General features: G+C 61.9%; 47 protein-coding genes, 1 tRNA gene and 2 pseudogenes (1 of these 50 running past the window's edge). 39 read left to right on the forward strand and 11 right to left on the reverse strand.

The genetic code is table 11. From position 1 onward, the window contains the following. Positions 1 to 847: 847 nt before the first annotated feature. Both TU80_RS12645 and pvdQ read right to left on the reverse strand, forming a co-directional pair. Positions 848 to 921 (reverse strand) — tRNA-Cys (locus TU80_RS12645). A 214-nt stretch (positions 922 to 1,135) separates the two neighbouring features. After that, positions 1,136 to 3,424 (reverse strand): bifunctional acylase PvdQ, encoded by a 2,289-nt coding sequence (gene pvdQ, locus TU80_RS12650; RefSeq protein WP_057004592.1) that lies wholly within the window; start codon positions 3,422 to 3,424, stop codon positions 1,136 to 1,138. A gap of 278 nt (positions 3,425 to 3,702) precedes the next feature. On the opposite strand from pvdQ, the gene TU80_RS12655 reads away from it, so the two are divergent. The 3 genes from TU80_RS12655 to TU80_RS12665 all read left to right on the forward strand — a co-directional run bounded on the left by TU80_RS12655 (position 3,703) and on the right by TU80_RS12665 (position 7,150). Continuing rightward, positions 3,703 to 4,635, forward strand: coding sequence for a hypothetical protein (locus TU80_RS12655; RefSeq protein WP_057004593.1), 933 nt, complete (start codon positions 3,703 to 3,705; stop codon positions 4,633 to 4,635). A gap of 10 nt (positions 4,636 to 4,645) precedes the next feature. Further along, positions 4,646 to 6,604 carry a membrane-targeted effector domain-containing toxin gene (locus tag TU80_RS12660; protein WP_057004594.1) on the forward strand — a complete coding sequence of 653 codons (1,959 nt, stop codon included), beginning with the start codon at positions 4,646 to 4,648 and terminating at the stop codon, positions 6,602 to 6,604. Positions 6,605 to 6,769: 165 nt separating this feature from the next. Then, on the forward strand, positions 6,770 to 7,150 hold the full coding sequence (locus tag TU80_RS12665; RefSeq protein ID WP_017846378.1) for a hypothetical protein: 381 nt from the start codon (positions 6,770 to 6,772) through the stop codon (positions 7,148 to 7,150). Positions 7,151 to 7,164: 14 nt separating this feature from the next. Here the strand turns inward: TU80_RS12665 and TU80_RS12670 are convergent, their stop codons facing one another. Then, complete coding sequence (locus tag TU80_RS12670) at positions 7,165 to 7,359, reverse strand: hypothetical protein (RefSeq protein WP_017846379.1); 195 nt, start codon at positions 7,357 to 7,359, stop codon at positions 7,165 to 7,167. A gap of 172 nt (positions 7,360 to 7,531) precedes the next feature. Here TU80_RS12670 and TU80_RS33710 point away from each other — a divergent pair, with 172 nt between their 5' ends. The 24 genes and pseudogenes from TU80_RS33710 to TU80_RS12785 all read left to right on the forward strand — a co-directional run bounded on the left by TU80_RS33710 (position 7,532) and on the right by TU80_RS12785 (position 37,998). Next, positions 7,532 to 7,666, forward strand: a complete 135-nt coding sequence (locus tag TU80_RS33710; protein ID WP_017846380.1) for a hypothetical protein — start codon at positions 7,532 to 7,534, stop codon at positions 7,664 to 7,666. A 6-nt stretch (positions 7,667 to 7,672) separates the two neighbouring features. Beyond that, positions 7,673 to 9,433, forward strand: coding sequence for a M91 family zinc metallopeptidase (locus tag TU80_RS12675; protein WP_234427215.1), 1,761 nt, complete (start codon positions 7,673 to 7,675; stop codon positions 9,431 to 9,433). A 22-nt stretch (positions 9,434 to 9,455) separates the two neighbouring features. Then, positions 9,456 to 9,668 (forward strand): annotated as a pseudogene (locus TU80_RS12680) (methyl-accepting chemotaxis protein); the annotation flags it as partial. Positions 9,669 to 9,758: 90 nt separating this feature from the next. Next, positions 9,759 to 10,220 (forward strand): SRPBCC family protein, encoded by a 462-nt coding sequence (locus TU80_RS12685; protein ID WP_017846383.1) that lies wholly within the window; start codon positions 9,759 to 9,761, stop codon positions 10,218 to 10,220. Positions 10,221 to 10,384: 164 nt separating this feature from the next. Further along, positions 10,385 to 11,095, forward strand: coding sequence for a FadR/GntR family transcriptional regulator (locus TU80_RS12690; protein ID WP_046383587.1), 711 nt, complete (start codon positions 10,385 to 10,387; stop codon positions 11,093 to 11,095). 112 nt (positions 11,096 to 11,207) lie between these two features. Then, positions 11,208 to 12,401, forward strand: a complete 1,194-nt coding sequence (lhgO, locus tag TU80_RS12695; protein WP_017846385.1) for an L-2-hydroxyglutarate oxidase — start codon at positions 11,208 to 11,210, stop codon at positions 12,399 to 12,401. Positions 12,402 to 12,483: 82 nt separating this feature from the next. Beyond that, positions 12,484 to 13,809 carry an MFS transporter gene (locus TU80_RS12700; protein WP_046383588.1) on the forward strand — a complete coding sequence of 442 codons (1,326 nt, stop codon included), beginning with the start codon at positions 12,484 to 12,486 and terminating at the stop codon, positions 13,807 to 13,809. 151 nt (positions 13,810 to 13,960) lie between these two features. Then, positions 13,961 to 15,214 carry a ferredoxin reductase family protein gene (locus TU80_RS12705; RefSeq protein WP_057004596.1) on the forward strand — a complete coding sequence of 418 codons (1,254 nt, stop codon included), beginning with the start codon at positions 13,961 to 13,963 and terminating at the stop codon, positions 15,212 to 15,214. Positions 15,215 to 15,321: 107 nt separating this feature from the next. Beyond that, the gene (locus TU80_RS12710; RefSeq protein WP_017846388.1) at positions 15,322 to 15,768 is read left to right on the forward strand and encodes a DUF411 domain-containing protein; all 447 of its coding nucleotides are present in this window, start codon (positions 15,322 to 15,324) and stop codon (positions 15,766 to 15,768) included. Between the two features lie 3 nt (positions 15,769 to 15,771). Continuing rightward, on the forward strand, positions 15,772 to 16,215 hold the full coding sequence (locus tag TU80_RS12715) for a YqaA family protein (protein ID WP_017846389.1): 444 nt from the start codon (positions 15,772 to 15,774) through the stop codon (positions 16,213 to 16,215). A gap of 43 nt (positions 16,216 to 16,258) precedes the next feature. After that, entirely contained in the window at positions 16,259 to 17,272 is a 1,014-nt protein-coding gene (locus tag TU80_RS12720) for an alpha/beta fold hydrolase (RefSeq protein WP_057004597.1), read from the forward strand. Positions 17,273 to 17,299: 27 nt separating this feature from the next. Continuing rightward, positions 17,300 to 18,253, forward strand: a complete 954-nt coding sequence (locus tag TU80_RS12725; protein ID WP_017846391.1) for a D-2-hydroxyacid dehydrogenase family protein — start codon at positions 17,300 to 17,302, stop codon at positions 18,251 to 18,253. 481 nt (positions 18,254 to 18,734) lie between these two features. Continuing rightward, a complete protein-coding gene (glgA, locus tag TU80_RS12730) occupies positions 18,735 to 20,291 on the forward strand; it encodes a glycogen synthase GlgA (RefSeq protein WP_079443969.1) in 1,557 nt (518 codons plus the stop codon). Between the two features lie 19 nt (positions 20,292 to 20,310). Further along, positions 20,311 to 22,056, forward strand: coding sequence for a malto-oligosyltrehalose trehalohydrolase (gene treZ, locus TU80_RS12735; RefSeq protein WP_046383594.1), 1,746 nt, complete (start codon positions 20,311 to 20,313; stop codon positions 22,054 to 22,056). Beyond that, positions 22,053 to 24,137, forward strand: coding sequence for a 4-alpha-glucanotransferase (gene malQ / locus TU80_RS12740; RefSeq protein ID WP_057004598.1), 2,085 nt, complete (start codon positions 22,053 to 22,055; stop codon positions 24,135 to 24,137). The genes treZ and malQ overlap by 4 nt, the downstream gene beginning before the upstream one ends. Beyond that, positions 24,134 to 26,902, forward strand: coding sequence for a malto-oligosyltrehalose synthase (locus TU80_RS12745; RefSeq protein WP_057004599.1), 2,769 nt, complete (start codon positions 24,134 to 24,136; stop codon positions 26,900 to 26,902). The genes malQ and TU80_RS12745 overlap by 4 nt, the downstream gene beginning before the upstream one ends. A 23-nt stretch (positions 26,903 to 26,925) precedes the next feature. Next, the gene (locus TU80_RS12750) at positions 26,926 to 27,192 is read left to right on the forward strand and encodes a DUF2934 domain-containing protein (protein ID WP_046383597.1); all 267 of its coding nucleotides are present in this window, start codon (positions 26,926 to 26,928) and stop codon (positions 27,190 to 27,192) included. A gap of 129 nt (positions 27,193 to 27,321) precedes the next feature. After that, on the forward strand, positions 27,322 to 29,481 hold the full coding sequence (gene glgX, locus TU80_RS12755) for a glycogen debranching protein GlgX (protein ID WP_046383598.1): 2,160 nt from the start codon (positions 27,322 to 27,324) through the stop codon (positions 29,479 to 29,481). A gap of 1 nt (position 29,482) precedes the next feature. After that, entirely contained in the window at positions 29,483 to 30,481 is a 999-nt protein-coding gene (locus TU80_RS12760; RefSeq protein WP_057004600.1) for an acyl-CoA dehydrogenase family protein, read from the forward strand. After that, positions 30,478 to 31,236, forward strand: coding sequence for a PIG-L deacetylase family protein (locus TU80_RS12765; protein WP_017846399.1), 759 nt, complete (start codon positions 30,478 to 30,480; stop codon positions 31,234 to 31,236). The genes TU80_RS12760 and TU80_RS12765 overlap by 4 nt, the downstream gene beginning before the upstream one ends. Next, positions 31,233 to 31,832, forward strand: a complete 600-nt coding sequence (locus TU80_RS12770) for an SAM-dependent methyltransferase (protein ID WP_057004601.1) — start codon at positions 31,233 to 31,235, stop codon at positions 31,830 to 31,832. The genes TU80_RS12765 and TU80_RS12770 overlap by 4 nt, the downstream gene beginning before the upstream one ends. A gap of 203 nt (positions 31,833 to 32,035) precedes the next feature. Beyond that, on the forward strand, positions 32,036 to 32,797 hold the full coding sequence (locus TU80_RS12775) for a PIG-L deacetylase family protein (RefSeq protein ID WP_057004602.1): 762 nt from the start codon (positions 32,036 to 32,038) through the stop codon (positions 32,795 to 32,797). Positions 32,798 to 33,041: 244 nt separating this feature from the next. After that, on the forward strand, positions 33,042 to 35,600 hold the full coding sequence (locus TU80_RS12780; protein ID WP_057004603.1) for an autotransporter family protein: 2,559 nt from the start codon (positions 33,042 to 33,044) through the stop codon (positions 35,598 to 35,600). 241 nt (positions 35,601 to 35,841) lie between these two features. Further along, a complete protein-coding gene (locus TU80_RS12785) occupies positions 35,842 to 37,998 on the forward strand; it encodes a TonB-dependent siderophore receptor (protein WP_082643837.1) in 2,157 nt (718 codons plus the stop codon). A gap of 36 nt (positions 37,999 to 38,034) precedes the next feature. Here TU80_RS12785 and TU80_RS12790 read toward each other — a convergent pair whose 3' ends face one another. Continuing rightward, positions 38,035 to 38,406: a hypothetical protein gene (locus TU80_RS12790; protein ID WP_057004605.1), complete on the reverse strand. Its 372-nt coding sequence runs from the start codon at positions 38,404 to 38,406 to the stop codon at positions 38,035 to 38,037. A 200-nt stretch (positions 38,407 to 38,606) separates the two neighbouring features. Here TU80_RS12790 and TU80_RS12795 point away from each other — a divergent pair, with 200 nt between their 5' ends. From TU80_RS12795 to TU80_RS12810, 4 genes are all read left to right on the forward strand, one after another. Then, positions 38,607 to 39,227 carry a LysE family translocator gene (locus TU80_RS12795; RefSeq protein ID WP_057004606.1) on the forward strand — a complete coding sequence of 207 codons (621 nt, stop codon included), beginning with the start codon at positions 38,607 to 38,609 and terminating at the stop codon, positions 39,225 to 39,227. Positions 39,228 to 39,441: 214 nt separating this feature from the next. Continuing rightward, complete coding sequence (locus TU80_RS12800) at positions 39,442 to 40,908, forward strand: DUF726 domain-containing protein (RefSeq protein WP_057004607.1); 1,467 nt, start codon at positions 39,442 to 39,444, stop codon at positions 40,906 to 40,908. A gap of 383 nt (positions 40,909 to 41,291) precedes the next feature. After that, a complete protein-coding gene (locus TU80_RS12805; RefSeq protein ID WP_046486048.1) occupies positions 41,292 to 41,504 on the forward strand; it encodes a hypothetical protein in 213 nt (70 codons plus the stop codon). Then, positions 41,501 to 41,884 carry a hypothetical protein gene (locus tag TU80_RS12810; protein WP_046486046.1) on the forward strand — a complete coding sequence of 128 codons (384 nt, stop codon included), beginning with the start codon at positions 41,501 to 41,503 and terminating at the stop codon, positions 41,882 to 41,884. Before TU80_RS12805 ends, TU80_RS12810 begins: the two co-directional genes overlap by 4 nt. Before the next feature lie 224 nt (positions 41,885 to 42,108). Here TU80_RS12810 and TU80_RS12815 read toward each other — a convergent pair whose 3' ends face one another. Next, a complete protein-coding gene (locus TU80_RS12815; RefSeq protein ID WP_057004608.1) occupies positions 42,109 to 43,002 on the reverse strand; it encodes a LysR family transcriptional regulator in 894 nt (297 codons plus the stop codon). Between the two features lie 94 nt (positions 43,003 to 43,096). On the opposite strand from TU80_RS12815, the gene TU80_RS12820 reads away from it, so the two are divergent. Continuing rightward, positions 43,097 to 44,263 (forward strand): MFS transporter, encoded by a 1,167-nt coding sequence (locus tag TU80_RS12820; RefSeq protein ID WP_017846410.1) that lies wholly within the window; start codon positions 43,097 to 43,099, stop codon positions 44,261 to 44,263. A 76-nt stretch (positions 44,264 to 44,339) separates the two neighbouring features. On the opposite strand, the gene TU80_RS12825 is transcribed toward TU80_RS12820, so the two are convergent. Further along, positions 44,340 to 44,744 carry a RidA family protein gene (locus TU80_RS12825; protein ID WP_017846411.1) on the reverse strand — a complete coding sequence of 135 codons (405 nt, stop codon included), beginning with the start codon at positions 44,742 to 44,744 and terminating at the stop codon, positions 44,340 to 44,342. A 143-nt stretch (positions 44,745 to 44,887) separates the two neighbouring features. On the opposite strand from TU80_RS12825, the gene TU80_RS12830 reads away from it, so the two are divergent. From TU80_RS12830 to dapA, 3 genes are all read left to right on the forward strand, one after another. Further along, on the forward strand, positions 44,888 to 45,814 hold the full coding sequence (locus tag TU80_RS12830; RefSeq protein ID WP_057004609.1) for a LysR family transcriptional regulator: 927 nt from the start codon (positions 44,888 to 44,890) through the stop codon (positions 45,812 to 45,814). Between the two features lie 212 nt (positions 45,815 to 46,026). Beyond that, the gene (locus tag TU80_RS12835) at positions 46,027 to 46,509 is read left to right on the forward strand and encodes a VOC family protein (protein WP_017846413.1); all 483 of its coding nucleotides are present in this window, start codon (positions 46,027 to 46,029) and stop codon (positions 46,507 to 46,509) included. A gap of 363 nt (positions 46,510 to 46,872) precedes the next feature. Beyond that, positions 46,873 to 47,724 carry a 4-hydroxy-tetrahydrodipicolinate synthase gene (gene dapA, locus TU80_RS12840; protein ID WP_057004610.1) on the forward strand — a complete coding sequence of 284 codons (852 nt, stop codon included), beginning with the start codon at positions 46,873 to 46,875 and terminating at the stop codon, positions 47,722 to 47,724. Here the strand turns inward: dapA and TU80_RS12845 are convergent. Both TU80_RS12845 and atzF read right to left on the reverse strand, forming a co-directional pair. Further along, on the reverse strand, positions 47,699 to 48,433 hold the full coding sequence (locus TU80_RS12845) for a GntR family transcriptional regulator (RefSeq protein ID WP_057004611.1): 735 nt from the start codon (positions 48,431 to 48,433) through the stop codon (positions 47,699 to 47,701). The two genes, dapA and TU80_RS12845, sit on opposite strands and share 26 nt — an antisense overlap. A gap of 2 nt (positions 48,434 to 48,435) precedes the next feature. After that, the gene (atzF, locus tag TU80_RS12850; protein WP_082643838.1) at positions 48,436 to 50,232 is read right to left on the reverse strand and encodes an allophanate hydrolase; all 1,797 of its coding nucleotides are present in this window, start codon (positions 50,230 to 50,232) and stop codon (positions 48,436 to 48,438) included. Positions 50,233 to 50,488: 256 nt separating this feature from the next. Here atzF and TU80_RS12855 point away from each other — a divergent pair, with 256 nt between their 5' ends. Both TU80_RS12855 and TU80_RS12860 read left to right on the forward strand, forming a co-directional pair. Next, positions 50,489 to 51,865: a pyridoxal-phosphate dependent enzyme gene (locus TU80_RS12855; RefSeq protein WP_057004613.1), complete on the forward strand. Its 1,377-nt coding sequence runs from the start codon at positions 50,489 to 50,491 to the stop codon at positions 51,863 to 51,865. Then, on the forward strand, positions 51,862 to 53,028 hold the full coding sequence (locus tag TU80_RS12860; protein ID WP_057004614.1) for a cystathionine gamma-synthase: 1,167 nt from the start codon (positions 51,862 to 51,864) through the stop codon (positions 53,026 to 53,028). The genes TU80_RS12855 and TU80_RS12860 overlap by 4 nt, the downstream gene beginning before the upstream one ends. A gap of 40 nt (positions 53,029 to 53,068) precedes the next feature. On the opposite strand, the gene TU80_RS12865 is transcribed toward TU80_RS12860, so the two are convergent. Continuing rightward, positions 53,069 to 55,267: an OsmC domain/YcaO domain-containing protein gene (locus TU80_RS12865; RefSeq protein WP_057004615.1), complete on the reverse strand. Its 2,199-nt coding sequence runs from the start codon at positions 55,265 to 55,267 to the stop codon at positions 53,069 to 53,071. 297 nt (positions 55,268 to 55,564) lie between these two features. Here TU80_RS12865 and TU80_RS33955 point away from each other — a divergent pair. Both TU80_RS33955 and TU80_RS12870 read left to right on the forward strand, forming a co-directional pair. Then, positions 55,565 to 55,753: pseudogene (locus tag TU80_RS33955) on the forward strand (PAS domain-containing protein); the annotation flags it as partial. Between the two features lie 252 nt (positions 55,754 to 56,005). Beyond that, positions 56,006 to 57,046 carry a methyl-accepting chemotaxis protein gene (locus tag TU80_RS12870; RefSeq protein WP_411221045.1) on the forward strand — a complete coding sequence of 347 codons (1,041 nt, stop codon included), beginning with the start codon at positions 56,006 to 56,008 and terminating at the stop codon, positions 57,044 to 57,046. Positions 57,047 to 57,120: 74 nt separating this feature from the next. On the opposite strand, the gene nirD is transcribed toward TU80_RS12870, so the two are convergent. Both nirD and nirB read right to left on the reverse strand, forming a co-directional pair. Next, entirely contained in the window at positions 57,121 to 57,483 is a 363-nt protein-coding gene (gene nirD, locus TU80_RS12875; protein WP_057004617.1) for a nitrite reductase small subunit NirD, read from the reverse strand. Then, positions 57,483 to 57,671 carry the 3' portion of a nitrite reductase large subunit NirB gene (gene nirB / locus TU80_RS12880; RefSeq protein ID WP_017846423.1) on the reverse strand. The gene runs 2,373 nt beyond the window's last position, so 189 of the gene's 2,562 nt are visible here — the last part of the coding sequence; the start codon falls outside the window, past its right edge; its stop codon occupies positions 57,483 to 57,485. The genes nirD and nirB overlap by 1 nt, the downstream gene beginning before the upstream one ends.

The raw sequence follows: 57,671 nt of genomic DNA on the forward strand, positions 1-57,671 counted from the left end.
GCGGCGTCGGCGTTCCTGGCCGAGCAGCTCACCACCCTTATCGTTGCTGTTAGTCATAAACATACCCGTTTGCCTATCCCTTATCGTAAGGGGGAAACGGTGTCCTGTCTTTCATGGGGCTCGTTCACCAGATGCAGGTGTCTACCTGTTGGTAAGCTACTTTCAGGGTATATCGTGTATTGAATGTGTCGTAGTGCTGGAGTGAGGTTTCCTTACCCATTGTTCCTTCAATGATTGATGCGCCTTTGTAAACGCTCATTTTCCAACCATTTGACCTCAAAGATTGTTTGAGCCCCCCGAGTAGACCGCTAGACCCGACGGGCACCGTTACGCTTTTAGCGGATGAATCTATCCGCTCGAAATTGTTTACGTTTTGGCTATTGCAGGCCGTCAGGGACGTCATCATTAAAACTATCGCCAGTAACCTGTTCATTGTTTCCCTCTCGATCATGAGGGCCGAAAGCACCCTGCTGCTAAGGCCTCGACCCAGTAGGACTAGGCTTGGGCATTACCGGAATTTTTCCTAGGCCTTGGGCTTCGGGGCTGGAGACATCAACAGCCCGCAGGTTGCGCACAAATAGGTACCATCCGGACCATCTCTGAGCCCTGGATTGCCCCAGCATCGACAACCACGTCCTAACCTCGATTATCGCAGACTCATGAGTACATCACCCGCCACCAAGATCGACAAAAAATGCACCTGACACAGGAAAACCGCTGCCAATTAAGGCTAGAGCCTCCTGTAAATCAGGCGGGTTGCGGAAGCGATTCAAAAAATTGCGGAAGCGATCTTAAATCGCAGACAATAAAAAACCCCGTAGACGCTAATCTACGGGGTTTCTAAGAGTGGAGGCCGAGGTCGGAATCGAACCGGCGTAGGCGGATTTGCAATCCGCTGCATAACCATTTTGCTACTCGGCCTCAAACGATCAGTACCCTGGTTGCTGGCACTCACCGCATACAAACTTGAGTGGGCTATGTAAAGCGTGCCTCTACTCTAACTCATTGAATACATTGAAGTTTTTAATGCTTCATTGCGTTCGATGGGCGCCATTATGTACTCATTTGCTTTTGCCTGCAACCCCTTGATTTCAAAAAATATTCTGCCCTAGCATCAAGGGGTTGCGTGCGCGCCCTACTCTTTGATGACCTGCGATTGGTACTGCGGATCGGCCTTGATCTGCGCTTCGCTGAAGGGCAGCGGGCGGAGGTTTTTCTCGGAGAACGCGTGTGTCTGGTCCTTTGCGTATTTCGATGCAGGGTTGCTGGACAGGGAGAATGTCAGTAAGCCTTGGGCGCGGGGGCCGTTGGCGTCGAAGGTGACGATTTGCAGGTAGCTGCTGCCGCTGACCACTTCGCGTTTGCCATCGGCGCGGGGCACGGTTTGCATGGCGTTGTAGATGCCAAGCTGTTGCGGGCCGCCGTGGATTGGGGTCTGGCCGGAGACTTGTAGGTCGCCCCAGCGGCTGTTGGCGGTGAGCCCGAGTTGGCCGGCCTCGACGGTCGAGGCCAGCATGGCTTCGCGCAGGGCCTTGGCGACGGGCGCTCGCTCGATGGCCAGGCCGCGTGGGGTGGTGAGGGGTTGGGCCGGGTCGAAGGCGACACGCCAGGCGTCAGGGCTGTGCTGCAGGTGTTGCATCAGGTTGATGAAATGCACCAGGCCCAGGCCGCTGTCGAGGTTGGCGCGCTGGTCCCAGGTTTGCAGGCTGGCGCACAGCGGTTGCAGCGTGGCGGTGTCGGCGCCGAGGTGCTTGGCGCAGAATTCGAGCAAATCGGGCATCACCTGGCTGGCGAGGTAGACCTGGTTGTCCATCACCATGTTTTGCAGGTCGGCAACGCTGATCGGCCGGTTGTCCAACGACTGCAGGCGTTGCACGGCGAAACGTGCGCGGGGGCCGAGGCCAGTGTTGTCCTGGCTGATGACTGGGGAAAAACCGGTGAGGGGCGCCTTGGGGTTGACCATCCAGGCCGAATCGTTGGAATGCTGCACGTAGTCGGTACGTTCCAGTTGCGGCAACTGGTCGGCCGCGAAGATCCCGGCTTGGGCAGCGCGCGGGTCGACGTCCCAGGCGCAGGCGCTGCGGGCACCGTCGAGCACGATCAATTGCAGGCCGGCCCGTGGGTCACTGCATTGCGCGAGTTTGGCCGCGTTGACGTTGGGCACCACCGACAGGTTCATGAACAGGCTCTGCCCCTGGTCATCCGCAGCCAGGGTATTGACCCACGGGATGCCTTGCAGGGTGTGTACCGCGGTTTGCAGCTCCTTGACGCTGCCGGCGCGATTCATCGCGTACCACTGTTGCAGCACGCGGTCGTTGCCCAGGTTGGCATCGCGCAGGCTGAAGGCGTAACGGTTGTCCCAATCAAGCTTGCCAGGCCATTGCACCACCGGGCCGAATTGCGAACGGTAGACGGTATGCGCCTGCTCTTTGAGGCTGCCATCGGCTTGTTTGACTTGCACCGTCAGCGTGGCTTTATCCAGCGGGATGGATTTACCGTCCAGCAGGTAGCGCGTGGCATCCTTGGGATCGAGGGTCAGGCGATACACGGTGAAATGCTTGGACGTGTCGACGGTATGGGTCCAGGCCACATGCTGGTTAAAGCCGATATTCACCAGCGGCAAGCCCGGCAGTGCAGCGCCCATTACATCCAGTTGACCAGGGATGGTCAGGTGCATCTCATAAAAGCGCATGCCGCCGATCCAGGGGAAATGCGGATTGGCCAGCAGCATGCCACGCCCGTTGAATGAGCGGTCACGGCCCACGGCGACGGCGTTGCTGCCTCGGTCCAGAGTGAAACGCTGTTGATGCGCAGCGGCCAGCTCAAAGGCCTTGGCGTCGCCCTGCCGATGGGCGGTGGTGTTGGGCGGCGTCGCGCCGACAAGGGCTTCGGCGAATTGGCCGACGCCGCCTTCCACCAGCAGCCTGCGCGTCAGCTTGATCACATCCTGCGGCGTGATCGGCCGTACCCACGCCGCCTGGCACTGGGCCGGAGCGCCCTGCTCTGTCAGATAACGGTTGTAGCCGGCGACGTACCCTTCGATACGCTGCTGGATCGGTGGGCTCTGCGCCGCCCAGAACGAGGCTACCGCCTCTGGCGTATTCAGCCAGGCAAAGAACACATCGCTGGTAACGTTGTTGCGCTCCTCCAGGGTCGATTGTTCAGGGCCAAAGAACCTGGCGCGCTCTCCGCTCACCGTAACCACCTCGTTGGCCAGCAGGCACAGATTGTCCTGGGCATAGGCGTAACCGATGCCGAAGCCCAGACCGCGCTCATCACTGGCGCGGATATGGGGCACACCGAAACTGGTGCGTCGGATGTCCGCCGCCGCCTGCACCACCGCCTCGTGCGCGGATGCGGCCAGGCTCACGCCCAGCAATAGCGCCGTCACACACACCCTGGACAACCCGTTACAAATAATCACGCAGACCCCACCGTCAGATTAAACCGCCTCACAGGGCAATCACCCCAACGTAAGAACGCAAAAGCCCGCGAATAATTTAGGTACGAATGCGGCCGCGTCATTTTCTCCGCTACGAGGGTGGCCAGTCCAAGTGCCGATGGCCTCCGTTACACATACTGACAACCCGCACCGCCCGCAAGCGGAACACAAGCACCTGCTTTCAACACCCAAACGAGCGCCTTCATACAAAGGCGTTCGTCGGCAAGGACTGCCTCACCGTGTGAAAGAAGGTATTCAGCATGACATCCGTCACCCTAACCTCCGGCTCGTCCCAGCAACCTGTTTACCCGCTGTTGCCCACGGCTTTAGCGACCGACGACATGGCTCCGGTCGAAGACCCGCCTACAGAGCAAGAAGTCGACAGCAATGACAACCGCCAGGCCCTCAAAACCGCATTGGCGCACAGGCGCAACCTGCAAACGCTCGCCCGCCAACTCAAGCAGGCCGCCCAGTCACTGGCACCGCAAGCCAGCGCCGAAGCAGTGCTGCGCGCACTGCAAGAAACCCTGATGGACGTCGATCCAGACTCGGCGCTTCAGCATCAATCGCCGCAGAAAATCAGCCTTGAGCGTTTCATCACACACCACGGCACGTACATTCCGGCCACGCGTGAAGACCTTTTCGACATGGCCGACGCACTGATCAATCATTCGTTGTCGCACCCATTGGGCAACTTGGGCGGCGGGCTCAGTTGGGCATTGCCGCTGAGCGTGGAACACCAGCGCGTGGTGCGCGACGTCGTTGCCGACAACACCGAGAAACTGCCGGGCCTGCCCCTTTTCGACCCTCGGCGCGGAGCATTGGGGTATCTGCTGGAAGGTAATCCGCTATCCGGTACCGAGCTACAGGACCCGGCCAAGGCGTTGGAGAAACTCCTCGATACCCCCAAGGCGCAGGAGCTGGGCCAGGCGATACAGGCCAAGGTCGGCGGCATCGCGACCGATACCAGCGCAAACGACTATGTACTGAGCGCGATCCACTTGGGGCTGGACCCCGAATCCATCGAACAGCCTGGCAGAAATACCGTCGCGGGCTTCAACCTCGCTGCCGACAGTCACTGGGGCATGTCGCCAGCCAGTGTGATCAGCGCACTGGCCAAACACCTGAGCGACAGCGGCAAGACTTCCCTCGCTAGCGCGGATCTCGGCGCCAGGTTGCTGCAGTGCCATTGACCGCCTGCCGTTGGCCGATCGAACACGCCTCAATTATGGAAAAATCAGTTTTTTCAAGGAAAACGACTACCGCACCAGCTTGATTCCTTTCGCCCAAGACAAGCTCTTCCACACCAGCCCAAAGATCCTCGTACACAGCGAATATCAAAACAGCCATCAGACATACGAATTCGATACCACAACCGGCAGCATCTCCAAGGTTGACCAGGGCAGGATCAGCCGGCCCCACCAATACGTGTCGGACGAAGTCAACAAAATCGAAGCGTTTCATCCCAATCGCTCAACCCACAACTACGACGCCGAAGAAAAGGAACCGCAATACCCCACCTTCAACACGTTCCAAAGTCCGCGAACCCACTACATCGCCGACGCACTGATCAAGGCGTTGGGGTTTGATGAGCCTGCCGTCAAGCAATACGCCGCAGGCGAAACCCCGGACGAGGCGCGACGCGAATGGGTGAGTTCAACAACGGACGCATTATTGAACCTGATCCCCCTCCGCTCGGCCATCACCCACTTGCGCAACGGTCACTACAAGGACGGCGCGATTGACCTGGCGCTGGATATATTTGGCTTTGTGACGGCCGGGTTGGGCGCTACCGCAAAGCTCGGCAAGGCAGTGACAAACGCGGGTTCAACCCTGGGTGCCTTGGCGCGCGGCGGCAAAATCCTCGGGGTCACCGCACTCAACGCCTTCAACCCGTTGAGTGGCAGCGTTGACCTGGCGGTGGGTGCGGGCAGACTTGTCACGGATGGCATCAGCGCCAGCGCGCAAGGCATCCGCAAGCTGCGCGGCACGGCCAACGGCCAGTCGCTGGTCATCGCCAGCCAACGTTACGAGGCCGCCGCAACAGGCGTTTTACAGGTGGGTACGCAGCAAGTGGAAGGCTCGGCCATACGCCAACACGGTAAATGGTATGCCTTCGATTCAGACGCCATGCGGCCTTATGGGCCCGCACTCGACGCATTCACCCCTACCCATACGCTGATGCCGCCCTCACCCACTGCCCAACACCCGGGGCGATCGGCTCGCGATCATCGCTTCAACCCGCTGAGCCGACCGTCACGTCCGCCACTCAGTCAACCGCCGGCTGGGCTGCCAGTCGAGCCGGTGCGTAAAATCGACCATTTGCCCGACGCCGAGTACGTGAGCAGCATTCGTGGCCGCCCCATCGAGGGCCATTTCACCCCCAGCAGAAAGCAGGCAACCCATGAGAAATTCGCCCAGGAAATGCGCGATTTTTATACGCACATGGCCGCAAACGGGCTGCCCCCCCGCCCCGAGTTTCCAAACATTCCCGCGCCAAAGAAAACGAGCGATGTGATTGCCGATGCTTTTCGCACGGCGCCTGGCCTGGTATTCGGCGAATCCCACAGCAGCTTGGCGGCTTTCCGAACTTTGTATGACAACGTCGATGTGTTTGTTCAGAACAAGGTAAAAAAGCTATTCGTCGAAGGCCTGGTGTACGACAAAATCATGCGCTGGAAAGACGATGGCATGGGCCGGATCGGGCTCATATACCGCCCTCCCAACCAACGCCCGACCCTGGGCGAACTGTTGAAGAAATTCGAAGACAACGGGATCGAAATCGTACCGCTTGACCATTTTTACCTGACGCGGCACAACGACGAACGCCACCTGTTCGGCGGCCCCATCAAGACACCTGCGCAGGCCAAACGACGACTCGAAGAGTTCAACTACTACGCCACCCGCACCATCGAGCAACACGCAGGCGATGACAAGTGGGTTGCCCTGGTAGGGCGCCATCATCTCAATACCACCCAGAATGTTCTGGGCCTCTCCGAATTGACCGGCGCCACCGGCATCGCCGTGTATGGAAGAGCCGGACGCGTTAACTACGGCGTTCGCTCGGCGGACCCACGCCCCGGCCCCTCGGGCACCCTCACCCCTGCGGATGACTTGACCGGCGACCTGCAGATTTTCGCCGGCGAAGTGTGGCCGGTGTGACGGGAACAGCAGCCAGAAGACGTCTATCCAGAGCGATTGCAATGTGACAAAGCGGATACCGACAAATTTTCTACATCCGGCACTTCATGATTTGCATCGCTCGTTCGTCTTATTAGGTAACAGCGCCATCATTTTCCTGATCAGGCTCTGATAAGGAGTTTTTGCATGTACAACTCGCAACTGCCCACGGACGGACATTCACCGACCGCCGAGGCCGCTCATGGCAGAGGCGCCCAAGCGTTCGGCAGCGCACCTGAACAGCACGGCAATCAGCGCATCCGCCATTTGCTCAAGTGTTTTGGTTTGCGCACCAGCCTGATCCGGCTGAAGGTCATCGACGCCCTCCTCACCGCCGCCGACAACCAGCGCACCCTTGGGGTACGCGGGGTACACAGCCATTTGCTGGAGCTGGGCATCCCGTTGTCGTTTCTCAGCGTGCGCGAGGTACTCAAGCGCCTGTGCAGCGAGGGCGTGATCACCCTCAATGCCGACAAAAGCTACAGCCTCCATGAAGAGGCTGCCAAAGTGCTCGAAGGCCGCGCCTGACCCACGCAGCAGAATCAGAAGTTGGGCTTGACCTTGCGCCGCATCACACCGTTGATCACGACCACGGTGACCGCCACCGCAATGGCGATGTACTGGAACGTTTTTTCGCTGATAACCCCGGTGTTCTGCAAGTAGGACAGGCCAAACATCGTCCCCAGTACGACCAGGGAGATCAGAATCGAGTATTTCAAACGTTGCTTTTGCGTCATGACGGGTTCCTGAACCTTGAGAATGTATCCACTTTGTATCGCCGAACATGCCAAATACATACCCGCTGGAGGGGATGGAATCGGGTCGGCAGGGTCTCATGTTACAGGCGATGAAAAACTTTGGCTTGCCCGTCGCCTGATTCAATCTATGAGTACCCTAGAGGATTTTGAAATGTTCCGTCGAATCACACTGCTGATTCCCTTGTTGATCATCCTGAGCATGAGCGGCTGCATCATTTTCCCACACGGTGGTGGCTGGCATGACCACCGTTACTACGGTGGCGGCCCGGGTTACTACCACCGCTGATCACACGTGCGTCTCGCTCTCCCTGCGCAGAGCGAGACCGCTCAAGCCGTCGCTTATCCACCTGCCTTCAAAGGGCGCGTTTGGCCCGCCGATCACCGCCGGCACGAAACATTTTGCACCAAGCTTCTCGCCATCCTGCGGAACACTTTCAGCCAACCCACCACGGAATGGGCAGCCCTGATGCGCAATCAGATGCTCACCTCATTGAATGTGAAGGCCCCGCCGATGCTATTTCCTCTCGTTTATTTCGCAGCCACTCATACCCACACGCCACAACCTGCCCCTCGCGATAAACCCTCGCCTTACGATCCCCCATCCGATCTGACGCCAGACGACAGTAACCGCAGAAAACACCCGCTGCACACTGACGGCGACGTGACAATCAGTCGACTCATTGACTGGGATACATCGACCCCTGAAAAGCCGGAGATTATGAACAATTGGCTTTTAGTGGAAAGCGGTAACCATTCGGACCGTATCCATGTACGCAGTTGGCCCGGCGACAAGCTGCAAATCCTGATCAACGACAAGCCCTATTTTTTCGACATCAAAGAAAAACAGGGCCCGGAGCAGCACCTCTGGATCGAGACCCAAGGGGGCGATGACACGGTAATAATCGACGATGACGTCAAGCTTCGTGTTGACGTTGAAGGGGGCGATGGCAACGACTACATCCGGGCAGGCGGCGGCCGGAGCAGACTCTATGGCGGGAACGGCAAGGACTTCCTGCAACTGGGCAGTGGTCTCGGCTATGCCGAGGGCAATGACGGCGACGACACCATCCTTGGGGGAAGCGGCCATGCCGTGATGTATGGCAATAAGGGCATGGACCTGCTCATTGCCGGCGACGGTCCCGCCACCAAGCAGAGTTATCTGGACGGTGGCGACAACGAAGATGTACTCGTCTCAGGCAGCGGGCATACGGTTTCACATGGCGGCAATGACGATGATCTTCTTATAGGGCGCGACCGTACCACCTTCTATACAGGGAAAGGCCACGACACCATTTTGAATAATCAGCGCAAAGACCGTATCTACGCCAACGCCAGTGATCATTTCGACCGTACCCAAGGCTCGGCTTTCACCGAGGTCAAACCCAGCAACGCCGGCGAGCAGGCGTTCATCGTGAAAGACGGGCACCTGGAGTTCAAACAACGGGTAACCGACGACCTCGAATTCCTGCGCAGTTCGCCGCTAGGCCAACAGACCCTTGCCAAAATGGATGAACTCGCCGTGCTGAACGGCGGCAAAGTCACCATCGAACGAGGTGACTCGGGCAACACGTCATACATTTTCTGGAGAACTGATCAGGACGAGCTGACACCTGAGGCATACGAAGCTCTCACCCCATCGGAGCAGGGAATCATCCAAAATGGTGTGGCCGGTTTGGGCGCCAATAGTGCCCACATTTTTTATGACCCCCAGTCTACCCGGGAGCGAGCTGACGGTACCTTTACAGGGTTTCCCGTAAACGGCCTCTTTCACGAGATTGGGCATGCCTACAATGGCGCCACCGGCACGTTCCTGGCGGGTGAGAGTACCCAACGTCGGGAATCAGGCAGAACGGACGTCGTCCCGCATTTAGAACACCAAGTCGTTGGCCTGCCCAGCGATGCAGAACCTTTTGACCTCGATAACGACCCCGCCACGCCACCAAGCACCATTAATCCAAAACCCTTCACTGAGAACGGTCTGCTCGAAGAAATGGGTAAACCGCTTAGGAAAAGTTACCGATTTGATCTCAGTGCTCAGGGGGACGGTCTCTAGTACACCCTTCACACGCCAGCCGGTCAGCCATATCAACAACCTCAGCACCCAGAACGCCACGGCTGCCGAGCAGCAAAGCGCTGTGACCGAGTGGATCAACCGCAGCATGGTCCATATCCGACATATGGTCGAAGAGCGGGTGCAAAGCGGCCATGCCACTGAAACCAATACGCAAAGCCTGCTCAACGCCAATGCCTGGGTGATCGCGCTGATGAGCCGCTTCAAGGTGCAGTGATAAATTAATGAGACACTCCCGTGCAATGCATGGGAGTAGGTCTATCCTGACAGCTCCGGGTGCAGAGTTTCACCACACAGGAGGTGTTCCATGCGCGCTGTCGAGCAGTCGGTCCGCCTGGAGCGGATCAGTCAGGAACGCTTTATCCAAGCGCCTATCGAGGCTGTCTACAACTATGTAACCCAGCCCGATCGCTGGCACGAATGGCACCCGACCTCCCTCAGTGCCGACACCGGCACCACCGGTTCACTCTCCGCCGGCACGCGCTTTACCGAGGTGATCGACCTGCTGGGCGTGCGGGTGCCGATGAGTTACCGCGTGCAGATCGCCCGGCCGCCGGAAGAATTCAAGGCGGTATTCACCTCCCTGGCCGTCGACGGCTCGATTCACTACAGCCTGCACGCCTGTCGTGACGGCACGCTGTTCAAGCGCGTGTTGACCTATGAAACCGAACTGCAACTGGCCGGCTTGCACGAGCGCATGGTGGAGCTGTCCACGGTTGCGCTGGACCAGCTCAAGCAACGCTTGGAAAACCCCGCCTTCGTCGAATGAGCCAACATACCGTCGAGCTTCCGCACGGCCGCGATGCGCCTTAGTCTCGACGGCGAGCCTATCGACCCAACGACCGGACAGCCTGCAAACATCTCCGGCAACATCTTGACAAGGCAAAAGCGTAACCTCTATTGTCTGACAACCTGACTACCAAGGTTTTTTCCATGCTTGAGCTCCAGCGCCCTGACTCGCTCGTTGTACGGGTCGTCAGCGCCATCCGCGCCGAAATCGATTCTGGCCAATTGGCGCCCGAGTCGCGTTTGCCCACTGAACAGCAACTGGCTGAACAACTGAACGTCAGCCGCTCGGTGGTGCGCGAAGCCATTGCCCAACTCAAGGCCGATGGTGTGCTGACAGCCAAGCGTGGCCTGGGCTCATTTATCTCGCAAACCCCTGCGGGTACGGTGTTTCGCTTCCCGGAAAAAAACGGTCGTCGTCCGGACCTGGCGCAGATGTTCGAAGTGCGCCTGTGGATCGAAACCCAGGCCGCCTCGATCGCCGCCCAACGCCGTGATGCCGACGACCTGCAGCGCATGCAGAAGGCGCTGCGGGAAATGCACGACCAGCGCGCCGACTTCGAGGCCGCCGCCCTCGCCGATGTCGAGTTTCATCGCGCCATCGCCGAAGCCAGCAAGAATGACTACTTTGTCGCCTTCCACGACTTTCTGCGCAGCCAGTTGGCCAGTGCGCGCAAAACCGCCTGGGAAAACTCGGCGTCGCGTTTTGCCAGTGGCTCGGCCGACGCCACCCAGGAACACCAGGCGCTTTACCAGGCCATCGCCGACGGTGATGCCCAAGCGGCCGCAGCCAATGCCGAAGCGCACCTGCGCGCAGCGGCCAAACGCCTGCAACTTGAGCTGCCTGCCACGAATTGAATGATCCAAGCTTTGTGCAGCGTGCCTCAGGCACGCCATTTTTTTAACAAAAACATTAGTCTGACAACCTGATAAGCAGACTGAAATGTGCAGCCCTTAGGTACTCCAAACCATGATTTACGATTTCTGCATCATCGGCGGTGGCATCGTCGGCCTGGCCACTGCGATGGAGCTGCTCAAACGCCAGCCCAACGCCTCACTGGTGATCCTGGAAAAAGAAGCCTCGCTGGCCAAGCACCAGACCGGGCATAACAGTGGGGTGATTCACGCTGGCATCTACTACGCCCCCGGCAGCCTCAAGGCCGATCTGTGTAAACGCGGCGCCGAGGCCACCAAACGGTTTTGCCGCGAACACGGGATCAAGTTCGAGGTGTGCGGCAAGTTGCTGGTGGCCTCCACGCCCCTGGAAATGCAGCGCATGGAGGCACTTTATGCGCGCTCGCAGTTGAATGAGCTGAAGGTCGAACGCCTGGACGCCGACCAACTGCGCCAGCGCGAGCCCAACATCATCGGTCTGGGCGGCTTGTTTCTCGATGCGACCGGCATTGTCGATTACCGCGAAGTCTGCGAAACCATGGCCCAGGTGATTCGCCGACAAGGCGGTGAGATCTGCCTGGAGCGCACCGTCACCGCCATTTCGGAAGACACCGACAAGGTCACCGTCAACACCCGCGGCGAAGCGTGGCAAGCCAGGCACCTGGTGGTCTGCGCCGGCCTGCAGTCGGATCGGCTGGCGACGATGGCCGGGGTCAAGATCGACCACCAGATCATCCCCTTTCGCGGCGAGTACTTCCGCCTGCCGGCCTCGAAGAACAACCTCGTCAACCACCTGATCTACCCGATTCCGGACCCGGAACTGCCGTTCCTCGGCGTGCACCTGACGCGGATGATCGACGGCAGCATCACGGTCGGCCCCAACGCCGTGCTGGGCCTGGGCCGGGAGAACTACCGCAAGTTCTCGATCAACTGGCGCGACGTGGCGCAGTACGCCAGCTTCCCCGGTTTCTGGAAAACCCTCTGGCAGAACCTGGGTTCGGGCAGCGTCGAGATGAAAAACTCACTGTTCAAGTCCGGCTACCTGGAGCAATGCCGCAAGTACTGCCCGTCGTTGAACCGCGAAGATCTGCTGCCCTACGAAGCAGGCATCCGCGCCCAGGCCGTGATGCGCGACGGCAGCCTGGTCCACGACTTTCTGTTCGCCCAGACGCCCCGCATGCTCCATGTCTGCAACGCGCCCTCACCCGCCGCCACCTCGGCGATTCCCATCGGCGAAATGATCGCCGATCGCATGTTCACACCCGGCTGACACCGCATCCCCGGCCCTTCCCGGGCCATCGCCACAAGCGTCACTTTGACAATAAATATAATGACTCAGAAGGAAGTACAGAATGACGGCAACACCGCATACCGCTGCCCCGGAAACGCCGGCACAAAGCAAAAAACGCCTGCGCAAAGTCGCCGCCGCCACGATCTTCGGATCGATGCTGGAGTGGTACGACTTTTACCTGTACGCCACCATGGCGGCCATCGTGTTCTCGAAGATCTTCTTCGACAACAGTGACCCGAAAACCGCCTCGCTCATGGCCTTTTCCACCTTCGCCATCGGCTTTATCGCCCGACCCTTCGGCGGCATTCTGTTCGGCTACCTGGGCGACAAGTTCGGCCGTAAGCAGGTGCTGGTATTGACCTTCTGCATGATGGGCGTGTGTACCACGCTGATCGGCCTGATCCCCAGCTATGCCTCCATCGGCATCTGGGCGCCGATCATCCTGGTGTTCATCCGGATCATCCAGGGCCTGGGCGCCGGGGCCGAGTTGTCGGGCGCGGCGGTCACTTCCTACGAGCACGCGTCGGAAGGCAAGCGCGGTAGCCAGGGCGCCTGGCCGGCGTTGGGCCTGAACCTGGGCCTGCTGCTGTCGTCATTGACCGTGTACCTGCTGACCATCAATGGCAACGACTTCATGCTGGCAGGCGGCTGGCGTATCCCGTTCATCTGCAGTATCGCGTTGGTGGGCGTCGGCCTGTGGGTGCGCAACAGCATTCCGGAAACCCCGGAGTTCAAGGAGCTGAGCCAGGCACCCAAGGTCGCCAAGCCTTCGCCACTCAAAGCGCTGTTCAAGAACGATCTCAAGGGGTTGGCGGTGGTGTTCTTCGTAGCCATTGGCTACAACGCCCTGAGCTATATCTTCAAGACGTTTTCCCTGGCCTACCTGACTCAATTCAAAGGCGTCGATGTGCACGTCACGTCGCTGTCGGTGACCATTGCCAGCCTGATCGCCATCGTCGCGGTGCCGTGCTTCGGCTGGCTGTGCGACAAATGGAGCAGCAAAAAAGTGCTGGTACTCGGCGGCGTCTGCTCGCTGTTGTTTGCCTACCCGTTCCTGGCCCTGCTCGACACTGGCGACAGCCTGATGATCTACATTGCCATCGGCGTCGGCACCGGCCTGCTCGCTCCCATGATGTTCGCGCCCCAGGGCTCGTTCTTAAGCCGGCAATTCCCGACCCAGACGCGTTCCTCGGGCTTCGGCACCGGCCGCGAAATCGGTACCGCTATCGCCGGCGGCCTGGCACCGCTGGGAGCCTTGTCCCTGGTGGCCGCGTCGCCGACCCACGCCACAGGCGGGGTGGTGATTATCCTCGCGATCGCGGCACTGCTGGTGGTGGTGTTCGCCCTGTGCGACCAGGGCCGTAAACACTCGACCTTCAAGAACTGAGCGAAAAACCTCGGTCGACTTCAGCGCGGGGGCCAGGCCATGGCCTGTGCCCTTGCGCATGACCGACGTCAAGGCCGCTCTTCACGTAACCGGGTAACCTAAAAATGTGAGATGAGTATTCACTCCCCCGAAGAAACCCTAGGAGCACCCGTTGAAAACCCGTCACTGCCTCGTCGTCCTCTTCCTGATCACGACGTTGACGTTACTCATGGATATACCGGTCAAGACGTGGCTGACCTCAGCGACCCTCAGTTTGCTGCTCGGCACTTGCGCGCTGGTGTACATGGCGGCGTCCTGTGTACTGGCCAGTCGCTGGTCGGTGGTGGAGAACGTGTTTGGCGGCCTGGATCGCGTCTATGAAGTACACAAGTGGTTGGGCATCTGGGCGCTGGTGTTCGCCACGTATCACTTTGTGTTCAAAGCTAACCTGGATGTGTGGAACAGCGTGCCCATCCTGGAGCTGCCCAAATACTGGACGCGCCTCGTCCGTCAACTGAGCTACGTGGCGCTGGGCCTGATCGTGCTGTTGGCGTTGAACCGCAACATTCCTTACAACGTCTGGCGCTGGTGGCACAAGTTGTCTGGCCCGCTGTTCCTGATCGTGATCCTGCACGGGCTGAGTTTCAAATCGCCGATCACCCTGACCGCGCCATCGGGCGTCTGGTTGACCTTGTGCTGCAGCCTGGGCGTCATCGGAGCCCTCTATAAATTGGTGCTTTACCCCTGGGTTGGGCGTGCCGGCGAATACCGGGTGACGGCCGTCAACCGCGCCAACGGCGCGTTGCATTTGACACTGGCGCCAATTCACAAAGGGTTTGACTTCAAGGCCGGGCAATTCGCGTTCCTGGCCATGCAGGTCAAAGGGTTGCGCGAGCCGCACCCCTTCACGATCGCCAGCGCTAACCGTGAAAACGGGCAGATTGCGTTCATGATCAGAGGGTTGGGGGATTACACCAACGCCCTGGCAGACTGCGCCAAGGTCGGCATGCGCGCCGATCTGTATGCGCCTTACGGGCGCTTCAAGCGTGCCGTGCAGGCCGAACGGGAAATCTGGATCGGCGCCGGCGTGGGCATTTCGCCGTTTATTTCCTGGCTGCAAGACCCTGCCGCCAAAGACTTCGACAAAGCCACGCTGGTCTATTGCTTCACGCCCGCGCGCGCCTTCCCGCCGGCCGAACAGGTGCAGACCATGGCCCGCTTACGGGGTGCGCAATTCGTCAGTAATGCCGGCGGCCTCGAACGCTTGGCCGACACCCTGCGCCAAGCCGTGGCCGAGACCGACCCCGACAAAGTGCATATCAGCTTCTGCGGCCCCAAAGGCTTGCTGGTCAAGGTTCGCGAGCTGATGAACGCCCACCGGATTCCACCGGCCAACCTGCACAGCGAACGGTTCGAGTTTCGCTGAAACCACAGGACGCAGGTCAACCCAGCACCTGAAGGGGGTTTGGCGGTGGACGTAAACTGGCATGATAGCGCCCATCCCACAATCTTCTCTGACTTGCGAGACGCCCCATGAAAACCCCATTGCGACTGGCCCTGCTTTCAGCCCTGTTGACCACCGGCCTGGCCCAGGCGGCCGAGCTGATCCCCATCGACGTACACCGCGACGCCAACTGCGGCTGCTGCAAACAATGGATCCGCCATCTGGAAAGCCACGGTTTCAAGGTCAATGATCACGTTGAGACCGATATGAGCGCGGTCAAACAACGCCTCGGCGTCGCGCCGCGCCTGGGCTCGTGCCATACCGCCGTGATCGACGGCAAGTTCGTCGAAGGTCACGTACCCGCCGAGCACGTGTTGGCGCTGCGCAAGCGCGATGATCTGCTCGGTATCGCCGCGCCGGGCATGCCCATGGGTTCGCCCGGCATGGAAATGGACGGCCACGGCGACGCCTACCAAGTCATCGGCCTGACCCGCGACGGTAAAGATGTGGTGGTGGCCGACTACCCGGCACACTGATCGATGCTGACGGGTTACCTGGGGCTGTTTTTTGCGGCGTTCGGCGCCGCCACCCTCCTGCCCTTGCAATCGGAAGCCGTGCTGGTGGGCCTGCTGCTCAGCGGGCATTACAGCCTGTGGTGGCTGCTGGGCATTGCGACGCTGGGCAACGTGCTCGGCTCGCTGGTCAATTGGCTGCTGGGGCGCTCGATCGAGCACTTCAAGGCGCGGCGCTGGTTTCCGGTCAACGCCCGGCAACTCGACAAGGCGCGCCGCCACTACGAACGCTGGGGGCATTGGACGTTATTGCTCAGTTGGGTGCCGATCATCGGCGACCCGCTGACCTTGATCGCCGGGGTGATGCGCGAACCGCTGTGGCGCTTTTTGCTGCTGGTGACCCTGGCCAAGGGCGTGCGTTATGGCGTGCTGGCCGCGCTGACCCTGCACTGGGTGTTAATCCCCACTTAATCGCCTGCAAACAGCATCCGAGCTCCCCACTCGGAGCCCCGCCATGCCTCTACTGCGCACCTTTTGCGTTGCCGGCCTGCTCGCCGCCGGCGCAGCGCCCGCATTCGCCACCACCGAAGGCCCCAGCTACGGGCCTGAACTGCAGGGTTTCCAATACCCTTATCCGGTTCAACAGTTCCGCTTTCAGTCCCAGGGCAAATCCCTGCACATGGGCTACATGGACATCCCGGCCAGCGGCACAGCCAACGGTCGCAGCGTGGTGCTGCTGCACGGCAAGAACTTCTGCGGCGCCACATGGGAGGGTTCGATCAAGGCGCTGAGCGACGCCGGTTACCGCGTGATCGCACCCGACCAGATCGGCTTCTGCACCTCGAGCAAGCCCGACAGCTACCAGTACAGCTTCCAGCAACTGGCGATCAATACCCACCAACTGCTGGAAAAACTCGGCATTCAGAAGGTCACCCTGCTCGGCCACTCCACCGGCGGCATGCTCGCCACCCGCTACGCGCTGCTGTACCCAGAGCAAACCGAGCAACTGGCGCTGGTCAACCCGATCGGCCTGGAAGACTGGAAAGCCCTCGGCGTGCCTTATCGCAGCGTCGACCAATGGTACGAACGCGAATTGCAGGTGAGCGCCGACGGCATCCGCAGCTACGAGCGCGACACCTACTACGCCGGCCACTGGAAGCCCGAATACGAGCGCTGGGTACAGATGCTCGCCGGCCTGAACAAAGGCCCCGGCCACACCCAGGTGGCATGGAACTCGGCGCTGATTTACGACATGATCTTCACCCAGCCGGTGTACTACGAGTTCAAGGACCTGCAGGTGCCCACGCTGTTGCTGATCGGCACCAGCGACACCACCGCCATCGGCAAAGACCTCGCGCCGCCGGCGGTGAAGGCAAAGATCGGGCACTACGCAGTGCTGGGCAAACAGGTAGCCAAGTTGATCCCCCGCGCCACCCTGGTGGAATTCCCCGGCCTGGGCCACGCACCGCAGATGGAAGAACCGGCGCAGTTCCACAAGGCCTTGCTGCAGGGGCTCGACCACCTTTAATCCAACGTTATTAAGAGGCGCCCGCGTATGTCGCTACAGATCGCAGTCATTGATGATTGGCAAGACGTCGCCCGTGATGTGGTGGACTGGTCAGCCCTGGCGGCGCTCGGCCAGGTGCATTTTCTGCATGATTACCCGGCGGACACCGCCACGATGGTCGAGCGCCTGAAAGGCTTCGACGTGATCTGCGTGATGCGCGAACGTTCGACCTTCGATAGCCCGTTGCTGCAAGGCCTGCCCAACCTCAAGCTGCTGGTGACCGGTGGCATGCGCAACGCCGCCATCGACCTTGCCGCCGCCAAAGCCCTGGGTATCCAGGTGTGCGGCACCGACAGCTATAAACACGCGGCACCGGAGCTGACGTGGGCGTTGATCATGGCGTCCACGCGCAACCTGCTGGCCGAAGCCAATTCCCTGCGCGCCGGTCACTGGCAGGTGGGTCTGGGCGGCGACCTGCATGGCCAGACCCTGGGAATCCTGGGGCTGGGCAGCATTGGCCAGAAGGTCGCGCAATTTGCCCAGGTGTTCGGGATGCGGGTGATTGCCTGGAGTGAAAACCTTACACCGCAACGCGCGGCGGAATCCGGGGTGACGTGGGTCAGCAAGCGCGACTTGTTCGCACAGGCCGATATTCTCACCATCCACCTGGTCCTCAGCGAGCGTAGCCGTGGGCTGGTGGATGCCGAGGCGCTCGGCTGGATGAAGCCGACGGCACGCCTGGTCAATACGGCACGCGGGCCGATCGTGGACGAACCGGCGCTGCTGGAGGCCTTGAGCAACGGCCGCCTGGCGGGAGCCGCGCTGGATGTGTATGCCGAGGAGCCATTGCCGGTCGATCATCCGTTGCGCCGCTTGCCAAACGTACTGGCCACTCCCCACGTCGGGTATGTCAGCGAGCAGAATTACCGGCAGTTCTATCAGCAGATGATTGCCGATATCCAGGCTTGGGCCGCGGGCACGCCCATTCGCGTGCTCGGCTGACGCACCAATTCAGCGCACGCGCACTGCGGTGACGAGGCGCCTGCTCCCGAAACGCCCCTGAAGCGGGGCGCCAGCCCACCAACCGGACCGCGCGCCCTCGCCACGCGCTATCCACCGATCGCCAGGCGCCCATACCGTTTTCTAACGTCGCATATCGTTACAAGTTTTTTTGTCCTACAAAATTTCCACATAAACCCTACAGTCTTTAGGATTTGTCCTAGACTCAAGCTCGATGGGTCCGTTCAAAAACAAAAGCCCCGCAAAAAATCGAAACTTTCAAACTCTGCCGTAGGTCAGGTTTAGGGTAAGGCGTGCATAAGCGGTTCAGACCGAATGCCCGTCCATCCAATCTATTTCAGCTAACCGTGCAACTGGCACAAGCCTTGCCAGTTTGTATAGCGCTTGTGCGTCTGGCCGCAGGAAGCGGTCTTCGGAGCTAGTGGCAGCGGGCCACCAGCCAACCAACATGTGGGAGAGAACTATGATCAGTGCCGCAGTAGAAACTCAGGGAGAGCGTTTTAGTAAATCGGCAGGGGGGCCAACATCGTTGGTCGATCTGCCCAATGCTGTGCGGCCGGTCGTGAGTCATAACCCCAATCGAAAGAAAGTCTTGTTCGTCACTTCCGAATTTGCCGACCTGGTCAAGACCGGCGGCCTAGGCGATGTTTCCGCCGCCCTGCCCCGCGCCATGGGGCACTTGCACGATGTGCGCGTGCTGATCCCCGGTTACCCGCAGGTGATGGAAAGCGACAACCCGATCCATATCATCGGCGAACTGGGTGGCCACGCCGCGCTGCCGCCATGCAAGATCGGGCGCATGGACCTCAAGGATGGCCTGGTTATCTACGTACTGATCTGCCCCGAACTGTACGAGCGCGAAGGCACGCCCTATGGCGCCAACAACGGCCGCGACTGGCCGGATAACCACATCCGCTTCGCGCGCCTGGGCCTGGCCGCTGCCGACATGGCCGCCAACCTCGCCCAGATCCACTGGTGCCCGGACCTGGTGCATGCCCACGACTGGCCCGCCGGCCTGGCCCCTGCCTATATGCACTGGCGTGGGTCACGCACACCGACCCTGTTCACCATCCACAACCTGGCATACCAGGGCGTGGTCAGCCTGGCCTCCACGCCGGAGCTGGGCATTCCGCCCCATGCGCTGCAACAGGAAGGCATGGAGTTCTACGGCAAGATGTCGTTCCTCAAGGCGGGGATGGCCTACTCCAGCCACATCACCACCGTGAGCGCCACCTACGCCCAGGAAATCACCACCCCGGAATTCGGCTGCGGCCTGGACGGCTTTCTCGCCAGCAAGACCCAGCAAGGCTTGCTCAGCGGCATTCCCAACGGCATCGATGAAAGCTGGGAAGCCTCCACCGACACGCACCTGACCCACAACTTCAATATCGGCGATTGGGAAGGCAAGGCAGTCAACGCCGCCCACGTGCGCAACCTGTTTGGCCTGCATGACTCCACCGGACCGCTGTTCGCCGTGGTCTCGCGGCTGGTCTATCAAAAAGGCCTGGACCTGACCGAAGCGGTCGCCAGCTTTATCGTCGAGAACGGCGGCCAGATCGCGATCATCGGTCGTGGCGAGCCGGAAGAAGAACAGGCCATGCGCGAACTGGCGCTGCGCTTCCCGGGCCAGGTCGGTGTACGCATCGGCTTCAACGAAACCGACGCCCGCCGCATGTTTGCCGGCAGCGACTTCCTGCTGATGCCGTCGCGCTATGAACCGTGCGGCTTGAGCCAGATGTACGCGCAGCGCTTCGGCTCGCTGCCGGTGGCGCGCAACACCGGCGGCCTGGCGGACACCATCGAAGACGGCGTCACCGGGTTCCTGTTCAACGAGTCCACCGTGGACAGCTACCGCGAAGCCCTGAACCGTGCGTTCAAAGTGTTCGCCTACCCAGGCCTGCTCAACGCCATGCGCTGCCGGGCGATGACCCAACCGTTCAACTGGTGCCAGGCGGTCGAACCCTATGCCGAACTGTATGAACAACTGGTGGCCAAGGCGCTGGGGAAATCGACTAAATAATCAAGGGAGGTCTTCATAGATGCCGTTACGGACTCTGGAAACCTGGCCCCACGGCGCAATCATGCTGGACGCGCAACACACGCGTTTCGCCTTGTGGGCGCCAGACGCGTTTTATGTCAGCGTTGAATTGCAAGATGGCCGCTCGGTCGCCATGCTGCCCCAGGCAAATGGCTGGTTCGAAACGGAGATAAAGTGCCCCGCAGGCACGCGCTACCGCTACAACATCGATGGGGAAATGGATGTCCCCGATCCCGCATCCAGGGCCCAGGCCTCGGACGTGCATGGCTGGAGCCTGGTGGTCGACCCGCTCGCCTATGAATGGCGACACCACCCATGGCAGGGCCGCCCCTGGCATGAAGCGGTGATCTACGAACTGCATGTCGGCGCGCTGGGCGGCTTCGCAGCCGTCGAGCAGCACCTGCCACGCCTGGCCGAACTGGGCGTTACCGCGATTGAGTTGATGCCCCTGGCGCAATTCCCCGGCGAGCGCAATTGGGGCTACGACGGCGTGCTGCCCTACGCGCCGCACGCCGCCTACGGCAGCCCCGAACAGCTCAAGCATCTGATCGACAGCGCTCATGAACACGGGCTCGCGGTCTTGCTCGACGTGGTCTACAACCACTTCGGCCCCGATGGCAACTACCTGGGCCAGTACGCCAAAGACTTCTTCCAGCAAGATGTACATACGCCATGGGGCGCCGGCATCGACTTCGAGCGGCGTGAAGTGCGGGACTTCTTTCTGGACAACGCCCTGATGTGGCTGCTCGACTACCGCTTCGACGGCCTGCGCCTGGATGCGGTACACGCCATCGACAACCCCGGTTTCCTGCGGGAACTGGCGCACCGGGTGCGCCAGCAGGTCGACATCGGCCGTCATGTTTGGCTGGTGCTGGAAAACGAACTGAACCAGGCCAGCCTGCTGAAACACGATTTCGATGCGCAATGGAACGACGACTTCCACAACGTATTGCATGTGCTGCTGACCGGCGAAACCGATGCCTACTACAGCGACTTTGCCCAAGCGCCTACCGCCAAACTCGCACGTTGCCTCAGCGACGGCTTTGTCTACCAAGGCCACACCACGCGCCACGGGCATGCACGCGGCGAACCCAGCAGCGGCTTGCCGCCCACCGCCTTCGTCGCGTTCTTGCAGAACCACGACCAGATCGGCAACCGCGCCCTCGGCGAACGCCTGCACCAACTGTGTTCGCCCCAGGCGCTGAAGGCGGCGACCACCTTGCTACTGATGTCGCCGATGATCCCGTTGCTATTCATGGGCGATGAAGTCAACGCCAGCGAGCCGTTTCTGTTTTTCACTGACCACCATGGCGAACTGGCTGAAGCGGTACGCGAAGGACGTCGCAATGAATTCGCCGATTTCGCCGCGTTCCACGACCCCGAGCGGCGCGAGCGGATTCCCGATCCCAACGCGCTGCCGACCTTCGAGCAATCGGCGCCGTCATTCGCCGCCAACGAACACACCGAGTTCTATCGCCACCTGCTGCGCCTGCGCCACCAGCATATCGTGCCGCACCTGCCTGGCAGCGTGGCCCTCGGTGCGCGGGTGCTGGCAGATCGCGCCGTCAGTGCGCGTTGGCGCCTGGGCAACGGCAGCCTGTTACAGATCGACCTGAACCTGAGTGCCACGGCCCTGGATCACCCCGCTGCGCAGCATGTGCTGTTCCAAACGCCGGCGCATGACCACGCGCACCTGGCGCCCTTCAGCGCACGCGTTACCCTATCCCCTGTTGGAGAGCACCCTTGAGCGAAGCGAACCTGGAAATCCTCGCCGGCCGAGCGGGCCTGGCGGTCGATTGGATCGACGCAAACGGCCGCCCGCAACGTGTCAAACCGGACGCCCTGCGCGCCGTCCTCAAAGGCCTGGGCCACCCGGCCGACAGCGATGCCGAGATTGACGCCAGCCTGCGAGACCTGGAGCAAGTGCAACAGGACAAGCACCTGCCGCCCTTGCTCACCGTCGACAGTGGCGAAGGCCTGGACCTGGCGCGCTACTTCGCGCCCGACACCGTCTGCCGGGTCAGCCTCGAGGAGGGCGAAGTCCTCGAATTACGCCTCGACGGCAACGCGGTACTGCCCGGCGTGATCGCCCTCGGCTACCACCAAGTGCATATCGCCGACCAGGCCTTCACCCTGGCCGTGGCCCCTCGTCACTGCTACAGCGTCGCCGATGCCGTCGACAGTCAAACCCCACGTGCCTGGGGCCTGAGCGCCCAGTTGTACGCCCTGCGCCGCCTCGGCGACGGCGGGTTCGGCGACACCCTGGCGCTGGAACACCTGGCCCGCTCGGCCGCCGAACGCGGTGCCGACGCGCTGGCGATCAGCCCGATGCACGCGATGTTCAGCGCCGACCCCGAGCGCTACAGCCCGTACTCGCCGTCGAGCCGCCTGTTTCTCAATAGCCTGTACGCATCACCCGGCTGCATCCTGGGTGAGCGCCAGGTGCGCAATGCCATCGAGGCCTGCGGTCTGGCCGACGAGCTGCACACCCTCGAACAACACACCCTGATCGACTGGCCCACCGCAGCCAAGGCCAAACACCGCCTGTTGCGTGCCCTGTACGACGACTTCCGCCACGGTCAACACCCGCAACACGCCGACTTCCTCAGTTTCCGCCAAGCGGGCGGTGAAGCCCTGGAGAACCACTGCCGTTTCGAAGCGGTCCAGGCCGCGCGCGCCGCCGCTGGCGAAGACCTCGACTGGCGCCATTGGCCAGAGCAATGGCGCAGCCCGCAAAGCCCGGCGCTCCTGCGCTTCGCCGAGGAAAACCGCGACGACATCGGCTTCTACGCCTTCGGCCAATGGCTGATCGCGCGCTGCCTGGAACGCGCCCAACAAGCCGCCCGTGGCAGTGGCATGAGCATCGGCCTGATCGCCGATCTGGCCGTCGGCGCCGACGGTGGCGGCAGCCAGGCCTGGAGCCGCCAGGATGAATTGCTCGCCGGCCTGACCGTCGGCGCGCCGCCGGACATTCTCAACCGCGCCGGCCAGGGCTGGGGCATCTCCGCCTTCGCCCCGGAAGGCCTCAAGCGCCACGGCTTCCGTGCGTTTATCGAGATGCTGCGGGCCAATTTCGCCCATGCCGGCGGCTTGCGTATCGACCATGTGATGGGCCTGCAACGCCTGTGGGTAATGCCCATGGATGCCTCGCCCCAGGACGGCGCCTACCTGTATTACCCGGTGGACGATCTGTTGCGTCTGCTGGCGCTGGAATCGCACCGCCACCAGGCCATCGTCCTCGGCGAAGACCTCGGCACCGTGCCCGACGGCCTGCGCGACAAACTCATCGGCCGCTCGATTCTGGGCATGCGCGTGCTGCTGTTCGAACAGGGTCATGATGGCCAATTCAAGCCGATCCTCGACTGGCCGGACAACGCCCTGGCCACCACCAGCACCCACGACCTGCCAACCCTCAATGGCTGGTGGCACAGCCGCGACATCGACTGGAACGTCCAGCTCGGCCTGATCGATGCGCCCACCACGGAGCAATGGCGCGAGCACCGCCTGCGCGAACGCCAGGCACTGCGCCAGGCCTTGAGCCAGGACCCGCAGAACTTCGTCGATGAAGTGCGCAATGAAACCGACCACATGATCGATGCCAGCGTGCGCTACCTCGGCCACACCCGCGCGCCGCTGGTGCTGCTGCCGCTGGAAGATGCCTTGGGCCTCGAAGAACAAGCCAACCTGCCCGGCACCATCGACACCCACCCCAATTGGCGCCGCCGCCTGCCAGGCGAGGCGGCGAGCCTGCTCGACAATGCGGGTGCCGCACGCCGCCTGGAACTGCTGGCGGTGGCACGCAATCAAGCCCATGAGCGTGACCGATGAAAGCTCTGCCCCTGCGCGCCAGCCAGCGCCTGCAGTTTCATAAAGGGTTCACCCTCGATGACGCGGTGGCTCTGGTGCCGTACTTTGCCCAGCTGGGCATCAGCCATTTGTATGCCTCACCGCTGCTCAGTGCCCGCGCAGGTTCCATGCATGGCTATGACGTGGTCGACCCCACCACCGTCAACCCGGAGCTGGGCGGCGAAGCGGCGTTGCGCCGCCTGGTGGCCGCCCTGCGCCAACACGACATGGGGCTGATCCTCGATATCGTGTCCAACCACATGGCCGTGGGCGGCGCCGACAACCCCTGGTGGCTCGACCTGCTGGAATGGGGCCGGTTGAGTCCCTACTGCGAATTCTTCGACATTCAATGGCACTCGCCCGACCCGCTGCTCAAGGGCCAATTGCTCATGCCGTTCCTCGCCAGCGACTACGGCGAAGCCCTGCAAACCGGCACGTTGACCCTGCACTTCGACGCCGCGCACGGCAGTTTTTCCGTCGAGCACTACGAACACCGCTTCCCGATCTGCCCACAAGATTACGCGACGATTCTGGGCGCCGATGAACTGCTCAAGCCCCTCGCCGACCGCTTCAGCACCCTCGCCTACCAGAGCGATGCCTACGCCGAAGCGGCCTGGCTCAAACAAGCCCTGGCCGAACGCGCCACCGACAACGCCGTGCGGCAGGCCATCGAACAGCGGCTGGGCACCTTCGACGCACGCCAGCCCGACGGGTTCCAGCGCCTGCACGGGCTGTTGGAGCAACAGGCCTATCGCCTGGCCAGTTGGCGCACCGCGGCGGACGATATCAACTGGCGGCGCTTCTTCGATGTCAACGATCTGGGCGGCCTGCGCGTAGAACGCAGTGCCGTGTTCGAAGCCACCCACGGCAAGATCTTCGAGTTGATCAGCCAGGGGCTGGTCGATGGCCTGCGCATCGACCATATCGACGGGCTGGCCGACCCACGCGGGTATTGCCGCAAGCTGCGGCGGCGGGTCGATACGCTGTCGCCCGAGCGTCATCTGCCGATTTTCGTCGAAAAAATCCTCGGCGAAGGCGAAACCCTGCGCGAGGACTGGCAGGTGGACGGCACCACCGGTTACGAATTCATGAACCAGCTGTCGCTGCTGCAACACCGCCCGCAAGGCTTCGCAACGCTGGCCGAGCTGTGGACCCGGCACAGCGAACGGCCGTCGGCCTTTATCGAAGAAGCCTGGCTGGCGCGCCGGCAGATCCTCAACGGCTCCCTCGCCGGCGACTTCGAAAGCGTGGCCCAGGCCTTGCTGCAAGTGGCCCGCGACGACGTGATGAGCCGCGACCTGACCCTCGGCGCGATCCGCCGCGCCCTGCAGGAACTGATCGTGCATTTCCCGGTGTACCGCACCTACATCAGCGCCTGTGGCCGCAGCGAACGCGACGACACGTTTTTCCTGCAAGCCCTGGCGGGCGCGCGCAGCACCTTGAGCGAAGGCGACTGGCCGGTGCTGGACAACCTGGAAAAATGGTTGGGCGGCCAACCGTGGCGCAATCGCCCGCTCGGCCGCGAGCGCAAGCTGCTCAAGCACGCCTGCGTGCGCTTCCAGCAATTGACCTCGCCGGCCGCCGCCAAAGCCGTGGAAGACACCGCGTTCTATCGCTCGGCGGTGTTGCTGTCGCGCAACGACGTGGGCTTCAGTACCGAACAGTTCAGCGCACCGCTGGCCGATTTTCACGCGGCCAATCAGCAGCGCTTGCAGGCGTTCCCCGACAACCTGCTGGCCACTGCCACCCACGACCACAAACGCGGTGAAGACAGCCGCGCCCGCCTCGCCGTGTTGAGCGAATGCGCAGGGTGGTATGCCGAACAGGTGACGCATTGGCGCCGCCTCGCCGCGCCGTTGCGCAACGACGCCAGCAGCCCATCGGCAGGCGATGAGTTGATCCTCTATCAGGTACTGCTCGGCAGTTGGCCGCTGGACCTGCACCTGGACGACCGGCCGGCACTCGAAGCCTATCAACAACGCCTCTGGCAATGGCAACAAAAGGCCCTGCGCGAAGCCAAGTTGCAGAGCAGTTGGAGCGCGCCCAACGAGGCTTACGAACAGGGCGTGGAAACGTTTCTCACGCGCCTGCTGCTCAGCGACGCAGGCCGCGCACTGCGCACCGCCATCGGCGCCGCCGCCCAAGCGATTGCCCCCGCTGGCGCGCTCAATGGGCTGGCGCAATCCTTGCTTCGAGTCACGGTGCCGGGTGTGCCGGACCTGTACCAGGGCAATGAGTTCTGGGACTTCAGCCTGGTCGACCCGGACAACCGCCGCCCGGTGGATTTCAACGCACGGCAGCACGCGCTGGATACCCCACCGGACATCGGCAAGCTGTTGTTCAACTGGCGGGACGGGCGTATCAAACAAGCCTTGATCGCCCAGGTGCTGGCCTTGCGCAAGGCCGATCCTGAACTGTTCCATCGGGGCAGCTACACGCCCCTGGACGTGGTCGGTCGACACGCCGAGCACGTGGTCGCGTTCTGCCGCGAATACCAGGGCAAACGCGCACTGGTGGTGGTGCCGCGCTGGCCCTATCGCCTGCTGGAAAACGGTGTGCATCCCCAGGTCAATGCGCGGGTTTGGGGCGATACCCGAGTGAAATTACCGTTCGCCGCGCCAACCGAAAACTGGAAGGGACTTTTTCATACACGCGCAGTCACACCAGACAAGGAGCTGTTGATCAGCACTGCGCTGGGGGATTTCCCGGTCAACGTCTTTATCGATCCTGATGATCAATCAAGCTGAAATTTTCTGCGAGGAACATTGTGATGAGTACTGAAGACAAACGTGTTCGCGAATTCGCGTATCAGATCTGGGAATCGGAGGGCAAGCCGCAAGGTCAGGATGCGCGCCATTGGGAAATGGCCCGCAAGTTGGCAGAAGCCGAAGCACTGACACCCAGCAAGCCCAAACCCGCCGCAAAACCGAAAACCGCGCCCAAGCCGGCAGCGAAAGCCAAGCCGGCAGCGGCCGCAGGCAAACCGGCCACGCCGGCGGCTAAAAAGCCGGCGGCCACAAAAAAGCCCAAGCCGTAAGCCCTGTGCCGTCATGAACCTCCGGCCGGCAACCCCGGCCGGAGGTCAGCCACTTGCCCGATTATTAGCTGACCCCTCGTCAGCAGGGCTACGTTCGGCCCGAAAAAAGACCCATGCAGGAGCAACACAATGAGCAAAGCCGATAAAAAACAGGCCCCCCCGGCCCACGAACCATCGCGGATTCGCGAAGGTTTGCCCTTCCCCCTGGGGGCGACCTGGGACGGCCTGGGTGTCAACTTTGCCCTGTTCTCGGCCAACGCTACCAAAGTCGAGTTATGCCTGTTCGACGACGCTGGCGTGGTCGAACTGGAACGTATCGAACTCCCCGAATACACCGATGAAATCTTCCACGGCTACTTGCCCGACGCCCACCCCGGGCTGATTTACGGCTACCGTGTGTACGGCGCGTATGACCCGGCCAACGGCCACCGTTTCAACCACCACAAATTGCTGATCGACCCCTACGCCAAACAGCTGGTGGGCGAGCTCAAATGGTCCGAGGCGCTGTTTGGCTACACCATCGGCCACCCCGACGACGACCTCAGTTTCGACGAACGCGACAGTGCGCCCTTCGTGCCCAAGTGCAAGGTCATCGACCCGGCGCACACCTGGGGCGACGACCAACCGGTGCGCGTGCCATGGGACCGCACAATCATTTATGAAACCCACCTGCGCGGCATCAGCATGCGTCACCCCTCGGTCGGCGAGGCCGTGCGCGGCACCTGCGCCGGGCTGATGGAAGACGATCTGCTCAAGCACATCCGCCAGTTGGGTATTTCTTCCGTGGAACTGTTGCCGGTACACGCCTTTGTCAACGACCAGCATTTGCTGGAAAAAGGCATGACCAACTACTGGGGCTACAACAGCATCGCCTTCTTCGCCCCGGACCCGCGCTACCTGGCCAGCGGCAAGATCGCCGAGTTCAAGGAGATGGTCGCGCACCTGCACGAAGCCAAGCTGGAAGTGATTCTCGACGTGGTCTACAACCACACCGCCGAAGGCAACGAGCGCGGCCCGACCCTGTCCATGCGCGGCATCGACAACGCTTCCTACTACCGCCTGATGCCGGACGACAAGCGCTTCTATATCAACGACTCCGGCACCGGCAACACCCTCGACCTGAGCCACCCGTGCGTGCTGCAGATGGTCACCGACTCCCTGCGTTACTGGGCCACCGAGATGCACGTCGACGGTTTCCGCTTCGACCTGGCGACCATCCTCGGCCGTTATCGTGACGGGTTCGACGAGCGCCACAGTTTCCTCGTCGCCTGCCGTCAAGACCCGGTGCTGCGCCAGTTGAAACTCATCGCCGAACCCTGGGACTGCGGCCCCGGCGGCTATCAGGTGGGCAACTTCCCGCCGGGCTGGGTGGAATGGAACGACCGCTTCCGCGACACCGTGCGCGCCTTCTGGAAAGGCGATGACGGCCAGCTGGCGGACTTCGCCGGGCGCATGACCGCATCCGGCGAGATGTTCAACCACCGTGGCCGCCGGCCTTACAGCTCGGTGAACTTCATCACCGCCCACGACGGTTTCACCCTGCATGACCTGGTGTCGTACAACGACAAGCACAACGAAGCCAACGACGAAAACAATCAGGATGGCAGCAACAACAACCTGTCCTGGAACCATGGCGTCGAAGGCCCCACCGACGACCCGGAAATCAACGCCCTGCGCCTGCGCCAGATGCGCAACTTCTTCGCCACCCTGCTGCTCGCCCAAGGTACGCCGATGCTGGTGGCCGGGGATGAGTTCGCGCGCACCCAGCACGGCAACAACAACGCCTACTGCCAGGACAGCGAGATCGGCTGGGTCAACTGGGAGCTGGACGATGACGGCAAGGCGCTGCTCAAGTTCGTCAAGCGCGTGATCAAACTGCGCATGACGTACCCGATCCTGCGCCGTGGCCGCTTCCTGGTGGGCGACTACAACGAAGACATCGGCGTGAAGGACGTCACCTGGCTCGCGCCGGATGGCAACGAGATGAGCACCGAACAGTGGGAAGACAGTCACGGCCGTTGCCTGGGCATGCTGATGGATGGCCGCGCCCAGGAGACCGGGATTCGCCGTCCGGGTGGCGATGCCACGTTGTTGCTGGTGGTCAACGCCCATCACGACTTGGTCAATTTCCGCCTGCCCCCCGTGCCGGAAGGCCAGTTCTGGACCTGCATGCTCGACACCCATGACACGACGATACGCGGGCAGGAACGCTTTGATTTCCACCATGAGTACGCGGTCACCGGGCGCTCGCTGCTGCTGTTTGAACTGCAGCACGACGAAGAGGTGTGACATGGGCCTGCATGGATTCCTTCAAGGCTACCAAGGCTATGCGGACACGCAGGCCCTGGGCGCGGCCTTGAAGGCGCTGCAGGCCGAGGGGCTGGACCGCCTGCCGCTCCCCGGCAGCGGCCAGACCCTCGAACGGTTCAGCCGCTTGGCCCAGGTCGCCGGACACGACCTGCGCTTGTGCAAGTTGTTCGAAGGTCACACCGATGCCTTGGCAATCATTGCCGAGCTGCGCAGCCCCTTGCCGCCGGAGGGCAGCCTCTGGGGCATGTGGGCGGCAGAACCGCCGACGGCCAGGGTGCGGGCGCGGCGCAACGGCCATCGTCTGGTGCTGCAGGGGCGTAAAGCCTGGTGTTCGGGGGCGGCGGTGGTCAGCCATGGATTGTTGACGGCCTGGGACGAGGAGGATCGCCAGCAATTGGTCGCAGTGGAGATGGGCCAGCCCGGCATCTGCGTGACCGATGAGGGGTGGCAGGCGGTAGGCATGGCGGCCACCGGCAGTGTCGATGTCCTGTTCGAGGCGGCCAGCGGGATTGCCATCGGCAGTCCCGGCGACTACCTCGCCCGCCCCGGCTTCTGGCAAGGCGCCGTCGGTATCGCAGCGTGCTGGTATGGCGCGGCGCAACGCCTGGCTGAAGTGCTGCGCGAGCAGTGCAACAGGCGTGCGGAACCGCATGCCCTGGCCCACCTCGGCGCGGTCGACAGCGCCTTGAACAGTGCCGCCTGCGTGCTGCGCGCCAGTGCGCGGCAGATCGACCGCGCCCCGCTGGCCGATGCCAGGCAACTGGCCCAACAGGTACGCGCGTCTCTCGAAGACACGGTTGAACAGGTCATGCGCCACGTCGGTCGCGCCGCCGGTGCGGGGCCTTTTTGCAAAGATCCGCACTTTGCCCAACTGATGGCGGACCTGCCGGTGTATGTACGTCAAAGCCATGCCGAGCGTGACCTGGCCGCCCTCGGTGAACAGGTTGCCGCCGAGCCACCTGGGAGGTGGCAGTTATGAAAGCCAATCCGATCGTGGGCCAGGGCACGTCGCTGCATCAGTGGCAGACCTCGTCCCACATGGCCGAACTGGCGCCGATCAGCGTCGAACAGTTGGTACCCGAAGGGCATCGCGCAGTGATCATCGCACCGCACCCGGACGATGAAGTGCTGGGCTGCGGCGGCCTGTTGCAAGGCTTGGCCGCGCTGGGTCGGGCGATCCAGTTGATCTCCGTCACCGATGGCAGCGCCAGTCACCCCGGTTCGCGGCGCTGGTCGGTGGAGCGCCTCAGCGTGGTGCGCCCGCAGGAGTCGGCCCAGGCCTTGCACCGCCTCGGCTTGCCGCTGCACCGGTTGAAGTGGCTGCGCGCCGGGTTTACCGACAGCCAGGTCGCCGCCCGCGAAGCGCAGTTGGCCGCGTTCATTGAGCGCCACCTCAAACCCAGGGACGTGGTGTTCACCACCTGGCGCGAAGACGGCCACTGCGACCATGAAGCCGTCGGCCGCGCCAGTGCCAGTGCCGCACTGGCGGTCGGCGCGACCCTGTACGAGTTGCCCGTGTGGACCTGGCACTGGGCAACCCCGGAAGACAGCCAGGTACCGTGGCATCGCGCGCGCAAACTCCCGCTGAGTTGCCAAGTCGTCGCGCGCAAGCGCCATGCCATCCACGCGTTCGCCAGCCAATTGGAGGGCGATCCGCAGATCGGCTTGCCGCCGGTGCTGGCACCGTATGTCGTCGAGCGTTTGCTGCAGCCTTTTGAAGTGGTGTTTGTATGAGCGTGGCGACACCGTATTTTGATCGGCTGTTCGCCGACAACGATGACCCTTGGGCCTTCCGTCAACGCTGGTACGAGCAGCGCAAGCGCGCGCTGACCTTGGCGCTGTTGACCCGCCCGCGTTACGCCGCGATTTTTGAGCCCGGCTGCGCCAATGGTGAACTGAGCGTCGAACTGGCGCCGCGTTGTGACCGCCTGGTGTGCTGCGATACCGCGGCCGCAGCAGTGGCCCTGGCCAAGACACGTCTGATGGGATTTCCCCATGCCCAGGTGCAGCAGAGTCGCCTGCCCGCACAGTGGCCTGACGGCCGCTTCGACCTGATCGTCCTGAGCGAGCTGTGTTACTACCTCGACGCCGATGACCTCACCCGCCTGATCGACTGCGCCCTCGCCGCGCTGAGCGACGACGGTCAACTGCTGGCCTGTCACTGGCGCGCGCCGATCGACGGCTGCCCGCAAACCGCCGCCCAAGTGCATGCGCTGCTCGAGCAACGGCTGGCCATGCCGTGTGTTGCGCGGCACCACGACAGTGACTTCCTGCTCGACCTCTGGAGCCGCGACGGTACGTCGGTCGCCACCCATGAGGGCCTGCGTTGAGCGGCCTGAAACGGGCCCGTTAAAAAAAATCGAAGTTACAAGATGTGAAAGCAGCGAATCCTTGTCTATGCTGAGGACGCCTTGCTGGCAATCCAGGATTGAAATGCCGAGCAATCGCTGCAGCGGAGCCTGCGGCGACTAAAAAGAGCGTCGTCCCGTCCACGGGCTACGACCCAGCATCAATTGACAAGGACGTGCCCGCCATGAAACCCGCCTCCCTCAGCGAAAGCCGCCGCGGTCCAGCGCAGATCTGGAACAGTGCCCCGCAGTTGGCGCAAATCCCCGCCATTCATCCTCACTCGCTGGTGCCTGCGGGTGCGCGAGTGGTCATCGTCGCGCCCCACCCCGGCGATGAAGTGTTGGCCTGTGGCGGTTTGCTGCAACGGCTGAGCACCCTCGAACACCCGATGCTGTTGATTTCCATCACCGACGGCAGCGCCAGCCACCCCGGCTCGAATGTCTGGCCGGCGAGGCGCTTGAGCGTGGTGCGGCCCCAGGAAAGCGTCGAAGCGCTGCGCCGGCTGGGCATGCCGCTGCACAGCCTGAAGTGGATTCGCGGCGGCTTTCGCGATGACGCGCTGGCCGCCAGCGAACACCCCATGAGCCAACTCATCGCCCGATATCTGCAGCCCGGCGATGTGGTCTTCAGCACCTGGCGCAACGACGGCAACGCCGACCACGACGCCGTCGGCCGTGCCAGCGCCAAGGCATGCAGCCTGGTCGGGGCACGTCTGTATGAGCTGCCGATCTGGGCCTGGCATTGGACGGCGCGCGAAGGTTCGATGATCCCCTGGCAGCGTGCGCGCAAGGTGCGCCTCGACACCTGGAGCGTGGCGCGCAAGCTGCATGCGGCCCATGCCTATGCCAGCCAACTGGCCGGAGACCCGGAGATCGGGCTCGCGCCGATGCTCGCCCAGGTGTTGCTGGAGCGGATGCGCGAGCCCTATGAGATCGTGTTCGTCTAGAAATCCACTCGTCTATACCTGTTATTTCTGACAGTGGCGGCCCGTTTGATGTGCGACTAAGGTGCAAAAAACCTGCACTGCTTAAGGCGCAGTCGAGAAAGCCATGCCAACCCTTTGCATTGGCCGATGTTTTCAGAATCGGGTAACCGGTACTCCCTGATCCGTATCGTTCGTTGTTGCCATGGTCCGAACGCACCTGCTTGTCCAGGTGCCGGGAGATGTTCCCTTCGAACGAGGACGGGTCATGCGCGCACCAACATCTTCTTTGTTGTACCTGGGCATCAGCTCAATCCTCGCCGTGACGGCGTGGCCACTCCCCTCTTATGGCGCATGCACGATCAACAACAGCGCCGGCGACGATATCTCCACCTGCGACAGTGCCTCGGCACCGGGGTTTACCGACACCGGTGGCAACAACACCCTGAATATCAGCGGCAGCGGCGCCATCAACGGCAATGTCACCTTTGGTGCGGGTAACGACCTGGTGGACGTGAACGGGCCGACGGCGGCGCTCAACGGTGCGCTGAACCAAGGCGACGGCGCGAATATTTTCCGCCTCAACCTGGGCACCGTCACTGGTTCGGTCGCCCAAGGCGCAGGCGCGGATGTGGTGCAGATCACCGGTGGGCAAGCGGGTGCAATAAGCCAAGGCGGCGGCATCGACAGCTTTGCCATGAGCGGCGGCACCATCGCGTCCCTGGCCCAGGGCGATGGCCTGGACATCTTCAACATGAGCGGCGGGGTCATCACCGGGGCGTTTGAAGATGGCGACCGAGCCACGATGAGAGGCGGCACCATTGGCCGGGTCGATATGAAGCTCGATAACAACGTGTTCGACATGCAAGGCGGCACCATCCTGGGCAATCTGGTCACCGGGTTCGGCAATGACCATATTCTCGTCTCGGGCACCAGTTACATCGGCGGCAACATCAGCACCAGCGGCGGCGATGACTTGATTGAAGTCAGCGGCGGCACGGTCAACGGGCAAATCCTCGCCAGTTTCGGCAAGGACCAGTTGATCTGGCACGATGGCGGCAAGGTCAACGGTTTGATCGTCATGGGCGCCGACGACGACACCGCGCTGCTGAAAAACCTCAACGAAACGTCGCTGTCCTCCAACCCCTTGGTGGATGGTGGCCTGGGTAACGACACGCTCACATTCGACAACACCCAGACCGACGTCCCCGCACGCTATACCGGCTGGGAACAGGTGCTGCTGGATAACGGCTCGGACCTCAAGCTGGGCGGTGACTTCGTGCTGGGCGACAGCGCAACCGGCAGCGGCATCATGAGCCTCGACGGTTCGAGCAAATTGACCGTCACCAGCGGTTCGATCGACCCCTTTACCGCCGGCCAATCCGTCACCTTGAACAACGGCGGCCTGATCGACATGACCACCGGCAGTACCAGCGCCACCGACACCCTGACGGTGAACGGGAACTACAACGGCAACGCTGGCCGACTCGCCTTGCAAAGCGTCTTGGGCAGCGACGGCTCACCCAGCGATTTGCTGGTGATCGGCACGGGCCAGATCAGCGGCACCACCGCTATCAGCGTGACCAATCTCGCCGGGCCGGGGGCCGAAACCGTGCAGGACGGCATCCAGGTGGTCCGCGCAATCAACGGCGCCAGCGGCGCCGGCACCCAGTTCACCCTGGCAAACCGGGTTTCCGCAGGCGCCTTCGACTACTACCTATTCAAAGGGGGCGACAACGCGGGCACGGGCGAAAACTACTACCTGCGCTCTTCAGTGCCGGTGGCGCCGCTGCCGGGCCCGGTGACGCCGCTCCCCGAACCGGTGGTGGGCACCCCTGAACTGCCGACCAATCCGGGCCTCACGCCGATCCCGATCTATCGCCCGGAAGTACCGATCTACGCGGTGTTGTTTCCTGCCGCGCAACAAATCGTACAGGCCATGCTGGGCACCTATCACGAACGCATGGGCGATCAGCGCCAACAACAGCAGACCGGTGCGTTTCCTGCCGGTTGGGGGCGTGTGTATGGCAACAGCAGCCGCCAGAGCTTTGCCGGCACGGTGAGCCCGACGCTGGACAGTTCGATCTCCGCCTTCCAGATCGGTACCGACGTGTACGCGAGCGCTACCGCCAACGGCGCGGTGCAGCGAGTCGGCTTCTTCGTCGGCCACAGTCGCTTGAAAGGTGACGTGAAAGGCTTCAACGGCGGCTGGCAAGACAAGGCCGCTGGCAACACCACCTTGCGCGGTGACAGCCTGGGCGTTTACTGGACACTGATCGGCGCCAACCAGGCCTACCTCGATCTGGTGCTGATGGGCACCCGTTTCGATGGCAATAACGAATCGGACCGTGGGGTGAAGATGAAAACCCGCGGGCATAACGTCGCCGCATCCGTCGAGGTCGGCAGGCCGTTCCAGATGACCGCCGATTGGGTGGTTGAACCGCAGGCTCAATTGATCCTGAGCCGAACCAAACTGGACAGTCAGAACGATGGCATCTCCGACGTGGCCTACAACGCCGACACCAACGTCACCACGCGCCTGGGCATACGCCTGCGCGGCGACTATCAGGTCCGTGGCCTGCCGTTGCAGCCCTACGCGCGGGCCAATATCTGGCACAGCGCCGCCGGGCAGAACACCGTCACCTTTAACCGTGTGACAGACATCGACACCGAACAGAAATCCACCACCCTGGGCCTGAGTCTGGGCGCCACGCTGGAGGTGGCCAAGGGCGTCAGCCTGTACAGCGAAGTCGGCTATAACCGCAACCTGGACAGCCAGATGCTCAACGGCCGACAAGGCACCGTGGGCCTGCGAATGGAATTCTGACGGCGATTTTTTTCGCGGTGCCGTCGATTTGAGCGCCAGCCCATTGGCACCCGCGAGCCCACGCAGCGGCGGATGATTTCGCGCTGGGAGGGTGATCTGTCCCCCCGACAGATGTGAAAAATTTGTTAAGTAATTCTCCCCCAAGTCTTTTTTGCGCGGATTCAATCTGCCACACTCGCGCGAATAATTATCAATACGTTTATTATTCGCCATGGATGGCGCTCGGGGGAGGCTCAGATTCATGTCCGTTCAACAACCTGTCGGTACGCGTTTTTCACCCAGCCTATTGGCATTGGCCATCTGCCTCAGCGGCACCCAGACAACGCTGGCGGCCGATACCGAAAAGGCCGCGGCACCGCTTGAACTGGGCGCCACCGAGATCAGCGGCCAGGCACTCGGCGAGACCACCGAAGGCACCCAGTCCTACACCACCGGTGCTATGGCCACAGCCACCAAGTTGCCGCTGACCATGCGCGAAACCCCGCAGGCCGTGACCGTGATCACCCGCCAGCGCATGGACGACCAGGCCATGACCAGCGTCAACGATGTGGTCAAGAACACCCCCGGCCTGTTCCTCAGCCAGTCCAGCGGCCCCGGCCGGCAGACCTACAGCTCGCGCGGCTTCGACATCGACAACATGATGTTCGATGGTCTGCCCAGCGCCTACTCGGGCTACGCCAACAGCGTGCAGCCCAACCTGGCGATGTTCGACCGGGTCGAAGTGATCCGCGGCGCGACCGGCCTGGTCACCGGCGCCGGCAACCCTTCGGCGGCGATCAACTTCGTGCGCAAGCGCCCCACCGCTACGCCGCAGGTGTCGATCACTGGCGCGGCCGGCAGTTGGGATGACTATCGCATGGAGCTCGATGCTTCCAGCGCCTTGAACGACAGCGGCACCCTGCGCGGCCGCGTCGTCGGCTCGTACCGCGACGCCAACAGCTTCCGCGACAACGAAACCAGCGACCACGGCCTGTTCTACGCGATCAGCGAAGCCGACCTCAGCGAAGACACCACTGCCACCCTCGGTTTCTCCCGGCAGGAAGACCAGACCAACTTCTTCTGGGGCGGCCTGCCCATCGGCACCGATGGCCATCACCTGAACCTGCCCCGCTCCACCAACCCCGGCAGCGACTGGGAAAACAAGGAGCTGACGATCAACACTGTATTCGGCGACGTCCAGCACCGCTTCGACAATGGCTGGAAACTCAACGTCGCCGGCTCCGCGTCGCAGCTGGACGGCGTGTTCACCGGCAGTTACCAATCGCGCTACCAGACCGAGCTGGCGCGCACCGCCTACCAGTCGCATCAGGACGACAAACAGTACGCCTTCGACACCTTCGCCAGCGGCCCGGTCGACGCCTTCGGCCGCACCCACGAAGTGGTGGTCGGCACCAGCAAACGCATCTACGACGCCACCTCCAAGGAATACAGCCCTTACGACACCAATTACCCGCTCAACGGCGCCAAACCCGACTTCCAGCGCAACGGCAAAACCCACACCCTCACCACCCAGGACGGCGTCTACCTGACCACGCGCCTCAACCTGGCCGACCCGCTCAAGGTGATCCTCGGCGCACGCTTGGACTGGTACGACTATGACGACCGTCAAAGCCAGGACGGCGACTACAAAGTCACCCGCAACCTGACGCGCTACGCCGGGGTGATCTACGACCTCGACGAGCACCACTCGGTCTACGCCAGCTACACCGACATCTTCAACCCGCAAAGCAGCAAGGACCTCTCGGGCAAGGTGCTGGAACCGATCGTGGGCGAAAACTACGAAGTCGGCATCAAGGGCGAATATTTCAACGGTGCGCTCAACGCCAGCCTGGCGGTGTTCCAGATCGACCAGAAAAACCGCGCCACCACCGCCGCCACCCAGGCTGGTTGCCCGGTGCTCACCTGCTACGCAGCCGCCGGCCTGGTGCGCAGCCAGGGCATCGACCTGGAACTGCAAGGCGCCCTCACCGAAAACTGGCAAGTCGGCGGCGGCTTCACCTACACCCGCGCGCATTTCATCAAGGACAGCGACCCGGCCAATGACAACCAGCGCTTCAGCTCCGATACACCGGAGCGCCTGTTCAAACTCACCACGTCCTACCGCTTCCAGGGCCCGCTGGAAAAACTGCGCATCGGTGGCAACGTCTACTGGCAGAGCCGCATGTACAACGACATCGCCCTCACCAACGGCAGCTATCGCCTGGAGCAAGGCAGCTACGCGGTGGCGGACGTGATGGCCGGTTACCAACTGAACCAGCACCTGGACCTGCAAGTGAACGCCAACAACATCTTCGACCGCACCTACTACTCGGCGATCGGCAACAGCACGATCTGGGGCTCCACCGACACCTACGGCAACCCGCGCAGCTTTGGGGTGACGGCGAAGTACAGTTTCTGACGCTGATGAGGCCGCTCGGGTAGCCGTTCTCGATCTTCAGGCAGGCGCAAAAGACGCACGAACGCGGGTTTCATCCGTGCTCTGCGAACTGCTGAGCTGACCGGCTTCATTGAGCACCTTCAACGCGCCATCGACCTCCACCGTAAAGCCGTATTTCGTGCCGGCCAAATCCGGATAAGTCGCCGCCAGCGTTGACTGGAATGTCTTGAACGTGGCGTTCAGCACGCTTTGCGCGCCTTTGGCGATCTCGATGATCCGAGGAAGCGCTCGTGATGCCGAGCGGCCGACCCACGTATCGATAGCCTCCAGCGACTGCATTGGTTCAGCGTCTGCGCTGGGATGGTAGACAGCCGCCGGGCCGGCGCTGGCCACGGCGTCCTTCGCGAGGTCCGTCAGAGGCTTGGCCACGAGTATCTGGTCGGCAGGCGTAAGGTGGTATTGGCGGGCGGGATATAGGTAGAACTGAGGGTAAGTACCATTTCATCGGTCCATGATTGAGTGGTTCACAGCGGTTATCGACGTCAAGGGGGCAAACTTTAGGACATGGATTGTCTTCCCCCCTCAAGCCCCTTTATCCTCGACCCTCCCCGCCAGAACCCGGAACCGCCATGGACCTCACCACCCTCGTCCTCTTCCTACCCGCCTGCTTCGCCCTGAACATGGCACCCGGTCCCAACAACCTGCTGTCCGTCAGCAACGCCACGCGCTACGGCTACCGCACTGCCTGCCTCGCCGGCATCGGCCGCCTGCTCGCCTTCGCCGGCATGATCGCCCTCGCCTCCGCCGGGTTGGCGGTGGTGCTGCAAACGTCGGAGTTGTTGTTCTACGCGATCAAGATCGTCGGTGCGGCGTATCTGTTCTATCTGGCGTTGCAACTGTGGCGGGCCGATCCGCAGGCGCAGAGCGAATCGGTTACGGCCAAGGTAGGAACATGGGCGTTGGCGCGTCAGGAGTTTCTGGTAGCGGCGGGCAACCCGAAAGCCATCCTGATCTTCACCGCCTTTCTCCCGCAGTTCGTGGTGCCCGGCCAGCCCATCACCCCACAGTTCGCCCTGCTCGGCGCACTGTTCCTGGTGCTGGAATGGATCGCCATCAGCCTCTACGCCTATATGGGCCTGCACATGCGCCGCTGGTTCGCCGAGCCACGGGGCAAGCGGTTGTTCAATCGCTGCTGCGCGGGGTTGTTGTCTGCGGCGGCGACGGTGTTGCTGATGGCGCGGAGGGCTTGAATGGCGTTCTCAAGGCGGCGGGATACGCGCGGTGTTGCCTGTCGGCCTCATGGGTTGCTAACACCGCGTTTTCGGGACGAATAAGCAGCAAGCCACGTTCAGGCCCTACTGAGTAGAGGTCTAGCCCCGCGCCTTTGTACCTAAACATCCGTTTACAACAGCAATAGCCAAATGCCACCATTCGCTCATCTACGATTTGCTACAAGGACGTCGCGTGAGCCACAACTTCAAGTTCTTGACCCTGCCCCACCGCTCCGGCGAGGTCGCCAACATCTTTATCCACGGCTACTCAGCCGGCCACGATATAGAAGACCGGTGCGCGCTGAGCAAATGTATCCCGTCATCCCTCCACGAGTGCATCAACATCTTTGCGTTCTGGCCTTCCGGTCATTGGAGCCAGTTCGATAAGTTATCCAGCAGTAGCGTGGCGGCAATGGCTCGGTTGAACATCTTCGCGGGTACCGCGGCAGCAGTGGCCGATCGCGCCGTCCACTTCAACACCAGCCGCAAGCGCGCCACCGCCATGGGCAAGACACTGCTCTCGCAACTTGAGGGCTACCTGCTCAAACATCACCCCTACGTGTCGAAGGTCAATCTGGTCGGGCACTCGCTCGGCGGGCGGGTCGTCGTGAGTGCGCTACTCGATCTACTCGACAGGCCAACTGATCACGATCTTGAAATTGGCGATGTGTTGTTGATGGCGGCGGCTGCCGAATTGTCGGGAGACGAGGCTCGAGCCATCCGCAAACGCACAAACTGCAGGCTGTACAATGCTTACTCAAAAGATGACGACGTTCTGCGGTTGAATATGGGCGAAAGCAGCGCGGGTCGCCAGCCAATCGGTAACTGCAAAAACGTTCGGATGGAGTCCTTCGGTCATACAGACTATTGGCCGCGTCTGGAGCAAGTACTCAGGGCATCAGGCTTCCATGGCTACAAAAGTGGCCTGCCGGCGTCGAATCAGCCCCAACTGATCATCAAGAATCCCGATCCGGTCGTGACCGACCATTTCATTTATGACCTGCTCGAACTGACCAGCGATCGAATCCGCAATCAAGTCGCCAAGCACCTGCGTAGCAGCAGTTGGACGACCCTTGAGACCGACCATTCACTGTATCTGCTGACCAAGGAATTCCAACTACTGGGCGGCCACTGCTTGGCCAACCTGGCGCGTAGACGCGGTCTCAAGTATCTACAGATCCTGCTCATGCTGACAGAACACTACGACTTGGTAGACGAGTTGCACGATTGTGCTCGGGTGATTGAGATGGAGGGGTTGCTCATCAGCAAATGCTTCCACTCTTCTTTCGGTGAGGGTCATGTACTCGCGTCAAAACACGACATTGCCCAGCATTTGGAGGTCATGTCCGAGAAAGCTTACTTTGAGCAGGTCGATGCGTTGGCGGCAAGCCTGACCGTTACGTCTTACTTCTCGACCCCTAGCGCACCGGCCCCTGTGTATCGCAAGGCGCACTCAACGCTGACCAGTAAGAACAAGGAGTTAACGCTGGCATCTGCAACGCGATTGCCCTCCCTCACTCATCTGGTTTCGACCGAGCGCATCAAGGCGGCGGTTACGAACCTGAAAAGTGCAGTCAAGCCCGGCTACTCGGCCTTGATTCCCGCGGTTGCGATTCTCTTCTATGCGCGCTTGAAGCTGAATAACGAAGGGCTGCTCTAACCCTAGCGTGCTCAATGGCTGTGCCTCGCCCTCGACACCTCAAACTGTTATTTGAGTACCGCGAAGTGCAGATCATTAATCATTGAGGGGATTGGGAATGACTGGCAGGGCATACGCGGTCAGGCAAGGATGCCTTAAAACTAAAGAATGGTGGGCGACAGCCGACAACCTGAGCGTGCGAAGGGGGATTTTAGAAGCCCAACCAAGTATCAGACAAGCAAAGTACGCAGGATCGCGATGGGATTTCAAACTGGAAGATCAGCAACTCACGCGACGGACATGGATGCTCAATCGACGCTTTCCGGATCATTCCGGGGTACGGCCTTTAGTGCAGACCCGACAAACATATTCTAAAAACCAACACAACCCACATAAGGCCGCACATGATTATTGTCGTAATAGCCGGAATTATTTTAGCCGTCGTTATGTTCAAGCTATTGCTTCCACTTTTAGGGGAAATGGTAGGGGTGATAATCGGCGGGCTGCTGCTACTTGGCGCAATTGCTTTGTGCGTAGCTTTTCCACCGATCATTATTCTTTTTTTGATCATCGGGTTCATTATTGCCGGCAATAAAAAAACGAAGGACAAGCAATGAGCGTAACGACAGAGAAAGAACTAGCCGACGCGGTAAACCGTAATGAAGACACCATCGTGATTGAAGGCGATCTTGCAAAAAAAACCATTCGGATAAAGGCTACCGGCACGGTTGCATGGGCTGTGGCCATTGGTTCTATATGCATAGTCTTTTATGGCGTCATAGCCACCGTCGGTACGGGTGGTGTTGCCACACCGGTTGCTGGCTTCGCAGCGGTTGCCGGGTCAGGCGGAGCCCTCAGCGTTCTAGGGGCCGCAGCAACTTCGGCGGCTATATCCATGGCCGTTTCGGTGAGAAGCCTTAGTGTGTTAAAAAAGTTAAGAGGCAACTATAAGATAGTGAGTGAATCGGACAACAAAGTCACGCTTAAGCGCAGCTAAAACAGTGCTTCGCAGTTGGCCCCGGCACTTCACCCAAAACGACCACTTCCGAGCCAATAAGTTTATTGCTCGGCGGTCGAATACAATTCATGTTCGGTACTTCATCAGCTGCTGCGCAACATTCTATTAGCACTCGAATGAGTTTGGATTCGGGTGTTGGTCACTATTTGCTTAATGCAAACAGCATCGCGCGAGTACCCGCAAGGATCAGCTAACGCCAGCACCTACATCCGATGATGTTCCAGCAGGAAGTCCACGAACAACCGCACCCGCGCCGGCATTGCCGAGCCACCCACGAACACCGCATGAATCGGTTCCTCGTCGCCGGGGTTCCAGGTTTCCAGCAGCGGTATCAGATCGCCACGCTGCAGGTCCTCGCTCACGCTGAATTCGCCGATACGCGCAATGCCGGCACCTACTCGCGCGAGTTGGGCCAGCGCTTCGCCACTGCTGCATTCGATGTTGCCGCTGACCTTCAGGGAAAACGCTTTTCCGTCGCGGATGAATGGCCAGTTGGGTTCGGCACGTCGGAAGTTGAAGCGTAGGCAGTTGTGCCGCAGTAGATCCTCCGGTTCCAGGGGGATGCCGTGGCGCTGCAGATACGCGGGCGATGCCACCACTACCTGGCCGGTGGCGCCGATCCTGCGTGCGGTCAGCGGGCTGTCGGGCAGATAACCAAAACGTACCGCCACGTCGGCCTGGCCGCCGAGAATGTCGACCACTTCGTCGCCGAGGGTGAGGTCGACGACGATGTTCGGGTAGCGCGCGCTGAATGCCGCCACCAAGGGCACGATGGCCAGCCGCCCATGACCAAGCGCGGCGCTGACGCGCAATCGCCCCCTTGGGACGCCCTGGTCGGCGATGGCTTCTTCGACCTCGGCCATGTCGGCCAGGATGCGCCGGGCACCGCGCAGGAACGCCTCACCCTCGGCGGTGAAGGTGAGCGATCGGGTGGTGCGCAACAGCAGCCGAGTGCCAAGACGCTGTTCAGTACGGGCGATGATCCGACTGACCGCCGAGGGTGTCAGCCCCAATGTCCGCGCGGCGGCCGACAGGCTGCCTTCCTGCGCCACGCTGACGAACACGCCCATTTCACCCGATCTGCCGTTGAAGTCCATTTGTGCCCCTTACGCAAAGGTGATTGCCAAAAATGCTATCTACCGCCTGAAAAGGCTGAATCGTAGCATTGGCGGCATAGATAAGGAGCCTTCCATGCGTATCAATCCACCACTTGTCGCACTCGCCATGGGTGCCTTTGGCATCGGCGTTACCGAGTTCGCCCCCATGGGCATGTTGCCGGGCATCGCGGCGGATCTCGGTGTTTCCATTCCCGCCGCAGGTCTGTTGGTCAGTGCATACGCCCTGGGCGTACTGCTCGGCGCGCCGCTGATGACCCTGACCACCGGCAGGATTCCACGGCGCTATCTGCTGATCGGACTCATGGCGATTTTCACCCTGGGGAATCTGATGTCAGCCCTGGCGACCGATTACTACAGCCTCATGGTCGCCAGGGTGGTGACCTCACTGAACCACGGTGCGTTCTTTGGCGTCGGCGCCATCGTCGCCGCCAGCGTGGTTGCCCCGCAGAAACGTGCCGGAGCGGTTGCGGCCATGTTCATGGGCCTGACCCTGGCGACCATCGGCGGTGTGCCGCTGGCCGCCTGGTTCGGCGAACTGTTCGGCTGGCGCAGCGCATTCTGGGGGATTACCGGCCTCGGTGTGGTGGCCATGGCTGCGTTATGGTTCGCCCTGCCCAACCTGCCGGCGCCGCAAAGCGGCGGTGTACTGGCCGAAATTCGGGTATTGGGCCGTGGCCCGGTGCTGGGGGCGCTGGCCCTCACTGTCGTCGGCTCGGGGGCAATGTTTACCGTCTTCACCTACATCGCGCCGATCCTCAGCAGCGAGACCCACGCGTCCACCGCCTACATCACCGCCATGCTGGTGCTGTTCGGTGTCGGGTTGACGCTGGGCAACATGTGGGGCGGCAAGGCCGCCGACCGCTCGATAGATCGCACCCTGATCGTTTCGCTGAGCGTGCTTATTCTCGTCTTGCTCGCGTTCACCGTACTGATGCGTTGGCCGCTGCCGGCCGCCGTTGCCATCCTGATATGGGGTATCGCCAGCTTCGCCCTGGTGCCGCCGCTGCAGATGCGCGTCATGGAAGCGGCCAAGGACGCGCCCAATCTGGCCTCGGCGGTGAACATCGGTGCCTTCAACTTAGGCAACGCGATTGGTGCGGCGCTGGGCGGAGCGGTGATCAATGCCGGGCTGGGTTATCCGGCGATTTCCCTGGCCGGGGCAGCAATGGCGGGGCTGGGGCTGCTGATGGTGTTGGCTTTTGCCTGGCGTTCCAGAACACTTGCAACTGCGGCAGTGTGACGTGCGCGCTGTCACAGCCCAACGGTTCAGGATGAAGCGCTTTCGGTACCGCGCCCTTGCGTAATCACTGGCCAGATCATCCCCCGGTGCCTTCCGGCAGCTTGGCAATCACCTTGATCTCGAACTGGTAACCATACAGCCACGTGACACCCACGCCGGTCAGCGTCGGGTGTGGCGCCCGGCCCCAGAACTCCGGCACAACCTTCCAGATCGTCTCGAACGTCGACTCGGGATCGACGATGAAGACGGTGACGTCAATCACATCGTCGAAGGTGCAACCGGCAGCGACCAGGATTGCATTCAGGTTGGTGAACGCGCGTCGGACCTGGGCCTCCAGATCGGGTTCGGGCGAGCCGTCTTCGTGGCTGCCGACTTGCCCCGACACAAATAAAAAACCATTGGACTTGATCGCCGGCGAATAGCGATTGCGCTCGTAAAGCGCCTGGCGTCCAGGTGGAAAAACAACATCACGCTGCGTCATAGGTGCCTCCATCAATGGGTCAAAGCCGACCCGGAACTAACGATGCAGAGACTGTATGGACTTGTACCTGGGCGATAAACACGCAACCTTAGCCAGCACTGTTTGTAAAATCCAAACAATCCAATCGAGAGCGGGGGTTAGCAATGGACCGTTTTGATGCGATGCAGGCGTTTGCTCGCGTGGTGGAAACTGGCAGCTTCACCAAAGCGGCCGAAACACTGCACATGAGCAAGACCACCGTGACACAACTGGTACAGCAGTTGGAGGCACGGTTGCGGGTTAAATTGCTTAACCGCACCACGCGCAAAGTCAACGTCACGGCCGACGGTGCAGTCTATTACGAGCGAGTGTTACGACTGCTGGCCGACATGGACGACGCCGAGACCAGCCTGTCCGGCGCCTCGACGCTGCCCAGGGGGCGATTACGAGTGGATGTGCCAAGCCCGCTGGCCAGCATGATTCTAGTCCCCGCATTGCCCGAGTTTTACCTGCGCTACCCGGACATCCAGATCGACATGGGCGTCAGCGACCGGATCGTGGATATGATCGGTGAGAACATCGATTGCGTGGTGCGCGGCGGCGAGATAAAGGATCAGTCGCTGATGGCCCGGAAGGTTGGCGACCTCCAGCTTGGCGTTTTCGCCGCACCGAGCTACCTGGCCCGCGTCGGTATCCCCGCGCATCCGCGGGAGCTGGAAGATTCGCAACACCGTATCGTCGGCTTCTTGTGGGCGCGCACCGGTAAAGCGCTGCCCTACTCCATGCGCAACCACGCTGAGAGCCTCCAGGTCAAAGGCCGCTATGCGCTGGCAGTCGACGATGGCAACGCCTACCTCGCGGCCGGCCTGGCCGGGCTGGGTGTGCTTTGGCTGCCCAAGTACATGTCCACGACCTACGAAGCACGCGGCGAATTGGTGCCCCTGTTCAAGGGCTGGCGTCTCGATCCGATGCCGATCTACGTGGCATTTCCGCCGAACCGGCATATCAGCATCAAGGTGCGCGTGTTCATCGATTGGGTCGCGCAGCTGATGGCGCAGCATGCGCCTGTCAGCGAGCAACGTGGTTCGTGACGGTGGCGTTGAGGGCGCGCAGACGTTTTGCTCATCTGCGCGTTCTTCGTCCTTGACGATCGGCTTGAGAGAATCGTGGGTGTTGCTGGCCCCAGCATGCTGATTTTGTATGCGGCCTCTGTCGGCGAGGCCGCGGTACTCGGTTCGCAACACCGCATCCGCCCTTCACCCTGATCTAAACTCCACACACCCATTCACCGTGGAGACCGAACATGAACAACAAAAACACCCTGTGCCTCTGGTACAACGGCACCGCCCTGGACGCTGCGACGTTTTATGCCAAGACCTTCCCGGACAGTGCGGTGAAAGCGTTACACCGCGCGCCGGGGGATTATCCCGCAGGTAAACAAGGCGACATTCTGACCGTCGAGTTCACCGTGCTGGGCATCCCGTGTCTCGGCCTGAATGGCGGTCCGGCATTCCCGCACACCGAGGCGTTTTCCTTTCAGGTGGCTACCGATGACCAGGCCGAGACTGATCGGCTGTGGAACGCCATCATCGACAACGGTGGCCAGGCCAGTGCCTGCGGTTGGTGCAAGGACAAGTGGGGCCTGTCGTGGCAGATCACGCCGCGTGTGTTGTCGGCCGCCGTGACCCATGCCGACCCGGCGACGGCCAAGCGAGCCTTCGAGGCGATGATGACCATGACCAAGATCGACATTGCCGCGATTGAGGCCGCAGTGGCTAATCCCTGACCGACAACGATCGTTTCACCGCCCAGGCACTGTTCAAGTGCCTGGGCCGTGCAACCTGCCGGTAACTACGCAGGGCTTGACACATTTACTCACACCCCCTGAAGATGGAGCCCTCATTCAGGGTGTGTCAGCTCATGCTTGCAACGTCTTTCGTTAACCTTTCCGTCATTGGCTTGATCGCCAAGGCGCAAGGTTGCGTTGCGCGCGCCCTCAAATCGAAGAAACAGTCGCTCATGTGACCGGGGCGCGCTGTCCCGTCAGATGAGCTGACAGGACATTGAGCGCGACGGACACCCTGCTCTTGCACAATTCCTTCTGCCCTTCTGACGGTGACTTAATCGGTCAATCATCAGGAGAGAGTGCATGTCAGCGTTTCAAGGTATCTGGGTTCCCGTGGTCACGCCGTTTCAGGACGGCGCCATCGACTTTATCGGCTTGCGCCGGCTGGTTGAGCATCTGCTGGAAAAGCACGTGGCCGGGATCATGGTCTGCACCACCACGGGCGAAGCCGCGGCGTTGAGCCGCCAGGAACAACTGGCGGTGCTGGATGCGGTGTTGCAGTGGGTGCCGGCGCACCGCGTGGTGATGGGCCTGGCGGGATATAACCAGATTGAGCTGTTGCAGTTCCAGGGCGAAATCCTCAAACGCCCGGTGGCCGGGCTGTTGGTGCCGGCGCCCAGCTATATCCGTCCGTCCCAGAGCGGCCTTGAAGCGTTCTTCCGCACGGTGGCCGACGCCTCCGGTGTGCCGATCATTCTCTATGACATTCCCTATCGCACCGGCGCGACCTTCGAACAGGCCACGCTGCTGAACATCGTCGCCCATCCGCGCATCGTCGCGGTCAAGGACTGTGGCGGCAACCTGGGCAATACCCTGGCGCTGCTGGCCAGTGGGGCGGTGGATGTGCTGTGTGGCGAGGACATCCAGATCTTTAACGCGTTGTGCCTTGGCGCCACTGGGGCGATCGCAGCGTCGGCACATGTACACACCGAGCGGTTCGTGGCGCTGTGGCAGCAGGTGCGGGATAACCAGTTGAGCGAGGCGCGGCAGACGTTTTTCCAGTTGCTGCCGTTGATCGATACGTTGTTTATGGAGCCCAACCCGGCACCGGTCAAGGCGGCGCTGGCCTTGCAGGGGCTGATCGGCAGTGAATTGCGCGCACCGATGCAGCGGGCCGGCGATGCCACCGTCAGCCGTCTGCAAGCGTTGCTGTGAAGCCGGTTGATTGAGTGTCCCGCGCCACCTGCAACCGGTGCAACGTGATGTTGCGCACCTGCTGCTTGCTCAGTTCGATATGCCGCTTGAGCAGCTGCTGCGCCTCTTCACCGCGCCGTTGCAGGATAGCGTCGAGTATCTGCGCGTGTTCTTCGTAGGTCGCCGCGATCCGCGATGCCTGGGTAAAGTCGAGCCGGCGGATGATGCGGATTTTTTCCGTAATGGCGTAGTGCATGCGCGCCATTTCGCGGTTGCCGGTGGCTTCCACCAGGGCGCAGTGAAAGCGCTCGTCCAGCGCGGACACCTCCTGGGTGTCCTGCTGGCGTTCGCCCTCCTCCACCTGCCAGATCGCCTGTAACCCTTGCAACAGCGCAGGGCGCGGTTCATCCATCAGGCATAAACGGTTGACCGCCGCCAGTTCCAGAATGATCCGCAGGTCATACAGCTCTTCGAAGTAGGTGAAGTCGAACGGTTTCACCTGCCAGCCACTGCGGAAGTACACCTCCAGGTAACCTTCCTTCTCCAGACGATAGAGCGCCTGACGCACCGGGGTGCGGCTGACGTTCATGCGCTCGGCCACTTCGCCTTCGCTGAAGCGGTCGCCCGGCAGCAGGCGAAAGTCGAAGATATCCGCCTTGAGCTGCGCGTAGATGCGTTCGGCCAGGCTGTCGGGGCGCGCCTTGGGATTTTTCAGGGTTGAGCCCGGCATGCTTAGCCCCGGCTCGCGATAAAGGCGCGCCAGCCGCCGAATTCGGTGATGTCGAGCGCATCGGCCAGGGCCCAGGGTTCGCAGATAAAGCCTTTGACGCTGCGCCCGTCGGTCAGGCTCAGGTTGCCAATGCCCAGCGGTGCGGGGACTTCGGCGACGAACTCGCCAAAGCGGGCGATGGGCATGTCCCACAGCTCGACGATGATCGAGCGGCCGCTGTCCGCCCTGGCCAGCCCAGGCTTGGGCGGCACGGTGCCCGGTAGCGCGTAGAGTCGATAGCTGTCGGCGGTCAGCGTTTGCTCCACCAGCACCGCATTGCGCGTGGTCAGTTGGAAATTCAGCGGCATGCCGCTCAGGTGCGCGCCGACCACCGCCAGGCGCACGCTGCCGGGCGCGGGGGTTGGTGCGGCCGGTGCGGGCAACTCGCGCGCAGTGGCGCCCAGCGGCAGGCCGAGGCCGGCTTGCCAGCGCTTGCCCAAATGGGCCAGGGCCGTGTCATGCCAGGCCGGCGCCAACAAGGTGACGCCGCTGGGCAAGCCATCTGCGCGCAAGCCGGCGGGCAGCGCCAGCGCGCACAGGTCCGCCAGGTTGGTGAAGTTGGTGTAATAGCCGAATTGCGAGTTGTAGCGCACCGGCTCCAGCGCCATCTCGGCCTGGGTGCGAATCGTCGGCGAGGTCGGCACCAGCAATGCGTCGAAGCCCGCCAGCGTGTCGTTGATACGCCGGCTCAGGTCGGCGCGCAGGTATTCGGCTTTGTAGGCGTCGCAGGCGCTGTACTCAAGCCCGTTTTCGACGATGCCGCGCACCACCGGGTTGATCGCGTCCGGCTGCTGTTCAAGCATGCTGTGCAGGGCGACCGTGCGCTCGGCGACCCATGGGCCGAAATACAACTGGTCCGCCAGCGCCTTGAACGGGCTGAAATCCACTGGGGTGATCTGCGCACCCAACGCCTTGAAGCGCTCGACGGCCTGCTCGAATACGGCCTGGTTCTGGGTATCGCCGAAGAACTCCAGGGTCGCCGGAATGGCGAGTTTGATCGCACGCCCCACCGCCACCGGCGCGGTATGGGGGTTGGCGCGGGAATAAGCGTCGCTCGCGTCGTAGCCTTCGGCCACTTGCGCCACGGATTCGGCGTCTTCCACGGTCAAGGCAAACACCGAGATGCAATCCACCGTGCGGCACGCAGGCACCAGGCCGGTATTGGACAGGCGGCCTTTGCTGGGTTTTAACCCGACGATGTTGTTGAACCCCGCCGGCACCCGACCGGAGCCGGCGGTGTCGGTGCCCAGGGAGAACGCCACCAAACCCCGGGCGACCACCGAGGCGGAACCGGAGCTGGAACCGCCGCTGACATACGCCGGATTGAAGCTGTTGACCACCGCGCCATACGGCGAGCGGGTGCCCACCAGGCCGGTGGCGAACTGATCGAGGTTGGTCTTGCCCATCAGGATCGCACCGGCCGCACGCAGCTTGGCGACGACGCTCGCATCCGACGCCGGGGCGTAGGCAAATTCCGGACACGCCGCCGTGGTCTCCCAACCGGCCGCGTCGATGTTGTCCTTGATCGCAAACGGCACGCCATACAACGGCAACTGGGTCATATCGCCCCCGACCGCCGCCAGCCGCTCGCTCAATTGCGCCAACTGCGCCGTCAGTTGTTCAGGCCGCGCACGGGCGATCCAGGCGTTGTCGGCGGCGGCGTATTGCGCGGCCAGGGTCAGCACGATGTCCGGGGTGATCGTCCCGTTGCGATAGGCCTCACGCCATTCGCCGAGGGTCCAGCCGATAACGCTGTGCATAAGGGTCTCCATCTTGTATCCAAGTTTGGATTTGTTTCTAGCAAACCCCAGGCCAGCTGCGCACACCCAACGATTGCGCGGGTTCGCGCCCAGGCGGCGCGGCAAGACTGCCCACCGATGGCGCACCGAGCCTTCGCTCATGCGCCAAAAAAAGACAGCCGGCCGACCGCGCAGTTGCGACCCGTGCAATAGCGGCCTATGTTCCAAGCCACGCTTTGCCGTTTGCTGTCCCCCCACCCTACACCCAGGTGACGACATGCCCACGCTTGCCCGCCCCGCCGTGCTTGAACTGATCGGCAACACTCCGCTGGTGCGGATCAGCCGCTTCGACACCGGCCCCTGCACGCTGTTTCTCAAACTCGAATCGCAAAACCCCGGCGGCTCGATCAAGGATCGCATCGGCCTGGCCATGATCGACGCCGCCGAGCGCGACGGCCGTCTGCGCGTCGGCGGCACGATTGTCGAAGCCACCGCCGGCAACACCGGGCTGGGCCTGGCGCTGGTGGGCCGGGCGAAAGGCTACCGGGTGGTGCTGGTGGTGCCCGACAAGATGTCCACCGAAAAGGTGCTGCACCTTAAGGCCATGGGCGCCGAAGTGCATATCACCCGCTCCGATGTCGGCAAGGGCCACCCCGAGTACTATCAGGACGTCGCTGCGCGCCTGGCCAAGGACATCCCGGGCTCGTTCTTCGCCGACCAGTTCAATAACCCGGCCAACCCGCTCGCCCACGAAACCAGCACCGCGCCGGAGCTCTGGGCGCAGACCGAGCATGACCTCGACGCGATTGTGGTCGGCGTCGGTTCGGCCGGCACGCTCACCGGGCTGACGCGCTTCTTCAAGCGGGTGCAGCCGGCGCTGGAGATGGTGCTGGCCGACCCCGTCGGTTCGGTGATGGCCGAGTACAGCCGCAGCGGCACCCTGGTCACCCCGGGTTCCTGGGCGGTGGAAGGCATCGGCGAAGACTTCGTCCCCTCGATTGCCGACCTGTCCAGCGTGCGCCACGCCTACTCCATCAGCGATGAAGAGAGCTTCGACCACGCCCGCCAGTTGCTCAAGGCCGAAGGCATTCTCGGCGGCTCGTCCACCGGCACCCTGCTCGCCGCAGCCTTGCGCTACTGCCGCGCACAGACCGCGCCCAAGCGCGTGGTCAGCTTCGTCTGCGACACCGGCACGCGCTACCTGTCGAAGGTCTACAACGACCAATGGATGAGCGACGCGGGCTTGCTGCACTACAAGCACTACGGCGACCTGCGCGACCTGATCGCCCGGCGCTTCGAAGACGGCCGCGTGATCAGCGTCAGCCCCGACGACACCCTGCTCACGGCCTTCCAGCGCATGCGCCTGGCCGATGTCTCGCAATTGCCGGTGCTGGTGAATGGCCAGGCACTGGTGGGTGTGATCGACGAATCCGACATCCTGCTGGGCCTGCACCACGACGCCGCGGACTTTTCCATGATCGTCGCCAGCGCCATGACCGAAACCTTGCACACCCTCGACCCCAGCGCCAGCCTCGCCGAGTTGCAGGCGGAGCTGGATCGCGGCCTGGTCGCCATCATCGCCGACGCGTCGGGCTTCCATGGCCTGATCACCCGTGTCGACCTGCTCAATCACCTGCGGAGATCCCTTGCATGAGTCAGCCCGATAAAAGCGCGTTTGCCACCCGTGTGATCCACGCCGGGCAATCCCCCGACCCGACCACCGGCGCGCTGATGCCGCCGATCTACGCCAATTCCACCTACCGGCAAGACAGCCCCGGCGTACACAAGGGCTTCGACTATGGCCGCTCCCACAACCCCACGCGGTTCGCCCTGGAGCGCTGCGTGGCCGACCTGGAAGGCGGCCGCCAGGCGTTTGCCTTTGCCTCGGGGCTGGCGGCGATTTCCACCGTGCTGGAGTTGCTGGATGCCGGCAGCCATGTCGTCTCCGGCAACGACCTGTATGGCGGCACCTTCCGCCTGTTCGACAAGGTGCGCCAACGCAGCGCCGGGCATCGTTTCAGTTATGTCGACTTGAGCGATGTGCAAGCGTTTGAAGCCGCGTTGCAGGACGACACGCGCATGGTCTGGGTCGAGACGCCCAGCAACCCGCTGCTGAGCCTGACCGACCTCAGCGCCATCGCGCGCATCTGCCGCGCCCGCGGCATCCTCTGCGTGGCCGACAACACCTTCGCCAGCCCGTGGATCCAGCGCCCGCTGGAGCTGGGTTGCGACATCGTGGTGCATTCCACCACCAAATACCTCAATGGCCACTCCGACGTGATCGGCGGCATCGCAATTGTCGGTGACAACCCCGAACTGGCCGAGCGCCTGGGCTTCCTGCAGAACTCGGTCGGCGCCATCGCCGGGCCGTTCGACGCCTTCCTGACCCTGCGCGGCGTGAAAACCCTGGCCCTGCGCATGGAGCGCCATTGCAGCAATGCACTGGACCTGGCGAGCTGGCTCGAACACCAACCGCAGGTGGCGCGGGTTCACTACCCGGGCCTGGTCTCGCACCCCCAGCACGCCCTGGCACGTCGGCAGATGCGCGGGTTTGGCGGGATGATTTCGGTGGTATTGAACAGCGACCTGGCCGGCGCCAGGCGTTTCCTGGAACACGTCAAACTCTTCGCCCTGGCCGAAAGCCTCGGCGGCGTGGAAAGCCTGATCGAACACCCGGCGATCATGACCCATGCCAGCATCCCGGCAGCGACGCGGGCGCAATTGGGCATTGGCGATGGGTTGGTGCGGTTGTCGGTGGGGGTTGAAGATGTGGAGGACTTGCGCGCAGACCTCGCGCAAGCCTTGGCCTATATCTAATGTGGGAGGGGGCTTGCCCCCTCCCACACTGGGTACCGCGTCAGGCCAGGGTGACGTTGGCCCGCGCGCTATGCAGTTTTTTATAGCTCTCGATCAAGCGCAGATGCCGGTCCAGCCCTTCCAGCTTCATGCTGGTCGGCGTCAACCCATAAAAGCGCACGCTGCCGTTGACCGAGCCGATCACCGCATCCATCCGCTCGTTACCGAACATCCGCCGGAAGTTGGCCTCGTAGTCCGCCAATTCCAGGTCTTCATCCAGTTCCATCTCCAGCACCGCGTTCACCGCCTGGTAGAACAGGCCGCGCTCGACGGTGTTGTCGTTGTACTGCAGGAACATTTCCACCGCTTCCTTCGCTTCCTCGTACTGTTGCAGGGCGAGGTAGATCAGCAGCTTCAATTCGAGGATGGTCAGTTGGCCCCAGGCGGTGTTGTCGTCGAACTCGATGCCGATCAAGGTGGTGATATCGGTGTAGTCGTCCAGTTCGCTTTCCACCAGGCGTTCGGCCAGGGCCTTGAGCTGCGCGTCATCCAGGCGATGCAGGTTGAGGATGTCGGCGCGGAAAAACAGGGCTTTGTTGGTGTTGTCCCAGATCAGGTCGTCCACCGGATAGATTTCCGAGTAGTTCGGCACCAGGATGCGGCAGGCGGTGGCACCGAGGTGCTCATACACCGCCATGTACGATTCCTTGCCCATGTTCTCGAGAATGCCGAACAGCGTCGCGGCTTCTTCGGCGTTGGAGTTTTCGCCCTGGCCGGAGAAGTCCCACTCGACGAATTCGTAATCCGAGCGGGCACTGAAGAAGCGCCACGAGACCACGCCGCTGGAGTCGATAAAGTGCTCGACGAAGTTGTTCGGCTCGGTCACCGCGTGACCTTCGAACGTCGGCTGCGGCAGATCGTTCAGGCCTTCGAAACTGCGGCCTTGGAGCAATTCAGTCAGGCTGCGTTCCAGTGCCACTTCCAGGCTCGGGTGCGCGCCGAACGAGGCAAACACACCGCCGGTACGCGGGTTCATCAAGGTCACGCACATCACCGGGAACTCGCCGCCCAGCGAGGCATCCTTGACCAGCACCGGGAAGCCCTGGGCTTCCAGCCCCTGGATCCCGGCCAGAATACTCGGGTACTTGGCCAGCACGTCAGCCGGCACATCCGGCAGGGCGAATTCACCTTCGATGATTTCACGCTTGACCGCCCGCTCGAAGATCTCCGACAGGCACTGCACCTGGGCTTCGGCCAGGGTGTTGCCGGCGCTCATGCCGTTGCTCAGGTACAGGTTTTCGATCAGGTTGGACGGAAAATACACCACCTCGCCGTCCGACTGGCGCACAAACGGCAGTGCCACAATCCCGCGGTCTTCATTGCCCGAGTTGGTGTCGAACAGGTGCGAGCCACGCAACTCGCCGTCGCGGTTGTAGATGTTCAGGCAGTAGGCGTCGAGGATTTCCGCTGGCAGTTCATCCTTGCGCCCAGGCTGGAACCAGCGCTCGTCCGGGTAATGCACGAACGGCGCATTGGCCAGTTCTTCGCCCCAGAACTGATCGTTATAGAAGAAGTTGCAGTTGAGGCGCTCGATGAACTCGCCCAACGCCGAGGCCAACGCGCTTTCCTTGGTCGCGCCCTTGCCGTTGGTGAAGCACATCGGCGAATGGGCATCGCGGATATGCAGCGACCACACGTTCGGCACGATATTGCGCCACGAGGCGATCTCGATCTTCATGCCCAGGCCGGCCAGGATGCCCGACATGTTGGCGATGGTCTGCTCCAGCGGCAGGTCCTTGCCCACGATGTAGGTGCCCGCCTCGGAAGTGGAATTAGGCATCAACAGGGCCTGGGCGTCGGCGTCGAGGTTTTCCACCTCTTCGATCACGAACTCAGGGCCGGCCTGTACCACTTTCTTCACCGTGCAACGGTCAATAGAGCGCAAGATGCCTTGGCGATCCTTGTCGGAGATATCTGCCGGCAATTCCACCTGGATCTTGAAAATCTGGTTGTAACGGTTTTCCGGGTCGACAATGTTGTTCTGCGACAACCGGATATTGTCCGTGGGGATATTGCGTGTCTCGCAGTACAACTTCACGAAGTACGCCGCACACAATGCCGACGAAGCCAGGAAGTAATCGAATGGCCCCGGCGCCGACCCGTCGCCTTTATAGCGAATCGGTTGATCGGCGATCACCGTGAAGTCATCGAACTTGGCTTCAAGTCGAAGGTTGTCGAGAAAGTTAACCTTAATTTCCATACGGGATTACCAAAATAGCGAACTTCAAATTGGCCGCCATTATCCGGCATTTGCGTTTGAAGTCTTGTGCTTTCGCGTTTCGGCCGCCAACTGACAGGGCTGAATACCTGATTTCGACCGCTGCAATGTTGCTGTTTGAGATTGTCAGACAAACAGTCTTCAACTTATCTGAACGGGTGCCGATGTCCTACAGGCAATTCTGGGAGTAGTCGAATGCGCAATAACCAACCCGTGACACAGCGCGAGATTTCGCTCGCGCCTTCGCAGAAGCTCATCTCCGCAACCGATGTTAAAGGGATGATCACTTACTGCAACGATGCTTTTGTCGATATCAGCGGTTTTGAACGCGCCGAGTTGATCGGCGCCCCGCAGAATATCGTGCGCCATCCCGACGTCCCGTCAGCCGTTTTTTCCCATATGTGGTGCGCGCTCAAGCAAGGCCTGCCGTGGATGGGTATCGTCAAGAATCGCTCGAAAAACGGCGACCATTATTGGGTCAATGCTTACGTCACACCGATCTTCGAAGGCAGCCGCGTGGTGGGCTTCGAGTCGGTACGGGTCAAGCCGAGCGCCGATGAGATCCGACGTGCCCAGGCGCTTTACCGGCGTTTGAGCCAGGACAAATCGGCGGTTTCGCGCCGGGACAGTTGGCTGTCGACGTTATTCGACAGCGTGCCCTACGTCGCCACCGGGCTTGCCGGTGCCGTGGGCGGGCTGTTCCTCAGTGCGCCGCTGGCCATGGCCGTGGCGGTAGCCGTTGCGGTGCCCGTGAGCATGATCGGCGCGCAGGTGCGTCGGCGTGCAACGTTACGCTTGCTTTCGGGCGTCGAACCGTCGACCTCGGATGCGCTGATTGCGCAGATGTACAGCGATGAACACGGCCCCCAGGGTCGCCTGGAAACCGCGTTCCTCAGCCAGAACGCCCGGCTGAAGACCTGCCTCACCCGCCTGCAGGACAGTGCCGAGCAGCTCAACGCGCTGGCCGGGCAATCCAACCGACTGGCCACGGCCAGCTCGACCGGCCTTGACCGTCAACGCGTCGAAACCGAGCAGGTCTCGGCCGCCGTCAACCAGATGGCCGCAACCACCCAGGAAGTCGCCAGCCACGTGCAGCGCACCGCGGATGCCACCCAGCAAGCCAACGTGCTGACCGGGCGTGGCCGCGAGGTGGCCCGCGATACCCGCGAAGCCATCGAGCGCCTCTCCGCCGTGGTCGGCGAAACCGGTGTCACCGTGGCGCAGTTGGCCCGCGACAGCGACGAAATCGGCACTGTCGTCGACGTGATCAAAGGCATCGCCGACCAGACCAACCTGCTCGCCCTCAACGCCGCGATCGAGGCGGCGCGTGCCGGGGATATGGGCCGCGGCTTTGCCGTAGTCGCCGACGAAGTCCGCCAGTTGGCGCAACGCACGTCGCACTCCACCACCCAGATCCATGACTTGATCACCAAGCTCCAGGCGTCGTCCAGCAACGCTGTACAAAGCATGGAGCACGGCCAGCGCCAGGCGCAGGAAGGCGTGGCCCGGGTGCTTGAGGCCGACCAGGCGCTGGTCGGCATCAGCGAAGCGGTGTCCCACATCACCGAGATGACCACCCAGATCGCCGCCGCCACCGAAGAACAAAGCGCGGTGGCCGAAGAGATCAGCCGCAACATCACCACCATCGCCGAACTGGCCGACCAGACGTCGGTCCAGGCCCATCAATCCGCGGACCTGAGTAAGGAACTGACCCACACCGCGTCCACCCAATACGCACTGGTTGAACGTTTCAACCGCTGACGGCGGATAGGCACGCGCCCATTCTCCACATGCCGCAGGCAGCTGGAGGATGGGCGCCTTCGGCCGACCTCGCCTCAACTCACCCCCAACTCCACCACCCCCGCATTCAACCGCACCGGCCATACCCGCAAGCGCTGCTGCGGTGTCTCCAGGCATTGGCCGTCCGCCAGACGGTAATGCTGTTTGTAGATCGGCGCAGCCACCACTAGATCGCCCTTGATACTGCCGACCAGCCCGCGGCCGATCACGTTCGCGCCGGATTCCGGGTCATGGTTGTCGATGGCGTAGAGGGTCTGGTCCGGCGCGTCCGGCAGGTAGAACAGCGCGACTTGTGCGCCGTCGTACCACACCACCACGCCGGAATTGTTCACCAGGTCGCTTTCGCTGCACACGCTTTTCCAGGTGGCAAGGTTACGCAAAGTGTTGGACTGGCTCATCAGGCAAGCTCCTCGATGACGGGAATCAGGTTGAGTTCGGCGGCCATGATCGGCCGGCGCTGGCCGCGTTCGTGGACAAAATGGATGTCCGGATCCGGGCGTTTGTCGTTGACGAAGGTGCGGAAGCGTTTGAGTTTTTCCGGGTCTTTGAGGGCATTGGCCCATTCGCATTCGTACCGGTCGACCAC

The sequence above is a fragment of the Pseudomonas veronii genome, assembly GCF_001439695.1.
Taxonomy (GTDB): domain Bacteria; phylum Pseudomonadota; class Gammaproteobacteria; order Pseudomonadales; family Pseudomonadaceae; genus Aquipseudomonas; species Aquipseudomonas veronii.

What these genes read in the sequence shown, in the direction of transcription:
- TU80_RS12655 (WP_057004593.1), top strand. Translation starts at nt 3,703, where the DNA reads ATGACATCCGTCACCCTAACCTCCGGCTCGTCCCAGCAACCTGTTTAC.
- TU80_RS12665 (WP_017846378.1), top strand. Translation starts at nt 6,770, where the DNA reads ATGTACAACTCGCAACTGCCCACGGACGGACATTCACCGACCGCCGAG.
- TU80_RS12670 (WP_017846379.1), bottom strand. Translation starts at nt 7,359, where the DNA reads ATGACGCAAAAGCAACGTTTGAAATACTCGATTCTGATCTCCCTGGTC.
- TU80_RS33710 (WP_017846380.1), top strand. Translation starts at nt 7,532, where the DNA reads ATGTTCCGTCGAATCACACTGCTGATTCCCTTGTTGATCATCCTGAGC.
- TU80_RS12685 (WP_017846383.1), top strand. Translation starts at nt 9,759, where the DNA reads ATGCGCGCTGTCGAGCAGTCGGTCCGCCTGGAGCGGATCAGTCAGGAA.
- TU80_RS12690 (WP_046383587.1), top strand. Translation starts at nt 10,385, where the DNA reads ATGCTTGAGCTCCAGCGCCCTGACTCGCTCGTTGTACGGGTCGTCAGC.
- lhgO (WP_017846385.1), top strand. Translation starts at nt 11,208, where the DNA reads ATGATTTACGATTTCTGCATCATCGGCGGTGGCATCGTCGGCCTGGCC.
- TU80_RS12700 (WP_046383588.1), top strand. Translation starts at nt 12,484, where the DNA reads ATGACGGCAACACCGCATACCGCTGCCCCGGAAACGCCGGCACAAAGC.
- TU80_RS12710 (WP_017846388.1), top strand. Translation starts at nt 15,322, where the DNA reads ATGAAAACCCCATTGCGACTGGCCCTGCTTTCAGCCCTGTTGACCACC.
- TU80_RS12715 (WP_017846389.1), top strand. Translation starts at nt 15,772, where the DNA reads ATGCTGACGGGTTACCTGGGGCTGTTTTTTGCGGCGTTCGGCGCCGCC.
- TU80_RS12720 (WP_057004597.1), top strand. Translation starts at nt 16,259, where the DNA reads ATGCCTCTACTGCGCACCTTTTGCGTTGCCGGCCTGCTCGCCGCCGGC.
- TU80_RS12725 (WP_017846391.1), top strand. Translation starts at nt 17,300, where the DNA reads ATGTCGCTACAGATCGCAGTCATTGATGATTGGCAAGACGTCGCCCGT.
- glgA (WP_079443969.1), top strand. Translation starts at nt 18,735, where the DNA reads ATGATCAGTGCCGCAGTAGAAACTCAGGGAGAGCGTTTTAGTAAATCG.
- treZ (WP_046383594.1), top strand. Translation starts at nt 20,311, where the DNA reads ATGCCGTTACGGACTCTGGAAACCTGGCCCCACGGCGCAATCATGCTG.
- TU80_RS12745 (WP_057004599.1), top strand. Translation starts at nt 24,134, where the DNA reads ATGAAAGCTCTGCCCCTGCGCGCCAGCCAGCGCCTGCAGTTTCATAAA.
- TU80_RS12750 (WP_046383597.1), top strand. Translation starts at nt 26,926, where the DNA reads ATGAGTACTGAAGACAAACGTGTTCGCGAATTCGCGTATCAGATCTGG.
- glgX (WP_046383598.1), top strand. Translation starts at nt 27,322, where the DNA reads ATGAGCAAAGCCGATAAAAAACAGGCCCCCCCGGCCCACGAACCATCG.
- TU80_RS12760 (WP_057004600.1), top strand. Translation starts at nt 29,483, where the DNA reads ATGGGCCTGCATGGATTCCTTCAAGGCTACCAAGGCTATGCGGACACG.
- TU80_RS12765 (WP_017846399.1), top strand. Translation starts at nt 30,478, where the DNA reads ATGAAAGCCAATCCGATCGTGGGCCAGGGCACGTCGCTGCATCAGTGG.
- TU80_RS12770 (WP_057004601.1), top strand. Translation starts at nt 31,233, where the DNA reads ATGAGCGTGGCGACACCGTATTTTGATCGGCTGTTCGCCGACAACGAT.
- TU80_RS12775 (WP_057004602.1), top strand. Translation starts at nt 32,036, where the DNA reads ATGAAACCCGCCTCCCTCAGCGAAAGCCGCCGCGGTCCAGCGCAGATC.
- TU80_RS12780 (WP_057004603.1), top strand. Translation starts at nt 33,042, where the DNA reads ATGCGCGCACCAACATCTTCTTTGTTGTACCTGGGCATCAGCTCAATC.
- TU80_RS12785 (WP_082643837.1), top strand. Translation starts at nt 35,842, where the DNA reads ATGTCCGTTCAACAACCTGTCGGTACGCGTTTTTCACCCAGCCTATTG.
- TU80_RS12795 (WP_057004606.1), top strand. Translation starts at nt 38,607, where the DNA reads ATGGACCTCACCACCCTCGTCCTCTTCCTACCCGCCTGCTTCGCCCTG.
- TU80_RS12805 (WP_046486048.1), top strand. Translation starts at nt 41,292, where the DNA reads ATGATTATTGTCGTAATAGCCGGAATTATTTTAGCCGTCGTTATGTTC.
- TU80_RS12810 (WP_046486046.1), top strand. Translation starts at nt 41,501, where the DNA reads ATGAGCGTAACGACAGAGAAAGAACTAGCCGACGCGGTAAACCGTAAT.
- TU80_RS12815 (WP_057004608.1), bottom strand. Translation starts at nt 43,002, where the DNA reads ATGGACTTCAACGGCAGATCGGGTGAAATGGGCGTGTTCGTCAGCGTG.
- TU80_RS12820 (WP_017846410.1), top strand. Translation starts at nt 43,097, where the DNA reads ATGCGTATCAATCCACCACTTGTCGCACTCGCCATGGGTGCCTTTGGC.
- TU80_RS12825 (WP_017846411.1), bottom strand. Translation starts at nt 44,744, where the DNA reads ATGACGCAGCGTGATGTTGTTTTTCCACCTGGACGCCAGGCGCTTTAC.
- TU80_RS12830 (WP_057004609.1), top strand. Translation starts at nt 44,888, where the DNA reads ATGGACCGTTTTGATGCGATGCAGGCGTTTGCTCGCGTGGTGGAAACT.
- TU80_RS12835 (WP_017846413.1), top strand. Translation starts at nt 46,027, where the DNA reads ATGAACAACAAAAACACCCTGTGCCTCTGGTACAACGGCACCGCCCTG.
- dapA (WP_057004610.1), top strand. Translation starts at nt 46,873, where the DNA reads ATGTCAGCGTTTCAAGGTATCTGGGTTCCCGTGGTCACGCCGTTTCAG.
- TU80_RS12845 (WP_057004611.1), bottom strand. Translation starts at nt 48,433, where the DNA reads ATGCCGGGCTCAACCCTGAAAAATCCCAAGGCGCGCCCCGACAGCCTG.
- atzF (WP_082643838.1), bottom strand. Translation starts at nt 50,232, where the DNA reads ATGCACAGCGTTATCGGCTGGACCCTCGGCGAATGGCGTGAGGCCTAT.
- TU80_RS12855 (WP_057004613.1), top strand. Translation starts at nt 50,489, where the DNA reads ATGCCCACGCTTGCCCGCCCCGCCGTGCTTGAACTGATCGGCAACACT.
- TU80_RS12860 (WP_057004614.1), top strand. Translation starts at nt 51,862, where the DNA reads ATGAGTCAGCCCGATAAAAGCGCGTTTGCCACCCGTGTGATCCACGCC.
- TU80_RS12865 (WP_057004615.1), bottom strand. Translation starts at nt 55,267, where the DNA reads ATGGAAATTAAGGTTAACTTTCTCGACAACCTTCGACTTGAAGCCAAG.
- TU80_RS12870 (WP_411221045.1), top strand. Translation starts at nt 56,006, where the DNA reads ATGGCCGTGGCGGTAGCCGTTGCGGTGCCCGTGAGCATGATCGGCGCG.
- nirD (WP_057004617.1), bottom strand. Translation starts at nt 57,483, where the DNA reads ATGAGCCAGTCCAACACTTTGCGTAACCTTGCCACCTGGAAAAGCGTG.